General features: G+C 59.6%; 46 protein-coding genes (1 of these 46 running past the window's edge). 29 read left to right on the top strand and 17 right to left on the bottom strand.

Annotated elements, in window-relative coordinates; all coding sequences use genetic code 11:
- From aceK to AD666_RS20240, 7 genes are all read left to right on the top strand, one after another.
- Positions 1-1,413, top strand: partial view of a bifunctional isocitrate dehydrogenase kinase/phosphatase gene (aceK, locus tag AD666_RS20270; protein ID WP_053155780.1) — the 3' portion only. The gene continues 297 nt to the left of window position 1, outside the view; the window shows 1,413 of its 1,710 coding nt (coding positions 298-1,710); its start codon lies beyond the left edge, outside the window; its stop codon occupies positions 1,411-1,413.
- 110 nt (positions 1,414-1,523) lie between these two features.
- A complete protein-coding gene (hrpA, locus tag AD666_RS20265) occupies positions 1,524-5,435 on the top strand; it encodes an ATP-dependent RNA helicase HrpA (protein WP_053155778.1) in 3,912 nt (1,303 codons plus the stop codon).
- A gap of 326 nt (positions 5,436-5,761) precedes the next feature.
- Positions 5,762-6,883, top strand: a complete 1,122-nt coding sequence (locus AD666_RS20260) for a beta-ketoacyl-ACP synthase III (RefSeq protein ID WP_053155776.1) — start codon at positions 5,762-5,764, stop codon at positions 6,881-6,883.
- A 62-nt stretch (positions 6,884-6,945) separates the two neighbouring features.
- Positions 6,946-7,557 carry an RNA polymerase sigma factor gene (locus tag AD666_RS20255; RefSeq protein WP_053155774.1) on the top strand — a complete coding sequence of 204 codons (612 nt, stop codon included), beginning with the start codon at positions 6,946-6,948 and terminating at the stop codon, positions 7,555-7,557.
- Positions 7,551-7,787: an anti-sigma factor gene (locus AD666_RS20250; protein ID WP_053155772.1), complete on the top strand. Its 237-nt coding sequence runs from the start codon at positions 7,551-7,553 to the stop codon at positions 7,785-7,787. Before AD666_RS20255 ends, AD666_RS20250 begins: the two co-directional genes overlap by 7 nt.
- Positions 7,788-8,074: 287 nt before the next feature.
- The gene (locus AD666_RS20245; RefSeq protein WP_053155770.1) at positions 8,075-9,385 is read left to right on the top strand and encodes an OprO/OprP family phosphate-selective porin; all 1,311 of its coding nucleotides are present in this window, start codon (positions 8,075-8,077) and stop codon (positions 9,383-9,385) included.
- A 138-nt stretch (positions 9,386-9,523) separates the two neighbouring features.
- On the top strand, positions 9,524-10,648 hold the full coding sequence (locus AD666_RS20240; RefSeq protein WP_053155768.1) for a GNAT family N-acetyltransferase: 1,125 nt from the start codon (positions 9,524-9,526) through the stop codon (positions 10,646-10,648).
- A 69-nt stretch (positions 10,649-10,717) separates the two neighbouring features.
- Here AD666_RS20240 and AD666_RS20235 read toward each other — a convergent pair whose 3' ends face one another.
- The 4 genes from AD666_RS20235 to AD666_RS20220 form a co-directional block, all read right to left on the bottom strand.
- The gene (locus AD666_RS20235; protein ID WP_053155765.1) at positions 10,718-12,550 is read right to left on the bottom strand and encodes an ABC transporter ATP-binding protein; all 1,833 of its coding nucleotides are present in this window, start codon (positions 12,548-12,550) and stop codon (positions 10,718-10,720) included.
- Positions 12,551-12,630: 80 nt separating this feature from the next.
- Positions 12,631-13,194, bottom strand: a complete 564-nt coding sequence (locus AD666_RS20230) for a peptidylprolyl isomerase (RefSeq protein WP_053155763.1) — start codon at positions 13,192-13,194, stop codon at positions 12,631-12,633.
- Between the two features lie 3 nt (positions 13,195-13,197).
- Positions 13,198-14,001, bottom strand: a complete 804-nt coding sequence (locus AD666_RS20225) for an alpha/beta fold hydrolase (protein WP_053155760.1) — start codon at positions 13,999-14,001, stop codon at positions 13,198-13,200.
- Positions 14,002-14,015: 14 nt separating this feature from the next.
- On the bottom strand, positions 14,016-14,939 hold the full coding sequence (locus AD666_RS20220) for a LysR family transcriptional regulator (protein ID WP_053155756.1): 924 nt from the start codon (positions 14,937-14,939) through the stop codon (positions 14,016-14,018).
- 50 nt (positions 14,940-14,989) lie between these two features.
- On the opposite strand from AD666_RS20220, the gene AD666_RS20215 reads away from it, so the two are divergent.
- The 3 genes from AD666_RS20215 (at position 14,990) to AD666_RS20205 (ending at position 17,220) form a co-directional block, all read left to right on the top strand.
- Entirely contained in the window at positions 14,990-15,304 is a 315-nt protein-coding gene (locus AD666_RS20215; protein WP_053155754.1) for a hypothetical protein, read from the top strand.
- 150 nt (positions 15,305-15,454) lie between these two features.
- Positions 15,455-16,054, top strand: coding sequence for an FMN-dependent NADH-azoreductase (locus AD666_RS20210; protein ID WP_053155752.1), 600 nt, complete (start codon positions 15,455-15,457; stop codon positions 16,052-16,054).
- 302 nt (positions 16,055-16,356) lie between these two features.
- Entirely contained in the window at positions 16,357-17,220 is an 864-nt protein-coding gene (locus AD666_RS20205; protein ID WP_053155750.1) for a carboxylate/amino acid/amine transporter, read from the top strand.
- Here AD666_RS20205 and AD666_RS20200 read toward each other — a convergent pair.
- Complete coding sequence (locus tag AD666_RS20200) at positions 17,183-18,100, bottom strand: LysR family transcriptional regulator (protein ID WP_053155748.1); 918 nt, start codon at positions 18,098-18,100, stop codon at positions 17,183-17,185. The genes AD666_RS20205 and AD666_RS20200 overlap by 38 nt on opposite strands.
- Positions 18,101-18,258: 158 nt before the next feature.
- Here AD666_RS20200 and AD666_RS20195 point away from each other — a divergent pair, with 158 nt between their 5' ends.
- Positions 18,259-18,903, top strand: a complete 645-nt coding sequence (locus tag AD666_RS20195; RefSeq protein WP_053155745.1) for a hydrolase — start codon at positions 18,259-18,261, stop codon at positions 18,901-18,903.
- 125 nt (positions 18,904-19,028) lie between these two features.
- On the opposite strand, the gene AD666_RS20190 is transcribed toward AD666_RS20195, so the two are convergent.
- Positions 19,029-20,327 (bottom strand): mechanosensitive ion channel family protein, encoded by a 1,299-nt coding sequence (locus AD666_RS20190; RefSeq protein ID WP_053155743.1) that lies wholly within the window; start codon positions 20,325-20,327, stop codon positions 19,029-19,031.
- 192 nt (positions 20,328-20,519) lie between these two features.
- Between AD666_RS20190 and AD666_RS20185 the strand changes: the two genes are divergently transcribed.
- Positions 20,520-21,866 (top strand): DEAD/DEAH box helicase, encoded by a 1,347-nt coding sequence (locus AD666_RS20185; RefSeq protein ID WP_053155741.1) that lies wholly within the window; start codon positions 20,520-20,522, stop codon positions 21,864-21,866.
- A gap of 67 nt (positions 21,867-21,933) precedes the next feature.
- Here the strand turns inward: AD666_RS20185 and AD666_RS20180 are convergent, their stop codons facing one another.
- Positions 21,934-22,209: a hypothetical protein gene (locus tag AD666_RS20180; RefSeq protein ID WP_053155739.1), complete on the bottom strand. Its 276-nt coding sequence runs from the start codon at positions 22,207-22,209 to the stop codon at positions 21,934-21,936.
- Between the two features lie 288 nt (positions 22,210-22,497).
- On the opposite strand from AD666_RS20180, the gene AD666_RS20175 reads away from it, so the two are divergent.
- The 9 genes from AD666_RS20175 (at position 22,498) to AD666_RS20150 (ending at position 40,796) form a co-directional block, all read left to right on the top strand.
- Complete coding sequence (locus tag AD666_RS20175; protein ID WP_053155737.1) at positions 22,498-24,204, top strand: ShlB/FhaC/HecB family hemolysin secretion/activation protein; 1,707 nt, start codon at positions 22,498-22,500, stop codon at positions 24,202-24,204.
- A 25-nt stretch (positions 24,205-24,229) separates the two neighbouring features.
- Positions 24,230-37,000 carry a filamentous hemagglutinin N-terminal domain-containing protein gene (locus AD666_RS20170; protein WP_053155735.1) on the top strand — a complete coding sequence of 4,257 codons (12,771 nt, stop codon included), beginning with the start codon at positions 24,230-24,232 and terminating at the stop codon, positions 36,998-37,000.
- Positions 36,997-37,287, top strand: a complete 291-nt coding sequence (locus AD666_RS20165; protein WP_053155733.1) for a hypothetical protein — start codon at positions 36,997-36,999, stop codon at positions 37,285-37,287. The genes AD666_RS20170 and AD666_RS20165 overlap by 4 nt, the downstream gene beginning before the upstream one ends.
- Positions 37,288-37,356: 69 nt before the next feature.
- The gene (locus tag AD666_RS26490; protein ID WP_156315968.1) at positions 37,357-37,722 is read left to right on the top strand and encodes a hypothetical protein; all 366 of its coding nucleotides are present in this window, start codon (positions 37,357-37,359) and stop codon (positions 37,720-37,722) included.
- Entirely contained in the window at positions 37,722-38,111 is a 390-nt protein-coding gene (locus AD666_RS26485; RefSeq protein WP_156315967.1) for a hypothetical protein, read from the top strand. The genes AD666_RS26490 and AD666_RS26485 overlap by 1 nt, the downstream gene beginning before the upstream one ends.
- Before the next feature lie 198 nt (positions 38,112-38,309).
- Positions 38,310-39,011: a transposase gene (locus AD666_RS20160; protein ID WP_053155731.1), complete on the top strand. Its 702-nt coding sequence runs from the start codon at positions 38,310-38,312 to the stop codon at positions 39,009-39,011.
- Between the two features lie 339 nt (positions 39,012-39,350).
- On the top strand, positions 39,351-39,707 hold the full coding sequence (locus tag AD666_RS20155; protein WP_172679657.1) for a hypothetical protein: 357 nt from the start codon (positions 39,351-39,353) through the stop codon (positions 39,705-39,707).
- An 88-nt stretch (positions 39,708-39,795) separates the two neighbouring features.
- Positions 39,796-40,497, top strand: a complete 702-nt coding sequence (locus AD666_RS26205) for a transposase (protein ID WP_082339868.1) — start codon at positions 39,796-39,798, stop codon at positions 40,495-40,497.
- A gap of 41 nt (positions 40,498-40,538) precedes the next feature.
- Positions 40,539-40,796, top strand: a complete 258-nt coding sequence (locus AD666_RS20150; protein WP_053155727.1) for a BrnA antitoxin family protein — start codon at positions 40,539-40,541, stop codon at positions 40,794-40,796.
- A 43-nt stretch (positions 40,797-40,839) separates the two neighbouring features.
- On the opposite strand, the gene AD666_RS20145 is transcribed toward AD666_RS20150, so the two are convergent.
- On the bottom strand, positions 40,840-41,112 hold the full coding sequence (locus AD666_RS20145; protein WP_053155725.1) for a hypothetical protein: 273 nt from the start codon (positions 41,110-41,112) through the stop codon (positions 40,840-40,842).
- Between the two features lie 340 nt (positions 41,113-41,452).
- Positions 41,453-42,184, bottom strand: coding sequence for a thioredoxin family protein (locus AD666_RS20140; protein ID WP_053155723.1), 732 nt, complete (start codon positions 42,182-42,184; stop codon positions 41,453-41,455).
- 175 nt (positions 42,185-42,359) lie between these two features.
- Here AD666_RS20140 and AD666_RS20135 point away from each other — a divergent pair, with 175 nt between their 5' ends.
- Entirely contained in the window at positions 42,360-42,752 is a 393-nt protein-coding gene (locus tag AD666_RS20135) for a hypothetical protein (protein ID WP_053155721.1), read from the top strand.
- 175 nt (positions 42,753-42,927) lie between these two features.
- On the opposite strand, the gene AD666_RS20130 is transcribed toward AD666_RS20135, so the two are convergent.
- The 3 genes from AD666_RS20130 to AD666_RS20120 all read right to left on the bottom strand — a co-directional run bounded on the left by AD666_RS20130 (position 42,928) and on the right by AD666_RS20120 (position 44,968).
- Positions 42,928-43,794 (bottom strand): DUF6279 family lipoprotein, encoded by an 867-nt coding sequence (locus AD666_RS20130; RefSeq protein WP_053155719.1) that lies wholly within the window; start codon positions 43,792-43,794, stop codon positions 42,928-42,930.
- 82 nt (positions 43,795-43,876) lie between these two features.
- Positions 43,877-44,593 carry a TorF family putative porin gene (locus tag AD666_RS20125; protein ID WP_053155717.1) on the bottom strand — a complete coding sequence of 239 codons (717 nt, stop codon included), beginning with the start codon at positions 44,591-44,593 and terminating at the stop codon, positions 43,877-43,879.
- A gap of 186 nt (positions 44,594-44,779) precedes the next feature.
- Positions 44,780-44,968 (bottom strand): hypothetical protein, encoded by a 189-nt coding sequence (locus AD666_RS20120; RefSeq protein WP_172679659.1) that lies wholly within the window; start codon positions 44,966-44,968, stop codon positions 44,780-44,782.
- 339 nt (positions 44,969-45,307) lie between these two features.
- Between AD666_RS20120 and AD666_RS20115 the strand changes: the two genes are divergently transcribed.
- Positions 45,308-46,144 carry a S1 RNA-binding domain-containing protein gene (locus AD666_RS20115; RefSeq protein ID WP_053155714.1) on the top strand — a complete coding sequence of 279 codons (837 nt, stop codon included), beginning with the start codon at positions 45,308-45,310 and terminating at the stop codon, positions 46,142-46,144.
- A gap of 317 nt (positions 46,145-46,461) precedes the next feature.
- Positions 46,462-47,916, top strand: a complete 1,455-nt coding sequence (locus AD666_RS20110; protein ID WP_053155712.1) for an NCS1 family nucleobase:cation symporter-1 — start codon at positions 46,462-46,464, stop codon at positions 47,914-47,916.
- Here AD666_RS20110 and AD666_RS20105 read toward each other — a convergent pair whose 3' ends face one another.
- The gene (locus AD666_RS20105) at positions 47,917-49,089 is read right to left on the bottom strand and encodes an MFS transporter (protein WP_053155710.1); all 1,173 of its coding nucleotides are present in this window, start codon (positions 49,087-49,089) and stop codon (positions 47,917-47,919) included.
- A 103-nt stretch (positions 49,090-49,192) separates the two neighbouring features.
- Here AD666_RS20105 and AD666_RS20100 point away from each other — a divergent pair, with 103 nt between their 5' ends.
- Together AD666_RS20100 and AD666_RS26840 are read left to right on the top strand one after the other, a co-directional pair.
- Positions 49,193-50,086, top strand: a complete 894-nt coding sequence (locus AD666_RS20100) for a LysR family transcriptional regulator (protein ID WP_053155708.1) — start codon at positions 49,193-49,195, stop codon at positions 50,084-50,086.
- 139 nt (positions 50,087-50,225) lie between these two features.
- Positions 50,226-50,354, top strand: coding sequence for a PA1414 family protein (locus tag AD666_RS26840; RefSeq protein ID WP_256222727.1), 129 nt, complete (start codon positions 50,226-50,228; stop codon positions 50,352-50,354).
- Positions 50,355-50,496: 142 nt separating this feature from the next.
- Here the strand turns inward: AD666_RS26840 and AD666_RS20095 are convergent, their stop codons facing one another.
- Genes AD666_RS20095 through speB form a run of 4 tightly spaced genes read right to left on the bottom strand, consistent with a single transcriptional unit; the run spans position 50,497 to position 54,859 of the window.
- On the bottom strand, positions 50,497-51,885 hold the full coding sequence (locus AD666_RS20095; RefSeq protein ID WP_053155706.1) for a sodium:solute symporter: 1,389 nt from the start codon (positions 51,883-51,885) through the stop codon (positions 50,497-50,499).
- 25 nt (positions 51,886-51,910) lie between these two features.
- Positions 51,911-53,422 carry a cytosine permease gene (locus AD666_RS20090; protein ID WP_172679658.1) on the bottom strand — a complete coding sequence of 504 codons (1,512 nt, stop codon included), beginning with the start codon at positions 53,420-53,422 and terminating at the stop codon, positions 51,911-51,913.
- Positions 53,423-53,473: 51 nt separating this feature from the next.
- Positions 53,474-53,899, bottom strand: a complete 426-nt coding sequence (locus tag AD666_RS20085) for a nuclear transport factor 2 family protein (RefSeq protein ID WP_053155703.1) — start codon at positions 53,897-53,899, stop codon at positions 53,474-53,476.
- A 9-nt stretch (positions 53,900-53,908) separates the two neighbouring features.
- The gene (gene speB, locus AD666_RS20080) at positions 53,909-54,859 is read right to left on the bottom strand and encodes an agmatinase (protein WP_053155701.1); all 951 of its coding nucleotides are present in this window, start codon (positions 54,857-54,859) and stop codon (positions 53,909-53,911) included.
- Positions 54,860-55,039: 180 nt separating this feature from the next.
- Here speB and AD666_RS20075 point away from each other — a divergent pair, with 180 nt between their 5' ends.
- The 3 genes from AD666_RS20075 to AD666_RS20065 form a co-directional block, all read left to right on the top strand.
- Positions 55,040-55,933, top strand: coding sequence for a LysR family transcriptional regulator (locus AD666_RS20075; protein WP_053155699.1), 894 nt, complete (start codon positions 55,040-55,042; stop codon positions 55,931-55,933).
- A gap of 7 nt (positions 55,934-55,940) precedes the next feature.
- Complete coding sequence (locus tag AD666_RS20070; RefSeq protein WP_053155697.1) at positions 55,941-56,537, top strand: tRNA-uridine aminocarboxypropyltransferase; 597 nt, start codon at positions 55,941-55,943, stop codon at positions 56,535-56,537.
- A gap of 238 nt (positions 56,538-56,775) precedes the next feature.
- The coding region (locus tag AD666_RS20065; RefSeq protein WP_053155695.1) for an IS110 family transposase at positions 56,776-57,671 on the top strand (896 nt) is incomplete at its 3' end.

Genomic DNA, 57,671 nt, shown 5'->3' with positions numbered 1-57,671 from the left:
CTGTCCGAAACCTGGTACAACTCGATCTTCTGCGGCCTGTTCAGCCACGACCTGATCAGCGACGGCACGATGTTCATCCACACCACCCGGCCCAGCCTGCGCCGAGCCCGTGCTGCCCAGACCCGCACCTACAAGCCTCAGGGCCAACTCGACCGGATGCTGGCGCAGATCTTTGCCGATTACCGTTTCAGCGAGGACTATGCCGACCTGCCGGGTGATTTGCAGCGTCTCGAAGCCCAGCTACGAGAGAACCTGCCGGACTGGGTCTGCAAGGACCCCGAGCTGACGGTGGAGCTGTTTTCTTCGGTGCTCTATCGCAACAAAGGCGCCTATCTGGTGGGCCGGATCTACACCCGGGATGACCAATGGCCCCTGGTCGTTCCGCTGCTGCATCGCGAGGGCCGGGGCATCCAGATCGACGCGCTGATCACGGACGAGGCCCAGGTGTCGATCATCTTTTCGTTCACGCGTTCCTACTTCATGGTGGATGTGCCGGTGCCCGCGGAATTCGTCGGCTTTCTCAAGCGCATCCTGCCGGGCAAGCACATTGCCGAGCTGTACACCTCCATTGGTTTCTACAAGCATGGCAAGTCCGAATTCTATCGGGCCTTGATCAATCACCTGGCCAATACCGACGACCAATTCATCATGGCCCCCGGTGTGCGCGGCATGGTCATGAGTGTGTTCACGCTGCCGGGTTTCAATACCGTTTTCAAAATCATCAAGGACCGTTTTTCCCCCTCGAAAAACGTCGACCGGGCCACGGTGATCGAGAAGTATCGACTGGTGAAAAGCGTCGACCGGGTCGGGCGCATGGCCGATACCCAGGAGTTCGCCGATTTTCGCTTTCCGTTGAGCAAGTTCGAGCCGGCGTGCCTGGAGGAGTTGCTGGAGGTCGCGCCGTCGACGGTGTCGGTGGAGGGCGACACGGTGTTGATCCGCCACTGCTGGACCGAGCGGCGCATGACACCACTGAACCTCTACCTGGAGAACGCCAGCGAAGCCCAGGTGCGTGAGGCACTGGAAGACTATGGTCTGGCCATCAAGCAACTGGCGGCGGCCAATATCTTTCCCGGAGACATGCTGCTCAAGAACTTCGGCGTGACCCGTCACGGCCGCGTGGTGTTCTACGACTACGATGAAATCTGCTTCCTGACCGAAGCCAACTTCCGCCATATTCCCCAGCCGCGCACACCGGAAGATGAAATGGCCTCCGAGCCTTGGTACTCCATCGGACCGCTGGACGTCTTCCCCGAGGAGTTCCCGCCGTTCCTGTTCGCCGACGCCGGACAACGCAAGTTGTTCGACCAGATGCACGGCGAGCTGTACAACGCCGACTACTGGAAAGGCCTGCAGGAGGCGATCCGGGCCGGGAAGGTAATCGATGTGTTTCCGTACCGGCGCAAGGGATAGAAGCCGCTTCAAGGTTCAAGCGGCAAGTTTCGAGTTTCCGGCCAACGCAGCTTGCAACTTGCAGCTTGCCGCTTGAAACTTGCCGCTGCTCCTTTTCCCTTGCGTACCTGATGACTGACCAAGCCCCCGCTATCGACAAGTTGCTGAAAAACCTCGACCACGCCATGCTCGCCGACCGTCACCGGTTGCGGCGCCAGTTGCTCGAGCTGCGCAAGAAACCCGATGAGGCGAAACTCGCCCAATGGGTGACGCGCATGCAAGCGTCCTGTGATCAGGTGCTGGCGCGCAAGGCCAGCCTGCCGGTGATCCGCTACGACGACAACTTGCCGATCGCCGCCAAGCGCGACGAGATCAAGCAGGCGTTGCTCAAGCATCAGGTACTGATCATCGCCGGTGAAACCGGCTCAGGCAAAACCACCCAATTGCCGAAGATCTGCCTGGAAATCGGTCGCGGCCAGCATGGCTTGATCGGCCATACCCAGCCACGCCGTATCGCCGCCCGCAGCGTGGCCAGCCGCGTGGCCGAGGAGCTGGGCACGCCACTGGGCGCGTTGGTGGGCTATCAGGTGCGGTTCGAGGACCAGAGCGACGCCAACACGTTGGTCAAGCTGATGACCGACGGGATCCTGCTGGCCGAAACTCAGAATGACCGTTACCTGGAACGCTACGACACCATCATCGTCGACGAAGCCCACGAGCGCAGTCTGAACATCGACTTCCTGCTGGGTTACCTGAAAACCCTGCTGCCGCGCCGTCCGGACCTGAAGGTCATCATCACCTCGGCGACCATCGACCTGGAGCGCTTCTCCAAACACTTCGATGACGCGCCGATCGTCGAGGTTTCCGGTCGCACCTTCCCGGTGGAAACCTGGTATCGCCCGCTGACCCTGGAGCAGGACGAAGAGGGCAACCGGGTCGAGGATGACCTGACCGTCGACCAGGCGATCCTCGCCGCCCTCGATGAAATCGCCGCCCATGAGCGCAGCGAGCGCCGCAGCCCTGGCGATGTGCTGGTGTTCCTGCCGGGCGAACGGGAGATTCGCGACGCGGCGGAGATGCTGCGCAAGGCCCAACTCAAGCACACCGAAATCCTGCCGCTCTATGCGCGTTTGACGCCAGCCGAGCAGCAGCGGATTTTCCAATCCCATCCGGGGCGGCGTGTAGTGCTGGCAACCAACGTCGCCGAAACCTCGCTGACCGTACCGGGTATCCGCTATGTGATCGACAGCGGTACCGCGCGCATCAGCCGCTACAGCTATCGCGCCAAGGTCCAGCGCCTGCCCATCGAGGCCATTTCCCAGGCCAGCGCCAACCAGCGCAAGGGTCGTTGCGGGCGGGTCGAGCCGGGGATTTGCATACGTTTGTACAGCGAGGAAGATTTCCTCGGCAGGCCGGAATTCACCGATCCCGAGATTCTGCGTACCAACCTGGCGGCGGTGATCCTGCAGATGCTGCACCTGCGCCTGGGCGAGATCACCGACTTCCCGTTCATCGAACCGCCGGACGGCAAGGCCATCAGCGACGGTTTCAACCTGCTGCAAGAATTGTCCGCAGTGGACCGCAACGGCCAGCTGACCCCGCTGGGCCGCCAGTTGGCGCGCTTGCCGGTGGATCCGCGCATGGGTCGCATGCTGCTGGAAGCGGCGAAGCTCGGCAGTCTTCAGGAAGTGCTGATCGTCGCCAGCGCCATGTCGATCCAGGATCCGCGCGAACGCCCACCCGAGCGCCAGCAGGCCGCGGACCAGGCCCATGCCCAATGGAAAGACACGGATTCGGATTTCGCCGGGCTGGTCAATCTGTGGCGCGGTTTCGAAGAGCAGCGCCAGGCGCTGACTGCCAGCCCGCTGCGCAACTGGTGTCGCAAGAACTTCCTCAATTACCTGCGCCTGCGGGAATGGCGCGATTCCCATCGTCAACTGAGCCTGATCTGCCGCGACATGCAGTTGAGCCTCAACAAAGAGCCGGCGGACTACCCGAAGCTGCACAAAGCGGTGCTGTCGGGCCTGCTCAGCCAGATTGGCCAGAAGACCGAAGACGGCGATTATCTGGGTGCCCGTCAGCGACGCTTCTGGGTCCATCCGTCATCGGGCCTGGGCAAGAAACGTCCGCAATGGCTGATGACCGCCGAGCTGGTGGAAACCACCAAGCTGTATGCGCGCATGGTCGCCAAGATCGAGCCGGACTGGATCGAACCGCTGGCCGGACACCTGATCAAGAAAAACCACTTCGAACCCCATTGGGAGAAGAAGCGCGGGCAGGTGGTGGCGTATGAACAGATCACTTTGTTCGGGCTGATCGTGGTCGGACGCCGGCCGGTGCATTACGGCCCGGTGGACCCGGTGGTGTCGCGGGAGCTGTTTATCCGCGAGGCGTTGGTGCGCGGCGAGATCCAGTCCCGGGCCAAATGCCTGGGAGCCAACACCAGGCTTCTGGAACAACTCGACGAACTGGAAGCCAAGGCGCGCCGCCGCGACATCCTGGCGGACGAAGAAACCCTGTTCGCCTTTTACGACGCACGGTTGCCGGCCGAGATTCACCAGACGGCGACCTTCGACAGCTGGTATCGCATCAACAGCCAGAAAGACCCACAGCTGCTGATCATGCGCGAGGAGGACGTGCTAGCGCGTGACGCCAGCGAAGTCACCGCCGCGCATTTTCCCGACACCTTGCGCGTCGGCGACCTGACCTTGCCGCTGAGCTATCACTTCGAACCCAACCACCCCCGCGACGGTGTGACCCTGCGAGTGCCGGCGCCGCTGTTGCCGATGCTGCCGCCGGAACGCCTGGAATGGCTGGTACCCGGAATGATCGAGGCCAAGTGCATCGCCCTGGTGCGCAACCTGCCCAAGGCCCTGCGCAAGAATTTCGTGCCGGTGCCGGATTTCGTCAAGGCCGCGCTGCAACGCATCACTTTTGCCGAAGGCTCGTTGCCCCAATCCCTGGGCCGCGAATTGCTGCGCATGACCGGGGCGCGGGTGAGTGACGAAGCCTGGGCTGAGGCGGCGCAGCAGGTGGAAAGTCACCTGCGCATGAACCTGGAGATCGTCGACGGCCAGGGCAAGTTTCTCGGCGAAGGCAGCGATCTGGCCGAATTGACGGCGCGGTTTGCCGAAGCCAGCCAGGCCGCATTGGCCGTGCCGCAGACGGCCAAGAGCCAGGCGCCCGTGGAGGCGAAGGTCTTCGCGCCGGTGGCGGAAAAAACCCAGCAAAAAATTGCCGGGCTGTCGATGACGGTGTATCCGGCCCTGGTGGAAGAGGGGGGCGTGGTCAAGGAGGGCCGTTTCCCGACGCCCGCCGAAGCCGAATTCCAGCATCGCCGCGCCTTGCAGCGCTTGCTGATGCAGCAATTGGCCGAGTCGGCCAAGTTCCTGCGGGGCAAGTTGCCGGGATTGACCGAGCTGGGCCTGCTCTACCGCGAGCTGGGGCGTATCGACAGTTTGGTGGAAGACATCCTGCTGGTGAGCCTCGACAGTTGCGTGCTGGAAGGCGAGGCGAGTCTGCCCCGTGACGGCGCCGCGCTGGCTTCCCTGGCCGAGCGCAAGCGTGGCGGCTGGACGGAGCACGCCGAGCGCCTGGCGAAGCTGACCCTGGACATCCTCAAGCTCTGGCACGGCCTGCAAAAACGCTTCAAAGGCAAGATCGACCTGGCCCAGGCCGTGGCCCTGAACGACATCAAGCAGCAGCTCAGCCATTTGGTGTACCCGGGTTTCGTGCGCGAAACCCCGCATCAATGGCTCAAGGAACTGCCACGTTATCTCAAGGCCATCGAACAGCGCTTCGAGAAACTGGGCAGTCAAGTACAGAAGGATCGGGTCTGGAGCGGCGAGTTGTCGACGCTCTGGACCCAATACCAGGCCCGCGCGGGCAAACATGCCCAGGAAGGCAAGCGTGATCCGCAACTGGAACTGTACCGCTGGTGGCTGGAGGAGTACCGGGTGTCGTTGTTCGCCCAACAGTTGGGGACCAAGGTGCCGATTTCGGACAAGCGCCTGAGTAAGCAGTGGGGGCAGGTCGAACCCTGAAGCTGACACAAACCGCTGTAGGAGCGGGCTTGCTCGCGAATGCGGTGTATCAATCGACATAGAATTTGGATGGACCACCGCTTTCGCGAGCAAGCCCGCTCCCACAAGTGTTTTGTGTTGTCAGTAAGGGAGAATGGGCCAAACGCCAGCGTTTATGGCAAACTTCGCGCCTATAAGTGCCGGTCCCGTGGTTTTGAGCTTCAATGCCTACGGGCGGATCGGAATAAAGCGAGGCCAGGTCTGCTTCCCCGGGATGGGAAAAGACCCTTTGCGTGTTGGCACGATTGTGCCAATGCTTTCTGCCTGAACAGATCAGAGACACGACCATGCATAACGTCGTCATCAGTGGCACCGGCCTATACACCCCGGCCAACAGCATTTCCAATGAAGAGCTGGTGCAATCTTTCAACACCTATGTCGCGCAATTCAATGCGGACAACGCCGAGGCCATCGAGCGCGGCGAAGTGGAGGCCTTGACCGAATCCAGCGCGGCGTTCATCGAAAAGGCCTCTGGCATCAAGAGCCGCTTCGTCATGGATAAGGACGGCATCCTCGACCCGCAACGCATGACCCCACGCCTGCCGGAACGCTCCAACGAGCAGTGGTCGGTACTCTGCGAAATGGCTGTCGGCGCCGCTAAACAATCCCTTGAGCGTGCCGGGCGCACCGCCGCCGACATCGACGGCGTGATCGTCGCCTGTTCCAACTTGCAGCGCGCTTACCCGGCCATCGCCATCGAAGTCCAGGAAGCCTTGGGCATCGACGGTTTCGGCTTCGACATGAACGTGGCCTGTTCCTCGGCGACCTTCGGCATCCAGGCCGCGGCCAACAGCGTACAACTGGGCCAGGCGCGGGCGATCCTGATGGTTAACCCCGAAGTGTGCACCGGCCACCTGAACTTCCGCGACCGTGACAGCCACTTCATTTTCGGCGACGCAGCCACCGCCGTGATCATCGAACGGGCGGACCTGGCGACTTCGCCGTATCAGTTCGACGTGGTCAGCACCAAACTGCTCACCAAGTTCTCCAACAATATCCGTAACAACTTTGGTTTTCTCAACCGGGCGGCCGAGGAAGGGATCGGCACGCGGGACAAGCTGTTCGTCCAGGAAGGTCGCAAGGTCTTCCGCGACGTCTGCCCGATGGTGGCCGAGCTGATCGGGGTTCATCTGGAGGAAAACCAGCTGGACGTCGGTGAAGTGAAGCGCTTCTGGCTGCACCAGGCCAACCTGAGCATGAACCACCTGATTGTGCGCAAGCTGCTGGGCCGCGAAGCCACCGAAGAAGAAGCCCCGGTGATCCTCGACACCTACGCCAACACCAGCTCGGCCGGTTCGGTGATTGCATTCCACAAGTACCAAGACGACCTGCCCAGCGGCACGGTCGCGGTACTCAGCTCGTTCGGCGCCGGTTATTCGATTGGCAGTGTGATTCTGCGCAAGCGTTGATCTTGTGGGAGCAAGGCCTTGCTCCCACAAGCCCCGCTCCCACAGATCGGACAGGATGTTGAATGACGGCCGGTGATGACACCCAACTGCTCCAACGCCTCCTGGCCGGCGAGCAGCAGGCCTACAAAGAGCTGGTCAGCACCTACCAGGGAGCGATGCGCGCCGTGGCGTTCGCTATTGTGGGCAGCCGCCATGCCGATGAAGTCGTGCAGGACGCCTGGCTGTCGGTAGTGCGCAATCTCGACGGGTTCCAGGGCCGTTCCAGCCTCAAGACCTGGCTGCTGACCATCACGGCCAACGCGGCCAAGGGACGCTATAAACAAAATCGTCGCGAAGTATTGCTCGACGATCTTCCGGCGCCCCACGGCACCCTCGGCGATGATCGCTTTGCCGCCGATGGACACTGGCTGCTGGCGCCGTTCGCCTGGCACCAGGACACGCCGGAAGCGCTGCTCACGGAGAGCGAATTGCGCGATTGCCTTGAACACACCTTGCTCAGCCTCTCGGAGCTGCAAGGCAGCGTGCTGACCCTGCGCGAGCGCCAGGGGCTGGAGTTGGAAGAAATCTGTAACCTTCTCGATATCTCGCTCTCCAACGTACGCGTGCTGTTGCATCGCGCCCGATTGAAAGTCTTCGCGACTGTTGAACATTTCGAGGAAACCGGCGAATGCTGACCTGCAAGGAACAAGTAGCGCGCTCCAGCGATTACCTCGACGAACAACTGACCTTCCGTGAACGCCTGATGGTGCGCCATCACCTGATGTTCTGCCCCAATTGCCGGCGATTCATCCGCCAGATGCGCCTGATGCAGGCAACCCTCAGGAAGCTTCCCGAAGCACCGGTGCCGAATCTGGACCACCTCGCGGAAAAACTTGCCGCCGAGCGACGCAGAGCCCACCGCTAAACCCCGAGACGCCCCCAACCTTGTGGGAGCGGGCTTGCTCGCGAATGCGGTGGTCCATCCAACTTCTATGTCGATTGATACACCGCTTTCGCGAGCAAGCCCGCTCCCACAGGGGTCATCGGTGTTTCCAGTTATTTCTTTTCGAAGTAAAAAGTTCCGCTGTCATGAAATCTTTATGTGATGGCAACCTGCCTGACACAACCGGTCGCCAAGATCCCCTCCCAACACCAGCGGGCCCGTTTCCGCGTGTTTTCTAACGCATAGACTACCAACAGGGGAATTCTTCGATGATCCGTAAGCACTTCGCAGGTTTTGCCGCCAGCGCGCTGGCAATGGCAGTAACCGCCCAGGCTTTCGCCGGCACCGTCACCACCGACGGCGCCGATATCGTGGTCAAAACCAAGGGCGGCCTTGAAGTCGCCACCACTGACAAAGAGTTCAGCTTCAAGCTTGGCGGTCGTTTGCAGGCTGACTACAGCCAGTTCGATGGGATCTACACCGACAACGGCAACTCGGCCGACGCCGCTTACATCCGTCGCGCCTTCCTGGAACTGTCCGGTGTGCTGTACACGGATTGGGCCTACACCATCAACTACGACATGTCCCACAACAGCGGCGACTCCGACAACGGCTACTTCGACGAAGCGTCCCTGGCCTACAACGGCTTCAAGCCGGTCTCGATCAAAGTCGGTCGCTTCGACCCCGATTTCGGCCTGGAAAAAGCCACCAGCTCCAAGTGGGTGACTGCGCCTGAGCGTAACGCCGCCTACGACCTGATCGACTGGACCAACAGCCACCAGAACGGCCTGGGCCTGCAAGCGTCCAGCACCTTCGCCGATTCGTTCTACGCCTCGGCCGGTGTGTTCAGCAAGGACACCGACGACACCGACGGCGACAGCGTCAAGCAAGTCAACGGCCGTTTTGTGTTCGCGCCGATGCATGACGCCGGCAATGTGCTGCACTTCGGTGTGAACGTGGCTTCCCGTGATGTTTCCGACACCGTATTCGACGCACGCTATCGTTCCCGCCTGGGCATGCGTGGTGTTGAAACCCTCGGCGGCAACGATGCCGGTCCGAACGGCAACCGTCCTGTACTGGGCGGCGCCAACAACTCGCCAGCAGGTTCCTACGACCGCGATACCGCGTTCGGCCTGGAAGCCGCCTTTGCCATGGGCCCGGCCTCGATCCAGGGTGAATACATCACTCGCAAGACCAAGGCTGACGCCGACGGTTTCGAAGACATCAAGGGCCACGGTTTCTACGTGCAGGGCGCCTACACCCTCACTGGCGAGTCCCGTGGCTACAAGGTCGGCAAATTCGATTCGATCAAGCCTCAGAACAAGTCCATCGGTGCCTGGGAACTGTTCTATCGCTTTGACAGCCTGACCGTCGAGGACGACAACATCACCACGGCCTCGGCCACCCGTGAAGTGGGCGATGCCGAAGCCAAGGTGCACAACCTGGGCGTGAACTGGTACGCCAACGAGGCTGTGAAAATCACCGGCGCTTACATCAAGGCCAAGACCGACAAAGTCACCAACGCCAACGGTGACGACGATGGTGACGGCTTCGTGGTCCGTGCCCAGTATGTGTTCTGAGTCGCGCTGACCTGATACAGAGCGCTTTCTTCATCCGTTAAAGCTCCTTTCAACCCCGCTCCGGCGGGGTTTTTTATGGTGCGCGGGCCGAGATCGGCGATACTCGCCCCATCCGCAGTCTGGAGATCGGGGAACCGCATGCCGCTACACGTCCTGGACAACCTGTCCGCCATCGCGCCGCATGAGTGGGACGCGTTGGTGCCCATCAATCAACCGTTCCTGCGTCACGCTTTCCTCGGCGCATTGGAGGACAGTGCCAGCCTCGGGCCGCAATCCGGCTGGCAACCCGAGCATTTGCTGCACATCGAAGAGGGTCGTTTGATGGCGGCCTTGCCCAGTTATCGCAAGTGGCATTCATACGGCGAATACGTGTTCGATCACGGCTGGGCCGACGCCTGCGCCCGTGCCGGGATCGACTATTACCCCAAGCTGTTGACGGCGGTGCCATTCAGCCCGGTCAGCGGGCCCCGGCTGCTGACGGCGCGGCTGGAGGATGGTCTGGAGCTGCTTGGCTGCCTGCCGGGCTATCTGGAGATCGAGGGGCTTTCCAGTGCCCACATCAACTTCACCGACACCTTTACCGACACGGCGCTGGCCGGGCAGGAAGGTTGGCTGCAGCGGATCGGCTGCCAATATCACTGGCAGAACCGGGGTTACCGGGACTTCCAGGATTTTCTCGACGCCCTCAGTTCCCGAAAGCGCAAGCAGATGCGCAAGGAGCGCGAGCAGGTGGCGGGGCAGGGGATCGAATTCGAATGGCTTGCGGGGCATGAGCTGGACGAGGCACTGTGGGATTTCGTCTACGCCTGTTACGCCAATACCTACGCGGTGCGCCGTCAGGCGCCGTACCTGACCCGCGCGTTTTTCAGCCTGTTGGCCGAACGCATGCCCGAGGCGATTCGCGTCGTCCTGGCCAAACAAGGCGCCCGTCCCGTGGCGATGGCGTTCAGCCTGGTGGGCGGCGACAGTTTCTATGGGCGTTACTGGGGTTGCCTGGCGGAGTTCGACCGCTTGCACTTCGAGACCTGTTTCTACCAGGGTATGGATTACGCGATTGCCCAGGGCTTGCAGCGCTTCGATGCGGGTGCTCAAGGCGAGCACAAATTGATACGCGGGTTCGAGCCGGTGATTACCCGGTCGTGGCATTACCTGCGCCATCCGGGGCTGAAAGCGGCGGTGGAGGATTTTCTCGTCCGTGAACAGGAAGGGGTGTTGGCCTATGCCGAAGAGGCCAGGATGGCACTGCCGTATCGGCAGTGCTGATATCGGCTGGCCGCCACGGTGAGTCAGCAGTCAGCGCCTTATTCATGGGGTCAAGCCGCACCTCTCAATTCAGTCGATCCCCACGAACCCACCCGTCTGATGCTGCCATAACCGCGCATACAGCCCGCCATGAGCCAGCAGTTCGGCATGGCTGCCCGTTTCGGCGATGCGACCGTTCTCCAGCACTACGAGACGGTCCATCCGGGCGATGGTCGAGAGGCGGTGGGCGATGGCGATCACGGTCTTGCCCTGCATCAGCGTTTCCAGGCTCTCCTGGATCGCGGCCTCCACTTCCGAGTCCAACGCCGAGGTCGCTTCGTCCATGATCAGGATCGGTGCATCCTTGAGCAGGACTCGGGCAATGGCGATGCGCTGGCGCTGGCCACCGGACAGTTTCACGCCGCGCTCGCCCACATGGGCATCAAAGCCGGTACGGCCCTGGGCGTCGGAAAGCAACGGAATGAATTCATCGGCACGGGCCTTGTGTACCGCTTCCCAGAGTTGCGCGTCGGTGGCGTTGGGTTTGCCGTAAAGCAGGTTGTCGCGAATCGAGCGGTGCAGCAGCGAGGTGTCCTGGGTGATCATGCCGATCCGCTCGCGCAGGCTTTCCTGGCTCACTTCGGCGATGTCCTGGCCGTCGATGAGGATGCGGCCACCTTGCACGTCATAGAGACGCAGCAGCAGGTTGACCAGGGTGGATTTGCCCGCGCCGGACGGGCCGATCAGGCCGATCTTCTCGCCGGCCCTGATGGTCAGATTCAGGTCGCTGATCACGCCGCTTTTCTTGCCGTAGTGGAAGTCCACATGCTCGAAACGCACCTCGCCACGGGCGACCGCCAGTGGCTTGGCGTGTTCGCGGTCGGTGACACTGACCGGCTGGGCGATGGTCTCCAGGCCGTCCTGGACCATGCCGATATTTTCGAAGATGCCGTTGACCACCCACATGATCCAGCCGGACATGTTGACGATGCGGATCACCAGCCCGGTGGCCAGGGCAATGGCGCCGACGCTGATCAGCGACTGGGTCCACAGCCACAACGCCAGGCCGGTGGTGCCGACGATCAACAGTCCGTTCATGCTGGTGATGACCACGTCCATGCTGGTCACCACACGGCCGGCCAACTGGGCTTTTTCGGTCTGTTCCTGGATCGCTTCGCGTGCGTACTGTTGTTCGAAGTTCGTGTGGGCGAACAGCTTCAGGGTGGTGATGTTGGTGTAGCCGTCGACGATCCGGCCCATGAGCTTGGAGCGGGCGTCGGACGACACCACGGAACGTTCCTTGACCCGCGGCACGAAGTAATAGAGCGCGCCGATGTAGGCGGCGATCCACAGCAGCAGCGGGATCATCAGGCGCCAGTCGGCTTCGGCGAACAGTACCAGCGAACTGATGGCGTAGATCAGCACGTGCCACAGCGCGTCCACGGCCTGTACCGCTGAGTCGCGCAGGGAGTTGCCGGTCTGCATGATGCGCTGGGCGATACGTCCGGCGAAATCGTTCTGAAAAAAATTCAGGCTCTGCTTGAGCACGTAGCTGTGATTCTGCCAGCGGATCAGGCTGGTCATGCCGGGGCTCAGGGTCTGGTGCACCAGCAGGTCATGCAGCGCCACGAAGATTGGCCGCAGGATCAGCGCCACCACCGCCATCCACGCCAGTTCCAGGCCGTGGATCTTGAAGAAATCGACGTTGGGCGTGCCTTGGGCCAGGTCGATGATGCGGCTCAGGTAGCTGAACAGCGCCACTTCGATCAATGCGCCGACCAATCCCACCACCAGCAGGACGGCGAAGCTTGGCCAGACTTGTTTCAGGTAATACGTGTAGAAGGGCAGGACGCGGTTCGGTGGGGCCGAGCTGGGGGCGTCGCGGAAGATGTCGATCAGTTTTTCGAAACGGCGGTAAACCATGAATTAACAGCCCGGGCAGGGCTCTCCTTTGTGCTGTGAGCGGCGCATGATCAGCCGCCGCTCAGGCTTGCCCTGTGTGTTCAGTCGATGCGTTTGGCCGACTTGATGATCACAGGGTCGATCGGCACGTTTTGCATGCCTTGTTTGGTGGTGGACTGGGAGTTGACGATGATGTCCACGACATCCATGCCCTTGACCACTTTGCCGAAGACCGCATAGCCGGCGTCACGGCCCGGATCGAGGAAGGCGTTGTCGGCCACGTTGATGAAGAACTGGCTGGTGGCCGAGTTCGGGTTGGACGTGCGAGCCATCGCCAGGGTACCGCGAACGTTATGCAAGCCGTTGCTGGCTTCGTTCTGAATCGGGGCCTTGGTGTCCTTCTGTTGCATTTGCGGGGTAAAGCCACCGCCCTGGGCCATGAAGCCCGGAATCACTCGATGGAAGATCGTGCCGTTGTAGAAGCCGCTGTCCACGTACTCAAGAAAGTTTTTCGTACTGGCAGGCGCCTTGACCGGGTCCAGTTCGATTTCGATCTGGCCGTTGGTAGTCTCCAGCAGTACGTGCGGCGCCTTGGCCGGCTGCGCCGCCATCAGATTGGCGGCAAACAGAACGGTGCCGGCGGCGAGGGCGATTTTTTTCAGCATGGGTCAATGATCCTGATGGGTAGAGTCGACTGCGATCAGAAAGTCGAGCAGGGTTTGGTTGAAGCGTTCGGGTTGATCCAGCGGGGTAGCGTGCCGTGAATCGGTGATCACTACCAGCCGTGCATCGGGCAGCAGCTTTACATAGGCTTCTTTCACCGCCACCGGGGTGTAGTCGTGATCGGCACAGATGACCAGGGTTGGACAGGCAATTTGCGAGAGTCGTTCCTGCACCCCCCAACCCACGACGGCATCGAAGCTGGCGAGATAAGCATGTTTGTCGTTCGTTGCCCAGCGCCGGGCCATTTCCAGTCGTAACTCGGTCTGTTCGGGTTTGGGAAAAAGCTTGGCGCCCAGGGCCTTGCCGATGGTTTCCAGGCTGAGGAGGCGCATCAGGCTCCAGCGCTTGAACCATTGCCAGCAATCGTCGAGCGTACGGATCTTTACCTGGGGCGTGCTGTTGACAATGCACAGGCTCTTGACGAGACCGGGTTCGTCCACCGCCAGTTGGAAGGCGATCATGCCGCCCATGGACCAGCCCACCAGATGCACCGGACCCAGGCCAAGGTGTTCGATCAGGGCGATCAGGTCGGCGCTGAAGCCTTCAATGCTGTAGTGCCCGCGGGGTTTGTCGGAGCGGCCGTGACCGCGCACGTCCACGACGATCAGGCGGTAGTGGGCGGATAACACCGGGATCTGCTTTTCCCAGTCCCGCGTACTGGAGCCCAGCCCATGGACCAGCAACAAAGGTGCGCCATGGCCGTACTCCTCGTAGTGCAGGTTGCAATCTTCATGAGCGAAATAGGCCATGGGCGAAGTCCTTGTCAGGCTTGTTCAGGGGCGGCGAACGGCGCATCGAGCGGCGCGGTGTCGAAGGTACGCAACAGTTCGATGAGAATCTGGGTAGCCGGGCCGAGGGGTTTTTCCTTGTTCGAAAAAAGATAGAAGGTGGAGTTGCGGCTGCCTCCCTGTTCCAAGGGTAGACGCTTGAGCAAACCCTCCTTGAGTTCCCGCTCGATCATGTGCCGGGGCAGCCAGGCGAAGCCCAGGCCACTGCCGACGAAGGTCGCGGCGGTGGCCAGGCTGCCGACGGTCCAGCGCTGTTCGGCACCCAGCCAGCCGACGTCCCGGGGCTGCTGGCGACCGGAGTCGCGGATGACCACCTGCAGTTGGCTTTCCAAGTCCTGGAAGCTTAGCTCGCGATTGAGCCGATGCAGGGCATGTTCGGGATGGGCCACCGCGACGAACTCCACGTCGCTCAATTCCGCCCCCAGGTAGCCGGGGATGCTGAAGCCGCTGATGGCCAGGTCCGCTACGCCTTCGAGCAACACTTCCTCAACCCCCGACAGCACTTCTTCTCGCAGACGCACCCGACAACCGCGGCTCTGCGGCATGAACGCCGTCAGGGCGCGCACGAGGCGCGCGGAGGGATAGGCAGCGTCGACCACCAGCCGCACTTCGGCCTCCCAACCTTGCTCCATATGATGGGCGAGGTCCTCCAGTTGGCTGGCCTGTTTCACCAATTGCCGGGAACGACGCAACAACACGCCGCCGGCCTCGGTCAGCACGGCCTTGCGTCCATCGATGCGCAGCAGCGGCACGCCGAGCTGGTCCTGCATGCGAGCCACGGTGTAGCTCACCGACGACTGGGAGCGATGCAACACTTCGGCGGCCTGGGCGAAACCGCCGTGGTCCACCACGGCTTGCAACGTTCGCCATTGATCAAGGGTCACGCGGGGCGCTTTCATATTGAGCTCCTCTTGTCCTAAGCTGGCGGTCCCTGGGTGGAGACTGCCGAATGAAGAAAATCTGTTGTGCGTTGCTGGCCCTGTTGCCGCTGACTGCCCTTGCCTATCCCATCGATGTGGAAAAACACCTCGAAGGGGTGAGCATCGACTACACCCCCTACGACACCGATGCCGATATCGGTTCCATTCAGGTCAACAACTACGGCAATACCGACGCGGCCTGCACCGTGCTGTTCCGCAATGGGCCCGAGGCGCCTCGTACCCGCAAGATCGAAGTCGCCGCGGGTAAATTCAAGAACGTTACCGCCAAGTTCAACCGCGACATCATCAAGCTGCGTATTGTGCTGACGTGTAAGCCGAAATGATCGGATGCAAGGCGGCGACACAACGCTTGCCTTGCTTATAAACGAATTTATCGATTGTTTGCAGCAGTTATTTGCGCTTTTTCATCGATAAGGTCACGTTTAACCTTCACTCCATCGACTGACAACATTCTCCGATGGAGGCTACATCCCATGTCCCGCGTTCTGATCATCGAAAGCAGTGCTCGCCAGCAAGACTCGGTTTCCCGCCAACTGACCCAGACGTTCATCAACCAGTGGAAAGCCGCCCATCCGGCCGATGAAATCAGCGTCCGCGACTTGGCCGTCAACCCGGTGCCTCATCTGGACGCCAACCTGCTGGGTGGCTGGATGAAGCCTGTCGAGCAGCGCAACGACATCGAGAATGCGTCGCTGGAGCGCTCCAACCGGTTGACCGATGAGCTGCTGGCCGCCGATGTCCTGGTCATGGCCGCGCCGATGTACAACTTCGCCATCCCCAGCACCCTGAAAGCGTGGCTCGACCACGTGCTGCGTGCCGGCGTGACCTTCAAGTACACCCCAACCGGCCCGCAAGGCTTGCTGACCGGCAAACGCGCCTTCGTCCTGACTGCCCGCGGCGGGATTCACGCCGGTGCCAGCTCTGACCACCAGGAACCCTACCTGCGTCAGGTCATGGCGTTCATCGGTATCCACGACGTGACCTTCATCCATGCCGAAGGCATGAACCTGGGGGGCGACTTCCAGGAGAAAGGTTTGAATCAGGCTAACGCCAAACTGTCCCAGGTCGCTTGATCCGTTAATCCTCGGGTAATCGTCAGGTGGCCTACTGACCTGGCGCTTCCCTTCAAACCGTTTTGCGCATCGAACCTCCCTTTGCACTTATTGCTCCTGAGTGCCGTAGCCCGATCGAACGCTTTAGCGAGATCGGGCTTTTTTTTGCCTGCGATTCCACTTACACATACCGCCCCCTGTGGGAGCGGGCTTGCTCGCGAAAGCGGAGTATCAGCTGATTGACTGACCCACCGCCTTCGCGAGCAGGCTCGCCCCCACAGGTCAAAACCGCTATCTTCGCCGCCATTCGAAACGAGGGGCGTATGGGCTATCTACTTTTTGTGACCTTGATCCAGGCATTTTCCTTCAGCTTGATCGGTGAATACCTGGCCGGGCATGTCGACAGTTACTTTGCGGTGCTGGTGCGGGTGGTGCTGGCGGGGCTGGTGTTCATCCCGTTGACGCGCTGGCGTCAGGTGGAACCGTCGTTCATGCGCGGCATGCTCCTGATCGGCGCGTTGCAATTCGGCGTGACCTACGTGTGCTTGTACCTGAGCTTCCGGGTGCTGACCGTGCCCGAGGTGCTGCTCTTCACCATTCTCACACCGCTGCATGTTACTTTGATCGAAGACGCGCTGAACCGCCGTTTCAATCCCTGGGCGCTGGTCGCCGCGCTGGTGGCCGTGGCCGGTGCGGCAGTGATTCGCTACGACCGGGTCAATCCGGATTTCTTCATGGGCTTCCTGTTGCTGCAACTGGCCAATTTCACCTACGCGGCCGGGCAGGTGCTGTACAAGCACTTGGTGGCGCGCCACCCCAGCGACCTGCCGCACTACCGACGGTTCGGCTATTTCTACCTTGGCGCGTTGGCGGTGGCATTGCCGGCCTTTTTGCTGTTCGGCAAGACCAACTTCTGGCCCGAGGCCCCGCTGCAATGGGGCGTGCTGGTGTTCCTCGGCCTGGTCTCCACCGCGCTGGGGCTGTACTGGTGGAACAAAGGTGCATGCCTGGTCACCGGCGGGACGCTGGCGGTGATGAACAACCTGCATGTGCCGGTGGGGCTGTTGCTCAATCTGCTGATCTGGAATCAGCACGAGGAACTGGGGCGGCTGTTTCTCGGCGGCGCTGTCATCCTGGCGGCGGTGTGGATCAGTCGGTTGGGCCTGCACAGACCGCGGACGGCTTAGTCGCCAGTTGTTCAACCAGAAACTCAATGAACGCCCTGGTCTTCTGCGGCAGGCGCCGGGCTGACGAATACACCGCGTTAATGCTGATCGCCGGTGCCTGCCATTCGCACAGCACCGGCACCAGGCGCCCGGCGGCCAGGGCGTCTTCGACGATGAAGTCCGGCAGCAGCGCAATGCCCATGCCGGCCTCGGCGGCCTGGGCCAGCAGGTCGCCGTTGTTGACGTGCAGGGGACCTGTGACCGTCACCCGTTGCGTCTCCTTGCCATTGCACAGTTGCAGGCTCACACCACTTTGCAGGTAGCCGTAGTTGAGGCACTGATGGGCGCGCAGCTCCTGGGGTGTCTGCGGGACGCCTGCGCGCTCGAGATAGGCGGGGGCGGCGACCATGATCCGCGGGGCCGGGGCGAGCTGGCGAGCGATCATGGTCGAGTCGGGCATGCTGGCGATGCGGATGGTCACGTCGAAGCCGCCGCGTACCGGATCGACCTGCTGGTCGCTGAGCACCACTTGCAGTTCGATGTTCGGATGCCGCTCGTGGAACAGAGGAATCAGCTTGCCCAACCGGCGCAGGCCGAACGACATGGGTGCGTTCACCCGCAACACGCCGCGCAGTTCACCGATCCCGTCCCGTGCCCGTTGTTCGGCTTCATCCAGTGCCGCCAGGACTTCCCTTGCCGCTTCGAAATACTCCGCACCCGCTTCGGTGAGGTGCAGGCTGCGGGTGGTGCGTTGCAGCAGTTGCACACCGATCGCTTCTTCCAGCGCCTGGATCTGCTTGCTGACTTTCGACCTTGGCACGTCCATGGCCCGGGCGGCTGCGGCGAAGCCATTCTCGCCGACCGTGACGACGAACGCGCGCATGCATTCGATGCGATCCATGATTGTCCCTTTTTTAGAATCAATGATTCTCGATTTTAGGTAATTGTCCCTTTAAATGCGAGCCCCTAAAGTAGCACCCATGCCGACGACATCACCGACGAAGGCAAGCGCTACTTACCCAAACCATTGAAATTTCGACATTAAAAAAGGAACACACCATGTCTAACCGCGAACTGCTGAACCCAACCAACTCCGCCCTGATCCTGATCGACCACCAGCCACAAATGGCCTTCGGCGTGCAATCGATCGACCGCCAGACGCTGAAGAACAACACCGTGGGTTTGGCTAAAGCCGCAAAGATCTTCAACGTGCCGACCATCTACACCTCGGTGGAAACCGAAAGCTTCAGTGGCTACATCTGGCCTGAACTGCTGGCGGTGCACCCGGACCAGAAACCCATCGAGCGCACCTCGATGAATTCCTGGGAAGACAAGGCTCTGGTAGACGCGGTGAAAGCCACCGGTCGCAAGAAACTGATCATCGCCGCGCTGTGGACCGAGGTCTGCCTGACTTTCCCGGCGCTGGAAGCCCTGGCTGAAGGCTACGAGGTGTACATCGTCACCGACGCCTCTGGCGGCACCACCAAAGAAGCCCACGACATGTCGGTACAGCGCATGATTCAAGCCGGTGCGGTGCCGGTGACCTGGCAGCAGGTGCTGCTGGAATACCAACGTGACTGGGCGCACAAAGAGACTTACGAGGCGGTGATGCAACTGGTACTGGAACACAGCGGCGCCTACGGCATGGGCGTGGACTACGCCTACACCATGGTCCACAAGGCCCCGCAGCGTCAGGCCAAATAATTAGCCAGTAGCCACAACCCCCTGTGGGAGCGAGCCTGCTCGCGATAGCAATCGGTCAGACGACATCGGTGTCGACTGGGGTTGCCAATCGCGAGCAGGCTCGCTCCCACAAGGGTGTGTGGGTTTCAGATGACTTTTTTCTGTGGTTCGGGAATATGACTCGCCCCCAACACTGCCGGCAACACCCCCGAACGCAAATCCATGCCGCTCGGCTGCTGATACAGGTGCAACCCGAACTCGGGCATCACCGCCAGCAGGTAATCGAAGATATCCCCCTGGATGCGCTCGTAGTCGGCCCACACGGTGGTACGGGTGAAACAGTAGATTTCCAGCGGGATACCGTGGGCCGTGGTCTGTAGTTGCCGGACCATGCAGGTCATGTTCGGCTGGATCTCGGGATGGCTCTTGAGGTACGCCAGGGCATAGGCCCGGAACGTACCCAGGTTGGTCATCCGCCGACGGTTGGCCGACATCGCCGCGACATTGCCCTGGGCTTCGTTCCAGGCCTTGAGTTCGGCCTGTTTGCGGCCGATGTAGTCGGTCAGCAGGCGCACTTGGGTCAGGCGCTGCTCTTCCTCATCGAGTAGAAAACGCACGCCGCTCGCGTCGATGAACAGGCTACGCTTGATCCGTCGCCCACCGGACTGCTGCATGCCGCGCCAGTTCTTGAACGATTCGGACATCAGGCGCCAGGTAGGAATCGAGACGATGGTCTTGTCGAAGTTCTGCACCTTGACCGTGTGCAACGTGATGTCCACCACATCACCGTCGGCGCCGACCTGGGGCATCTCGATCCAATCGCCGACCCGCAGCATGTCGTTGCTGGTCAGTTGCACGCTGGCAACGAACGACAGGAGCGTGTCCTTGTATACCAATAGAATCACCGCCGACATCGCACCCAGGCCCGAGAGCAGCAACAGCGGCGAGCGATCGATCAGGGTGGCGACGATGATGATCGCGCCGAATACATACAGCACCATCTTCGTCAGCTGTACATAACCCTTGATCGAACGGGTACGCGCGTGCTCGGTGCGGGCATAAACATCCAGCAGGGCGCTGAGCAAGGCGCTGATGGCCAGCAGCATGAACAGAATGGTGAACGCCGTGGCGACATTGCCGAGAAACACCAGGCTGGTCTTGTTGAGGCCGGGCACCAGGTGCAGACCGAACTGGATGATCAACGAGGGCGTGGTCTGTGCCAGGCGATGGAAGACTTTGTTCTGGCGCAGGTCGTTGACCCACTGCAGGGCCGGTTGGCGACCGAGCAGCTTGGCGCCATGCAGGATCAAGTAGCGCGCCAGGCGTCCGAGGACCAGCGCAATGACCAGCAACAGCGCCAGAGCGAGGCCCGAATGCAGGAGTGGATGCTGGTCGAGGGCACCCCAGAGGTCTTGAAGGTTGAGCCAGAGCTGTTTGATATCCATGGGCGAAACGGTTCTTCTGTGGGCGTGACGAAGCGAATTAGAGCATTTAACCCCGGTGAAGTGACCGTTGATGGCGGACTCGTTGATAAAAACACGCAGATTTGTCGCCGTTTGCACAAAGAAACTCGGCCTTCGCGCTTGAAACCGTTACCCTATGCAGCTGTTTTTTTGCATTTCTTCGAGGTAGCACCCGTGTTTTCCGAATTCGCCCTGCACGAACGCCTGCTCAAAGCCGTGGCCGAGCTTAAATTTGTCGAGCCAACGCCCGTGCAGGCAGCGGCCATTCCGCTCGCGCTCCAAGGGCGTGACCTGCGGGTGACGGCGCAAACCGGCAGCGGCAAGACCGCCGCGTTCGTGCTGCCGATCCTCAACCGCCTGATCGGCCCGGCCAAGATCCGCGTCAGCATCAAGACCCTGATCCTGCTGCCAACCCGTGAACTGGCCCAGCAGACGTTGAAGGAAGTGGAACGCTTTTCCCAGTTCACCTTCATCAAGTCCGGTCTGATCACCGGCGGCGAAGACTTCAAGGTCCAGGCCGCCATGCTGCGCAAGGTGCCGGACATTCTGATCGGCACGCCGGGGCGGATGATCGAGCACCTGAACGCCGGCAACCTCGACCTCAAGGAAGTCGAAGTGCTGGTGCTGGACGAAGCCGACCGCATGCTGGACATGGGCTTTGCCGAAGACGTGCAGCGTCTGGTGGATGAGTGCAGCCAGCGTCAGCAGACCATGCTGTTCTCCGCCACGACCGGCGGCTCGGGCCTGCGGGAGATGGTCGCCAAGGTGCTGAACAACCCTGAGCACTTGCAGCTCAACGCGGTCAGCCAGTTGAACTCCACCACCCGCCAGCAAATCATCACCGCCGATCACAACCAGCATAAAGAACAGATCGTGAACTGGTTGCTGGCCAACGAAACCTACGAAAAGGCCATCGTCTTCACCAACACCCGGGCCATGGCCGACCGTATCTATGGCCGCCTGGTGGCCCAGGAATACAAGGCGTTCGTGCTGCACGGCGAGAAGGACCAGAAGGATCGCAAGCTGGCCATCGACCGTCTCAAGCAGGGCGGCGTGAAGATCCTCGTCGCCACCGACGTCGCTGCCCGCGGCCTGGACGTGGAAGGCCTGGACATGGTCATCAACTTCGACATGCCCCGCAGCGGCGATGAATACGTACACCGCATTGGCCGTACCGGCCGTGCCGGCAATGATGGCCTGGCGATCTCGCTGATCTGTCATGGCGACTGGAACCTGATGTCGAGCATCGAGCGCTACCTCAAGCAGAGCTTCGAGCGCCGTACCATCAAGGAAGTCAAAGGCACCTACAGCGGACCTAAAAAGGTCAAGGCTTCGGGCAAGGCCGTTGGCGCGAAGAAGAAAAAAGTCGATGCCAAGGGCGACAAGAAGAAAACCACCGCCAAGGCCCCGACCAAGCGCAAGACCGCCAACCGCCCTAAGACCGAGGCCCCGGCCCTGGTCAGCAAGGACGGCATGGCCCCGCTCAAGCGCCGCAAGCCACAGGCGCCGGCGGCTGAATGACACGGCGATAAGCTTCATAAAAAAACCGGACCCTGAGTCCGGTTTTTTTATGGGGGGGATGGAGCGCTCAGCCAGCCTTCCTTTCCGCCGCTTCCAGCTCTTGCAGGCGCTTATCGATCAACTGGCATTTGTCCGGCAGATCCTTGCTGGATGTTCCCAGATCCATGGCCTGCAATTCGTCGTTCATTTCCTTGGCCTTGGCCGGATCCTGCTCGGTGAGCTTGGCGACCTTGTCGGCCAATTGTTCGCGTTTGATGGTCGCTTCCTCGGGCGTGCAAGTAGCCCAGGCGGGCAGGGCGCAGGTCAGGGCGGCCGCTAGAGTGAACTTCATGAGGGTTTTCATGGTGTGGGCCTCGTATTCCTTATTTGGGCAGTAATGGGTTGAGGCTTGGGTTGGGTTGAAAGTTCATTAGTCCGAGGGGGGAGGTGCGGCTGGCGAGATGTCTGTCGACTTCAGAGGCAACTTCCGGCCTTCAAGCGGGACGTTTCGTACCTGAAAGACCGAGGGGGCTGATTCCCGATGAACGGTCGGGGTTATACCTTGGGCGTCCCACTATTTAATTGACGCCAAGATGATGGCTATCTAATATCGCGCCGCTATTTTGATATCATTTCGCTCGAGGGATCGAACATGTCCTCACCCGCCCTTTGGGCGAGGTTGTGCCTGGCTTTGCTGTGCCTTTCTCCGCTGACATTCGCTCATGCTGCCCCTACGCCTGGTGACACCGACCTGATCCGCGAGCGCCAGAATCGCCTGCTCGAAGAACAGCGCCGCCGCTTGGAAGAACTCAAGGACCTGCCCGGTCAGGAAGTGAAGCCGACTCAACCGACGGCGCCGGCCGATACCCGTTGCTTTCCCATCAAGACCATCGAACTCAAGGGCGCCGACAGTCTTTCCGCCCGTGAGCGCGAGCAATTGCTCAGGCCCTACATCGGCCAGTGCCTGGGCGTGCCGCAGCTCAACGAACTGCTCAAGGTCATCACCGACCACTACATCGAAAAGGGCCTGGTCACCAGCCGCGCCTACCTGCCGCAACAGGACCTGTCGGGGGGGCATCTGCAAGTGCTGGTGGTCGAGGGACGACTGGAAGGCTTGAAGGGCGCCGAAAACAGCCAGTTGTCGGACCGTGAATTGGCGATGGCCTTTCCCGGCAAGACCGGTGACCTGGTCAACCTGCGAGAAATCGAGCAGATGGTCGACCAGCTCAATCGCCTGCCATCGAACCAGGCCAAGATGGAACTGACTCCCGGCCAGAACGTCGGCGGCAGCGAAGTGCGTGTCACCAACGAGCCGAAAAAGCCCTGGCGCGCCGGGCTGTCGCGCAGCAACGATGGCCAGCGCAGTACCAGCGAGCAGCAGTGGGGCAGCAGTTTCGAGTGGGACAGTCCGCTGGGTCTGGCTGATCAGTTGATGTTGCGTGGCGGTCACGACGCGATGACCGACCACCAGCACACCTCCCGAAACGCCATGCTCTATTACAACCTGCCCTTTGGCTGGTGGAACCTGAGCTACACCTACAGCCAGAGCGAATATCGTTCGCAGATCGCTGCCAACGGTTTCAATTTCAAACAGACCGGTGATAGCCAGAACCATCAGGTGCGCCTGGAGCGGGTGATTCATCGCGACGCTTTCAGCAAGACCTCTCTCAATACGGGCCTGGCCTACCTGCGCACCAACAACTTCATCGAAGACAGCAAGCTCAGCGAGAGCAGCAATCGCCTCAGCGAAGCACAGTTCGGCATCAACCATGGCCGGCGGGTCGGCAGCGCCTTCGTCAATCTGGACCTGGGCATGCAGCAGGGCATCGGCGCCTTCGACGCCCAGGGCGATCATGAACCGCGTCCTGGGGTGCCGGATGCGCGCTATCGCAAATACACCGCGACCCTGAGTTACCTGCAACCGTTCCAGCTCTGGGGCGAGTCCTTCAGCTTCAGCAGCCTGATGACCGGCCAGCGCAGCGAAGACGCGCTGTTCAGCCCGCAGCGCATGAGCCTGGGCGGGCAGTCTTCGATTCGCGGCTACAAGGACCAGTCGCTGGCCGGCGACAGCGGCGGCTACTGGCGCAACGACCTGCGCTGGAGCCGCCCGGTCACCCTGGAGTGGCTGCGCCCGGTGTTCGCCGAGTACGGCACCAGCCTGGGTTACGACCAGGGTGTGATCACCGGGACCCGCTACAACGGCGACGAGCACGGGCGCATGTCCAGCAACTCGCTGGAACTGTTCGCCCGCGGCGAGCACCTGAGCGCCAGCGTGACCTTTGCCCATTCCTTGGAACGCCCGGATGCCCTGACCGAGCGCGAAGCGCCGATCTACTTCCGAATGGATTTTTTCCTTTAATTTTTCGCTGCAACGAGACTTGACCATGGACGACCGCCAACACGCCTTCCTGGCCCGCCAGCCTTCCGCCGCCCTGCAAAACCGTGACCGGTTTTGGGGCATGCCCAAGCGCGGCCTGGCGTTCCTGTTGGCCAACGTCATGTTCTGGCAACCCATGTGGGCCCAGGCCGACGGCATCGTCGTCAGTGCGCCGGGCACCAGCCTTGGCCAGGCGGGCAATGGCGTGCCCATCGTCAACATCGCCAAGCCCAACGGTAACGGCCTGTCCCACAACCAGTTCACGGATTACAACGTCGGCAGCAACGGTGTAATCCTCAACAACGCCACCTCCCGCACCCAGTCCACGCAACTGGGCGGAATCATCCTCGGCAACCCGAACCTCAACGGCACCGCCGCCAGGATCATCCTCAACGAAGTCAACGGCGGCAATCCCAGTCAACTGCGTGGCTACACCGAAGTGGCAGGGCAGTCGGCCCACGTCATCGTCGCCAACCCCTACGGCATCACCTGCAACGGCTGTGGCTTCATCAACACGCCCAAGGCGACCCTGACCACCGGCAAACCGGTGATCGAAAATGGCCAGGTCAGCCGCTACCAGGTTGATCAGGGCAGCGTCGCCATCGAAGGCGCGGGCCTCAACGCCAACAACATCGACAGCTTCGAGATCATCACCCGCAGCGCGAAGATCAACGCCGAGATCCAGGCGAAAAACCTGACCATCGTCGCCGGTCGCAACGACGTCGATGCCGCCACCCTCAAAGCCACTGCACGGGCCGATGACGGCAGCGCCAAGCCGCAACTGGCGATCGACTCCTCGGCCCTGGGCGGCATGTACGCCGGGGCGATCAAGCTGGTGGGGACCGAGGCCGGTGTCGGTGTGAAACTGGACGGCAAGATGATCGCCAGCGGTGGGGATATTCAGCTCGATGCCAATGGGCATTTGAGTATGGCGCAGACCTCGGCCAGCGGTGCGGTCAATGTCAAGGCGGCGAGCCTTGATGCCAAAGGTCCGGTCTACGCCGGCACCACGTTGAACGCCCGGACTCAGGGCAGCCTGAGCAACCAGCAGAGTCTTGCGGCGCGGGACAATATTACGCTGAGCGCGGGTGGGCAGTTGAGCAACAACGGCATCATCGAGGCTGGGCTCAATGCGGATAACACCCGTAATTCGGCGGGTGATGTGAGCCTGACGGCGCAGAGCCTGGGTAACAATGGCAAGAGCGTTGTGGCCAGTCGTAATCTGACGGTTAACGTTGCGCAGACATTGAGCAACCAGAGCGGAACCCTGAGCGGTGGACAAGCCACCACGGTCAACGCCGCGACCCTGGACAACCAAAACAAGGGGCGGGTGCTCAGCAGCAATACACTGAACGTTACCGCCAACACCCTGCTCAACACCAAGGGCACCGTCAGCAGCAACGGCAACCTGACGGCCAATGTCGGGCAGTTGAATAACAACAGTGGCGAATTCACCGGCCTGAGCGGCGTCACGCTGCGCGTTGCTTCTCTGGACAACGTTGCGGGCCTGGTTGCGGCGGGGCAGGGCTTGGATATCAACGCCAGCGGCCAGTTGAACAACCGCAGTGGCCGGCTCACCTCAAGCAAGAATGTCCAGCTCAGCGCCGGGTCGATGGATAACACGGCGGGCCGTTTGCTCAGTGACGGCGCGCTCACCGCCAGCATCTCGGCGCAACTGTTGAATCAGGCAGGATTACTGTCGTCGGCGGGACTGCTGACGCTCAACGCGGCGAGCCTGGACAACCGTCAGAGCGGCGTTGTCACCACAACCCAGGCCGCCGGCCTCAATGTTGGCAAGTTGGATAACCGCGGTGGTGAGCTGTCGAGCCAGGGCGTCCTGACGTTGACCGGCACCGAGCTGGACAACAGCACCAGCGGCAAACTGATTGCCTACGGCGACCTGCGCCTGACCCTGGAACGTCTGATCAACCAGAGCCAGGGGCTGATCTCCAGCCGAGCCGCACTGGCTGTCAAGGCCGGCCAACTGGACAACCGCCAGGGCTCGCTTTATGCCCGACAAGGGATGAATCTGGACCTGCGCGGGCAACTGCTCAATGCCCAGGGCAGCCTCAAAAGCGACACCACCGCCAGTGTCAAAGCCGCCGGGATCACTAACGATGCAGGCCAACTGACCAGCGTCGGCGCGTTGAGCATCGACAGCGCCGCGACCCTGAGCAACCTGGGCGGCAGCCTGATCAGCGGCGACACGCTGCTCTTGAAGGCTGGTCAGGTGAACAACGCTTCTGGCCGCATCGCCAGTGCCAAGGCTCTGAATGCCAACGTCACCGGGCTTGACCAACAGAACGGCCAACTGGTCAGCAACACCAGTCTTTCCCTCGACCTCAACCATGGGCTGTTGAACAACCAGGGCGGGCTGCTCAGTACCCCCGGCGCGCTGCTGCTGAACAACCTCGCCGCTGTGAATAACCGCGATGGCGAGATTTCCAGCGACAAGGCCTTCAACCTGAGGGCCGTCAGCCTGGACAACAGCGGCGGCACCTTGGGTAGCGGCGCCGACCTGAGCGTGAACATTGACGGGACGCTGACCAACCTGGAGGGCGAAATCTCCAGCGCCGGCCTGACCCGGCTCAACGCGATGACCCTGAATAACCGCAACGGTCAGGTACTGGGCGACGGCGCCTTGATCATCAGCCTTGGCGGTGTGCTGGACAACCGCGAGGGCGTGCTCGGTTCGGGCAAGGTTGTGGACATCCAGGCCGCGAGCCTGAACAACAGCAACGGCGGGCAGGTAATCAGCGACGGCAGTCTGAGTGCACGCATCAGCGGCCTGCTGGACAACCAGAGCCAGGGCGAAGTGATTGCCAAGGGCGCACTGGACCTGCAAACCGGCAGCCTCGACAACCGTGGCGGCAACGTCCGCGCCGACAAGGCGCTGCAACTGACCATCGCGCAACTGGACAACCGTAACAACGGGATCATCACCGGCAAGGCCGGCGTCAACGTCGAAAGCACACGGCTGGACAACAGTGGTGGCCTGCTGAGCAGCGTCGGCCCGCTGACCTTGAAGGCCGACGAAGTGCGGAACGACCTCGGCCGCATCTCCAGCCAGACCGACCTCACCGCAGTGATCGATACCCTGCAGCAGCAGCAGGGCGGTGCGCTGGTGGCCCAAGGCAACCTGAATCTTTACGGCAGCCTTTTGGATAACCGCAACGGTGGCTTGGTCGGCAGCACAAAAGCGCTGGATGTGCAGGTCGGTCAGATTGACAACCGGGCCGGCGAATTGTCCGCAGGACTGGGCGTCAAGGTCGGTGCTCAACGACTGGACAACAGCGACGGCGGCAAACTGATTGCCGGCAACGCTCTTGAAATGAAGGTCGCGCAACTGATCAACCAGACCAAGGGGCTGATCCACGCTCAAGGCAGCCTGACACTCAACGCCAGTACGCTGGATAACAGCGGTGGCGCACTCAGCAGCCTCAACGGTCTGGTGATCACACTCGACGATGCACTGTTGAATAACAAAGGCCTGATCAGCAGCGAAGGTGAACTGACCGTCAACGCCGGCAGCCTCGATAACACCGCCGGTAGCCTCGGCAGCGCTGGCGCTTTGTCGATTGTCAGCCTGGGCGGGTTGATCAACCAGGGCGGCTCCATCAGCACCGATGCCGGCCTGACCCTCAAGAGCGCGAGCCTGGACAATAGTCAGAAAGGCCTGATCTCGGGCAGCGCCGCCACTGAAGTCCGCACTGGCGCTTTCAATAACAGCCAGGGCGGGCGCCTGACCTCGGGCAACACCCTCGACCTCACTGCCACCCAAGTGAATAACGCCGCCGGTCGTATCGCCAGCAGTCAGGCGTTGAGCGCATCGGTCACCGGTCTGGATCAACAGCAAGGGGAACTGTTCAGCAACACCAGCTTGAGCCTGAACATGAACCAGGGCCAGTTGAACAACCAGGGCGGCCTGATCAACGCATCGGGCTTAATGCTGCTGAGCAACCTCAAGGACGTCAACAACCAGGGTGGTGAAATTTCCAGCCAGCTGGCGTTCACCCTGGCGGCGCGAAATCTCGATAACAGTGGCGGCAAACTGCTCAGCAACCAAGGCCTGATGTTGCGAACCGTGCAAGCGATGAACAACGCCAAAGGGATTATCTCGGCCGCGTCCGTGGACAGCTACAGCGCCAGCCTGGACAACAGCGACGGCCTGATCAGCAGTCGCGGTCAGCTCGATGTGAAGGTCGATGAGTTGCTCGACAACCAGCACGGTTCGCTGATCGCCGACGGCGCGCTGACAGTGAACGCTGATCGCCTGGACAACCGCGCCGCCAGCATCGCCGGCAAAGCTGGGCTCGACGTCACCGTCACCGCGCTGGACAACCGCCAAGGCACGTTGGTCAGCACCACGGACCTGACGTTGAAAGCGTCGAGCCTCGACAACCGCCAGGCCGGTTTGATCGGCGCAACGAAAGCGCTGGATCTCAACGTTGACGATCTCGACAACCGTGGCGGTGAGCTGAGCGGCAACACCGGCGTCACGCTGGTGAGCAAAAACCTCGACAACAGCGACAGCGGCCAGGTATTCGCCGGGCAGGCGCTGAAGCTCACCGTGGACAAACTGATCAACCGCAACAAGGGCCTGCTCAGCGCCAAGACGCAATTGAGCCTCGAGGGCGCTTCGCTGGACAACAGCGGCGGCTATCTGGTCAGCCAACAGAACCAGCGCATCGACCTCAGTGGCGACCTGATCAACACCCAAGGTCAAATCAGTAGCGAAGGCACCCTGGACGTCAGCGCCGCTAACTTGAGTAACATTGGCGGCAGCCTGTCCAGCGCGGCCAACCTCTCGGTTAAAAGCCTGGGCCGCCTCGACAACCAGGGCGGCGAACTGGTGACCGACGGCGCGTTGCTGCTCACCAGCACGGCGCTGGACAACCGTCAGCAGGGCAGCATCAGCGGTAAAGGCGCGGTGAACGTCACCACTGGTACGTTCAACAACAGCCAGAACGGACGCTTCAACAGCGGCAGCACCCTGAATATCAATGCGACCCAGGTCACCAACCAGGACGGCGGCCGCATCGGCAGCCAAGGCGCGCTGACGGCCTCGGTGTCCGGCCTGGATCAACAGGGCGGCCAGCTGTTCAGCAACAACTCGCTGAGCCTGAACCTGAACAACGGCCAGCTCAACAACCAGAACGGCCTTATCAACGCTCCCGGCACGCTGCTGCTGAAAAACCTGCTCGGCGTGAACAATCAGGGCGGTGAAATCTCCAGCGCCCAAGCCTTCACCCTGGCGGCACAAAACCTCAACAACGATGGCGGCCGGCTGCTCAGCACCCAGGGCCTGACCCTGCGCATTGCCCAAGCGCTGAACAACGTCAAGGGCCTGATCGGCGCGGCCAGCGTCGATGCCCATGCGCAAAGCCTGAACAACAACGGCGGCACCCTCACCAGTCGTGGCAACCTCGACCTGACGGTTGACCAACAACTCGACAACCAGGCCGAAGGCCTGATCAGCGCCGCACAACGGCTGACCCTCAACAGCGGCAACCTGAACAATCAGGGCGGCAGCGTGCTGGCGGGCGGTGCGTTGATTCTCAACGCCATGGCCCTGAACAACAGCGCCAACGGCCTGATCAATGCTCAATCCAGCCTGACTCTCGAAGCCGATTCGCTGGACTCCAGCGACGGCGGCGAAGTGTCGGCCAAGGGTGACCTGAACCTGACCCTGGCCGCTCTCAGCCAAAACGGCGGGCGTCTGCTGGGCGAACAAGCCGTGACGTTGAACCTCGGCGGGCATGACCTGAACAATCGCAACGGCCTGATCACTGCCAAAGGTTTGCTGACCGTCAACGGCCTGCGCAATCTGGATAACCAGGGTGGCGAAATCTCCAGCAGCCAAGGGTTCAACCTCAGCGGCCAGACGATTGATAACACCGGCGGCAAGCTGATCAGCAGCCAGAACCTCGGCGTGACCGGTACCACTCTGGTCAACCAGAACGGCCTGATCTCCGGCTGGCAGGGACTGGACGTTAAGGGCGCCAGCCTCGACAACCGCAACAACGGCACACTCTCCAGCCGTGACGGAAACCTCGGCGTCACCCTCAGCGGCGCACTGCTCAACAGCGGCGCCGGCGCGCTGGTCACCCAGAAAACACTCACCGTCAACGCGGCCAGCCTGGACAACCGTGGCGGCATCCTCTCCAGCGGCAGCGACCAGACCCTGACCGTCACCGGCGGCTCGCTGAACAACGCCCAAGGCGGCCTGATCGACAGCGGCGCCACCCTGGTCATGAACGCCATGACCCTGGGCAACGCCAGCGGCACCATCAATGCGCAACAAGCCCTGAACTTCACCGGCACCAGCCTGGACAACAGCGGCGGCAACCTGATCGGCAACGCCGCCGTCACCCTGGACCTGCTTGGCGCCCTGACCAACACCAACGGCAAACTTGCCAGCATCGGCCCATTGCGGGTCGAGCGCACCACGCAGATCGACAACCAGGGTGGTCAGATCGCCAGCCAAGGTCTGTTGACCTTGCTCACGGGGGGGCTGGACAACCGCAATCGCGGCACCGTCGCGGCCAATGGTCAACTCGTCGTGGACACCAACGGCGCGGTACAGAACGACGCCGATGGTCTGATTTACAGCCAGAACAGCGGCGTGCAGATCGATGCGGCCAGCCTCACCAATGGCAAAGGCACCGTGCAAAGCCAAGGCGCGCTGCAGCTGACCGTCAATCTAGACATCGACAACCAGAGCGGCCGCCTCCAAGCCAAGGCCGGAGACGTGACTGTCATCGGGCGCAACCTGGAGAACCGAGGCGGTGTACTCGCCAGCCTACAAGGGATGCTCACCACCCAACTGACCGGCGTGCTGAGAAACGGCTACGACCTGAACAACAACCGCCAAGGCGGCATCACCCAGGCCCAGCGCCTGAACCTGATCGCCCTCGGCGGCCTCGACAACTACGGCGGACGCATCTCCGCGCAGAGCGGCGACGCTACCGTCACCACCCACGACTTCGACAACCGCAACGGCGGCCTCTATGCCAAAGGCAAGATCAACGTCACGGCCAACGACTTCGACAACAGCGGCGACAACGACGGCCAGATCGCCGGCAGCCAGATCGACCTCAACCTCACCGGCGCGTTGAACAATCGCCTCGGCATCATCGAAAGCGACAGCACCCTGGCGATCAAGGCTACGAGCCTGGATAACCAGACCGGGCAATTGCGGGCGTTGGGTAGCGGTGGCACGACCAACTTCCAGATTGGCGGCCTGTTCGACAACCGCAACGGCACGCTGGAAACCGCCAACAACGGCCTGATCCTTAACGCCACCAATTTCCAGAACCTGGGCGGCAGGCTGCTGCATGTCGGCAGCGGCGACTTTGACATCTCCACTGCCAACCTCACCAACGCCGGCGGCAGCCTCGTCACTCGTGGCGGCTTGACGCTGACGGCTGACAGCTGGACCAACAGCAGCGTGATCCAGGCCGGACGCCTGACTATCAACGTGAATAACCTGACTCAGACCGGGACGGGGCAGTTGCTGGCTTCTACCAGTTTGGTGGGGAGTGGGGGGAGTTGGAGTAACGATGGGCTGATTGCCAGTGATGGGTCGATCAGTCTGGTATTGGGGGGGAGTTATGGGGGCAATGGGCGCTACAGCAGCCTGGGCAACCTGACCCTGACGGCCGCCTCGTTGAATCTGGGCAGCGCGGGCAGCGTTGCCAGCGGGGCAGACGCCACGCTCAAGATCAATGGGCAACTCGACAACTACGGCCGCATGACTGCCGCCTCCGCCCTGACCGTCAATGCCGGCTCAATCAACAACTACGGGACGCTGGGCAGCGGCGGCAACCTGCGCCTGGGTGCGTCCAGCCTGCTCAACCAGAACGGTTTGATCTTCAGCGGCGCGGACATGGCGTTGCGCGTCAACGACTTCACCAACCGTTTTGCCGACGTCTATGGCACGGGCAACATCAGCATCAGTCGCGATGACAGCAACGCCTGGAGCGCTTCGATTGCCAATATCTCGGCATCGATTGAAAGCGGCGGCGACTTGACCCTGGCGGCGGATCATATCGAGAACCGTAAGGATGTGTTTGAGGCTACGGGTGGGTTGGTGTCGGGTTACATCGGGATCCAGTGTTACGCCTGTGCAGAGTTCGTTCCGTACATTGGTTACAAAGAAGACGGTTACATGGTCTGGGTGGAAAACTATACATCTCAGATCGTTCAGGATTCTGCGTCAGCCAGTATGACGGCCGGAAAAAATTTCCTAGCTAATGGGGGCGATTTTCTCAATCGAGCCTCGACGGTTAGCGCTCGCGGCAACTTGACCCTTAGCCTGCAAACCTTCACCAACAGCGGAGCGTCTGCAGGTGATTACAGCGTACGACGTTCATTCAACTTACCCCACAAAGCCGATGAGAATATGGCCTTTTGGGAGGCGGTGCTGAACTACAACGCCGCTAATGATCCCCTTTACTATAATCAATACCAGCGTCCCAGCTTGCATGCTTGGAACGCTACCAATGTCGAGTCCATGTTCACGGTACTTTCGAAGCCTGGAGGTCGAGGGGACAATCCCTACACGTCCTTTGGCATAGTTCATGTTGATGGCGGCCCTGACAATCTTGACCCGGCACACTACAACGACGGGGTGCGTACCGACGCACCGGCTTCTGTCAGAAACGCCGCCTTCTTCGAAAACACCATCACCTACAACAGCCCCTCTAACTTCGCCAGTGCCGTCGTACAGGCCGGCGGAGCGGTGCACATCAATGCAACTCAGAACTTCACCAACAGTGTCGTCCGTGAAGGCGTCACTCTACATGGCGGCGCATCCAAAGTTGGCTCGACTCAACTCAGCGGCCAGGTGACTCCGGCAGTCATACAGATCAATGGACAACTCCCACCCAACCTCGCGCAACAACAGCTCAACCCGCTGACCCTGCCGGGTTTCAGCTTGCCTACCGGGCAGAATGGCCTGTTTCGCCTGAGCGGCCAGGGTGGCTCGGCCCAACAGGCGACCCAGGCCGACAACGCGCCACAAAGCTGGAGCATGTCCAACAATTCCATCAGCACCGCTCAGCGCCAGCAGGACCTGCCGGACGCCCAGGCTCGCAGCGTGCAGGTCGGTGAGGCCGCGCAACTGGTCACGGCTGACCGGCAATTCACTCAAGTCACTCGCCAAACCACCGACAGCAACGTGAACAGCCGCGTGCCCGATGCAAGCGCGCCTGTTGAAAACGGCGGCCATTCCCTGCCAATGCCGAGCCGCAACAGCAATTTGGGCGATGTGGCCCAGGTGGGAGCAATCACCGGCACCAGCCTTATCCCAACGGCACGGGTCGTCCCCATGGTGGGCAACGTAGTTGCCACACCTGCGTCCATTCAAACGGTCGCGCGGGTCCAAGGTGTGCCGGATACCTCGTTCAAAACTAACCCACAGAAATACCTGATCGAAACCAACCCCGCGCTCACTGAGCTCAAGTCGTTCATGAGCTCGGACTACCTGCTGGGCGAACTCAAGTACGACCCCGACCAGAGCACCAAACGCCTGGGCGATGGACTCTACGAACAACGCTTGATCCAGCAAGCGGTAGTCGCCCGCACCGGCCAGCGCTTCATCGACGGCCAGACCAGCGACGAGGGGATGTTCAAGTACCTGATGGACAACGCCATCGCCAGCAAACAGCAACTTGGTTTGTCGGTGGGCGTGACGCTGACTTCGGAGCAAGTCGCGGCGCTGACCCATGACATCGTCTGGCTGGAAGAGCATGAGGTAAACGGCGAGAAGGTGCTGGTGCCGGTGCTGTACATGGCCCAGGTGAACAATCGTCTGGCGCCGAACGGGGCGTTGATTCAGGGGGCGGATGTCAAGCTGATTGCCGGTCAGGATCTGACGAATGCCGGTACGTTGCGTGCGACCACTGATCTTAGTGCGACAGCTGGTAAGGACCTTGTTAACAGCGGGCTGGTTGAAGCGGGTAATCGATTGGATCTGTTGGCGGGCAATGACCTTGTTAATAAGGCAGGGGGTATTGTCGCTGGGCGGGATGTGAATCTAATCGCAGCCGCAGGTGACGTGATTATTGAGCGTTCCCTGACTGCCAGTGGCGATAACACCCACTTGCACCGTGAGTTTGTCGATAGCGCCGCACGTGTCGAGGCCGCGAATGATTTAACTATCAACGCCGGGCGTGATTTCACCAGCAAGGGGGGAGTGCTGGAGAGTGGACGAGACACCATCATTAATGCTGGTCGTGATGTCGCTATTGCCACGGCCGAGCAATATAACAGCGCGAATCTCGGTGGAAAACAGAGCTCCAGCATCACCCAATACGGTTCTACGCTGGATGTGGGTCAGGATCTGACCATTCGTGCTGGTCGAGATGTTGCCGAAATCGGTAGCCAGATCGAGGCCCGGCGCGATATTGGAATCACCGCTGCCGAAAATCTGCTTCTGAGCTCCGCTGCGGACGAAAGCCACTCCTATTCCAAATCCAAGAAACTCACGACACAGGAAGACCACGTCAAGCAAATCGGCAGTACCGTGACGGCGGGAGGGGACGTTTCGCTCAAGGCCGGTAAGGACATGTCGGTGGTATCGACTCGCGTCACCGCAGGTGACGAAGCCTATCTGGTGGCAGGTGGCAATCTTCAACTGCTAGCGGCACAAGACAGCGACTATTCGCTGTATGACAAAAAGAAAAAGGGCAGTTGGGGCACCAAACAGACCAAGCGTGACGAGGTCACCAAAATCACCCATGTTGGAAGCGAGATCACCACAGGTGGTGATCTGATGCTGATCAGCGGCACAGATCAAAGGTATCAGGTTGCCAAACTAAATAGCGGCGGTGATTTGACTCTGCAAAGTGGCGGTTCGATTACCTTTGAAGGAGTGAAGGATCTCCACCAGGAAAGCCACGAGAAAACCAACAACAACGCTTTTTGGGTCTCGTCAAAAGGCAAAGGGCACACCGACGAAACCTTCCGTCAGACACAGATGAAAGCGGCCGGTGATGTAGTGATCAACGCGGTTGGTGGGCTGACAATTGATGTAAAACAAATCAACCAACAAACCGTCAGTCAGTCCATCGATGCAATGGTAAAGGCCGATCCCCAACTCGCTTGGCTCAAACAGGCAGAGGCAAGAGGGGACGTGGACTGGCGACAAGTGAAAGAAATTCACGAGTCGTTTAAATACAGCAATTCCGGGCTGGGACCGGCCTCGCAGATCATCATTGCTATCCTCATGGCCGCAGTTGTCGGGCCGGCCGTAGCAGGTATGGCTGGCGGAGGTGTCGGGGGAGGAATTGCTGGCGCCGTTGCGTCAAATGTATCGACGAACGCAACAGTCAGCGCCATTAACAATGGCGGTGACCTTGGCGCAGTAATTAAAGACGTGACTTCTTCAGATGCACTGAAGAATTATGCCATCTCAGCGATTACAGCGGGTCTTACAGCAGCTTATTTCAACGATTGGACCGGTACTAAGACCAATACGGTAACGGGCAAGGTCATTTCCGAGTCGTTGGGGAGTTGGAGTGGTATCGGTCAATTCGCCGCCAATCAAGTGCTACAGAACGGGACGTCCTTGCTTGTGAGCAAGGCCTTGGGACAAGGCGGCAGCACAAGCGATGCATTGAAAGGTGCGTTGTTCAATACGTTGGCGGCGGCCAGCTTCAACGCTGTCGGTGATTACACTAAAGGTGTTCTTGGGGACGGCTCTCTGCCGAAAATTGCTGTTCACGCGATGGTGGGAGGCTTGTTAGCGGAAGTAACGGGCGGGGATTTCAGAACCGGTGCATTGGCTGCCGGGGCGAACGAAGCGCTCGTTACGTACCTGAACACGCTGGTGAAAGGTAATGAAGACCTTTTGAGCATGAGCTCGCAAATTGTTGGTGTTTTGGCTGCTGCGGCGCAGGAGGATACGGACGCCAGCAAGATGGACAAGGGCGGGTGGATTGCAAAAAATGCCACTCAATACAATTTTACGGGGCATCAAGAACTGGATGATCTGGAAGCAGCCGCCCGTTCTTGTGAAGCGAAAGGAAACTGTGAGGAAGTAAAGCAGCGGTTCAGAGATCAAAGCGTTGCGGACGATGATGCGCTTGCAGCGTTATGCGATGGCAATGCATATCTTTGTGTTCAGCTGTTCGGTGACATCCTGCATGATCGGAAAAGCTTGCAGGAGCGTCTAGCCCATATGGCTTTGGACGACACTCTTCCTGTAATGTTTCGGGAAGATCTGCATCGTTATCAGCTGCAAAATACCAATGCTATTGGCATTTTGACTCAGGCGCAAACGCAGCTATCGTTGGAGGGCGAGGGGGTTTCACCTGAGGCTGCTAGTTGGGGGAGCTATCTGCTCGCTGTGGTCGGCGGGTTTTTAATAGGGAAAGGAGGTGCAAAAGGAGTGTCAGGTTCGACTCTGACAAGAGACGAATTGATCTCGGGCTTGCCTGTAGGCACTAAGATCACACCAGAAAATGTGGTTGATATCCGTAGACTGCCAGACGGTCGAACCGTCTGGCTGGAAAATGGTACTGATGCCGCCGGGTTGCAACACATCTACAAGCGACACGAGGTCGACTTTATCAATAAAGGGATCTCCCGGGATGACATTCCAAATGTTGTGATGAATGCTCTTGAGCGTGGAGAAGTTGTCGGGACCAATGGTTCGGCTAACGTTTATCGCATCACTTACAATGGTGTTGAACAAAATATTGCTGTTGGGGTTGGCTCAAACGGCTTCGTGGTTCGAGCTAATCCGGTCAGCTCTTGGAAGCCATTGCCATGATCAGGTTAAGACTAACAAATGAGTATTTGGCTGGGCCGATATTCTGCCCAGATCCGGATAGAATGGGGCACATTGATATTGAAGATCTGCCGATTTCTCAAGAGTTGAGGGCCAAAATCAGTAAGTGGGACGGTGAGTATCAGGCGACGTTCAACAGTGACTACCCGCCAGATTCTGGTTTTACCACGCCTGAGGCAGAGCTTCGGCACATAGCCGAAGGGATGCAACTGGCCAAATCGATACAACAAGAACTAGAGAGTGATTATACGGTGGAGTACTGCCCATAGCCGATAATTAGTCGGTGTAAAAGGTACTGGTAGGAAAAAAGGGGACAGATTTATTTTTCAAGGCGTGCGTTGAAAATAAATCTATCCCCTTTTTTCCTTGGAGAAGTTTCTTTTGACGCTGCCAACGGGGTCGGTACCATATATTCTCCAAAAGTGACGATAAATGCCGGTGAGGTCGTGTTTGACGACTTTGCTATTGGCACATCGAAAGGTTTTATTGGGTATGGTCCAGATGGGGCGGCAGAGTTAGTTGGACCTCTAAAAAAGCTTATAGAATACATGCAGGCTCAAGGAGGCAAGACCGTAACTTTAAGAGGTTATTATGCGTCTGAGGAAGGTGCCGCATTAGGCGCAGGGAAAGTAGGTGACAGATTTTCTTTTAGTTTTCCTGCTACCAACGACGGTCTTAGAAGTTTTTTGAGGGGGCTGAAATAATGTCTTATCTGAAATCCGTGAGTAAGCATCTTGAAAGTCTAAGTGTGTCTGGTTATGGTGAGTACTTAACATTTATAAGTGATCCAGTTTTAGGGCGGGGAGTATATGAGGTTGGTTTGGATGGTTGTATCTTAAGGTTTTTTAGAAGAGGCTTGACGATAGATTTTAAGGACGAAGCTGTTAATGTGCTTTATTCTGATATTCTAAGTATTACTAGTCATATCACTGCTGCGGTATTTTCAAAGGCTTCAGAGAGTCAGGATGTAAGTATTTCAGTTCCGTTGGAAATACATCTCTCTGGACGGGTTGTGGTTGTAGAAGTGCAGTTGCTAGCCTATTCCAGAGTGCTGATTGTTCTAAATGATTTGTGGAGTGATTCGAAAGTTTAAAAAGGCTCGAAAAAAGGAACGAGAAAAAAGCAAAAAAGGAGACAGTTTTGAATGGCACTTACTTAACGTGTTTGGCATGCCCATGCTTCCTGATATCTGCCCTGGCTGACCGACGTGATTTGGTCTGGAAAAAAGGGGACAGATTTATTTTTCAACCCTCTGCTACGCTGAAAGCTTCCAAGGATGGAGGAACCCAATATGCCCAGGATGGGACGTATTGTTTTACCGAATTACCCACATCACGTAGTACAACGCGGCCATAACCGGCAGGTGGTGTTTGCAGCGGCAGAGGACTATCAGCGCTATCTCTCTGATCTGCGCGAGCTAAAGGATGCGTTCGGGGTAAAGGTCTACGCCTATTGCCTGATGACGAATCATGTCCATTTGCTGCTAGCTCCAGGGGAGTCGACTGTTGGGCTGGGGCAGTTAATGAAAGCATTGGCTGCTCGTGCGACGCGCTATCGAAATCGATTGGAAGGGCGTTCAGGCACCTTGTGGGAAAGCCGTTACAAATCCAGCGTGGTACAGTCGGATTCATATTTGCTCGCTTGTAGTCGTTACATTGAATTGAATCCTGTACGGGCTCGCATGGTCGCCGATGTTGGAGACTATGCATGGTCGAGCTATCGAAGCCGGGTAGATAATGAGTCTGGTGGGGGCTGGTTAGATGCTGATCCATGCTTCATGGCCTTGGGTGATACCTCGATGGAGCGGCGGCTTCGGTATGAAGAGTTTGTGCGCCAGGCCATTCCGACTGATCAGCTTCGATTAATCCGCGATGCTTTGCAGCGAGGTCAACTAACGGGTACAAGCCGTTTCGTAGATGAGGTCGAGCGGATTGCGGGTGTGCGGGTAGAGCAGCGAGGGCAGGGGCGGCCCAGGGCTGGGTCTGGAAAATAAATCTGTCCCCTTTTCTATGCATTACGAGGCCAGTCGTGCAGGTGTTGAACAGGCCAAACGGACAGTTAAAGAGACATTGGAGAACGTTACAGCCATTAGTGACTTGATTCCCAAAACTGCTGTTCGAGGTGGCTATGATCTTATTCATGTATACAGTTCAAAGACGAATAGTACTGTGAGTTTGCGGGTGTTGTCTGGTGGAAAATATGAGTTTGATACTCTGATTCCAGAAAAGTCATCTAAATTTTAATCATGAGATATGGCTTAATGATTATTGGTGATAGGATCTGCGAGTTTAGATTTCGATCTTTTTTTATATCGAGATCTTTGGTTTGTGAAATGCTGGTTCTTTTTTTTAGGTTCTCAGAGGCGGGATGGGTTTCATTGGACATCGGGGAGGGGGTGTTAAGGATTTTATCCGTTGGCTCTGAGCCGAAGCTGTTGGGGTTAGATGAAATATCCGATGATTTTGCTTACCCGATTCGGTATTCGGATGAGCTGAATAAGTATTTTGATAAGCAGCTCCTTGCTGTATATAAGTACGTTGTAGTGAATGTTGAAGATGGGTGTGTTGGTGCGTATTTTGATTTTGGGGGCTGTGGGTTTAGCGTTTTTGAGTCCGAGGATGGTTTGTCTATCGTTGATGGTGTAGTTCGAGTTTCGGATGACGTGGTTTTATGTGGTTTAAAAATTTAAAGAATGAAAAGGTGTAGCGAAAAAGGGGACAGATTTATTTTTCAACCCTCTGCTACGCTGAAAGCTTCCAAGGATGGAGGAACCCAATATGCCCAGGATGGGACGTATTGTTTTACCGAATTACCCACATCACGTAGTACAACGCGGCCATAACCGGCAGGTGGTGTTTGCAGCGGCAGAGGATTATCAGCGCTATCTCTCTGATCTGCGCGAGCTAAAGGATGCGTTCGGGGTAAAGGTCTACGCCTATTGCCTGATGACGAATCATGTCCATTTGCTGCTAGCTCCAGGGGAGTCGACTGTTGGGCTGGGGCAGTTAATGAAAGCGCTGGCTGCTCGTGCGACGCGCTATCGAAATCGATTGGAAGGGCGTTCAGGCACGTTGTGGGAAAGTCGTTACAAATCCAGTGTAGTGCAGTCGGACTCATATTTGCTTGCTTGTAGTCGTTACATTGAATTGAATCCTGTGCGCGCTCGCATGGTCGCCAACGTCGCAGACTATGCATGGTCGAGCTATCGAAGCCGGGTAGATAATGAGTCTGGTGGGGGCTGGTTAGATGCTGATCCATGCTTTATGGCCTTGGGTGATACCTCGATGGAGCGGCGGCTTCGGTATGAAGAGTTTGTGCGCCAGGCCATTCCGACTGATCAGCTTCGATTAATCCGCGATGCTTTGCAGCGAGGTCAACTAACGGGTACAAGCCGTTTCGTAGATGAGGTCGAGCGGATTGCGGGTGTGCGGGTAGAGCAGCGAGGGCAGGGGCGGCCGAGGGCTGGGTCTGGAAAATGAATCTGTCCCCTTTTTGCTTTTTGGACAGGAGGCCAAATATTATGTCGAAAGCATCGAAAACTGACTGGGGACGCCTGGCCAATATGGACGACCAGGACATCGATACCAGCGATGTTCCTGAACTGGATAAGGATTTTTTTTGCCGAGCCGAGTTGCATGTGCCGGTAAAGAAGGCCGTGACTATTCGCCTCGACGCCGATGTGCTTGAGTGGTTCAAGGGGCAGGGCACAGTCTATCAGACACGTATTAATCAGCTCCTGCGCCAGTACATGCAGGCTCAGCAGAGCCACCGGCACTGAACAACTGGCGTTGAAATGGGCGACCGGCGGCCGCCCGTCTCATTTATTCCCCAGCCTGCGCCCGCAACCGCCTCCCAATCACATCCATCACATCACACCCATCACGCAGCGCTATCGTCAGCATTTTGCAGAAGTCGGTCAGCACCACCGTCTCCGAGTCGATATCCGAACGAAAGGCAATGTTTTCCAGTACCTGGGTCACGGTGCGGATGCGGTAGTCGGCGGTTTCGAAGAGGACGTCGAGGGGGGCTTCGGTGTCGATGAGCAGGGTAGCGGGGGTGCAGTCGATGCCGGTGATGGGCATGTATCTAGCCATGGTTGTAGCCTCGTTAGATAAGTGAGAGCTACCAACTGAATGGTCGCCAAACGAAAAAGGTGGCAGTTGTACGCAGGTTGGCGAACCGGAACGAGGTACCGGCAGACCCGAAGGCCTCCCGCATACAACTGCCATGAGTGGGGCAGTATCGCGGATGCGGGAGCGCCTGCAAACAAGCAGATCGCTTTTGCATCTCGTTGTCAGGTCGCCAAACCTGGCCGCCATTCGGGCGACTTGAGGACTATAGGGCGACCCGTTCCAGGCCTACAAGCCACCGCTTTCCGAGCTTTATGTAGGACCTTTAGCAAGCTCTGGTCAGGAAAAAGCGGCGCCTTGAATTTCAGCTGTGGCAGCAGCTATGAGGCTTGGCCTCGTCATACTTATCGTGATGCCGCACCCAATCCATGATCTCGTCTTCGTTGCGGCCCTTGGGCGTTAGATCGAGGTAGTGGTAGGTGCCGACCAGCATGTCCAGGCCGCGGGCATAGGTGGAGTAGGTGTGGAAGATGTCGCCGGCTTCATTGCGATAGAAGACGCTCAGGCCTGGGAGTTCGCCCTCGGTGGTGTCGGTTGTTTCGTAGTTGTAGGTGGCTTTCCCTCCGGCGGTGTCTTCGGCTTTGAAGCTGACACCGAAGTCGTAGTTGAAGTCGCAGCCGTTTGAAGAGACCCAGTCGAAGGCCCAGCCCATGCGGCGTTTGAACGGTTGGAATTCGGCGAACGGGGCGCGGGAAACGGCGACCATCGCGACGTCGTGATGGGCCAGGTGCTGGTTGGCGCCGTCGATGTGGTCGGACAGGAAGGAGCAGCCCTGGCAGCCTTCTTCCCAGCCAGGGCCGAACATGAAGTGATAGACGATCAGTTGGCTGCGGCCGCCGAACAGGTCGGCCAGGCTCAGTTCGCCGTCAGGGCCCTGGAAGCGGTAGGGTTTGTCGATTTTTACCCAGGGCAGGGCGCGGCGTTCGGCGCTGAGTTTGTCACGTTCGCGAGTGAAGGCTTTTTCGCGGGCCAGGTGTTCGCGGCGGGCGGCGAGCCATTCTTCGCGCGAGACGACGGGATGATTTTCTACGTTCATGGTGATTTCTCCTGTAGGCAAAGGCACTTCAGCAAGTGGTCGTTTGACCCTGGTCGGATTCGACAGACCGTTGGTCGGCGTGTGAAATGACCCGCCCGGAAGCTCGGCTGAACGGTGACGTAGCGTCTCGGTCACACCTTGAGTAGGCATCTCACTCTTTGGAGGATGGATCAGGATGACGACTTATAACTGGGACTTGATCGAAAAGTTGTTGCACGAAGTGCAGAACGGCGCCGGCCACAGCTTCACCCCTCGGCCTTATGCGGAGCAATACGCTGCAGAGAAAGCGGCGGCGGGCGAAGAAATCGAGAACCTCGATCATCTGAAAGCGGTCGCCGCCGAGTATGAAAAGTTACTGCTGGAGCGTGGCTTCATCGAGCCACGGCCGGAGGAAGAGGGCGGTAACGGCGAGAATTTCGTGCTGACGATGCGCGGCTCGCGGTTGTTGAGCCTGATCGACAGTAGCATTCCCGGCAATGATCATCCGCGTCAGGTGCTGGATGAGCAGGAGGATGCGCTGGATGAGTTTACGTTTGATGATCTGGCTTCGAAGGCGCAGATTGCCTGACGGGCAAAACACTGTCCTATTCCTGTGGGAGCGAGCCTGCTCGCGATGGCGGCGTGTCAGGTTGCATACATGTTGACTGACATACCGCTATCGCGAGCAGGCTCGCTCCCACAAGGGATCTGCACTGCACAAGGGAACTCAACAAGGGACCTCCTACATGGGTCTGGGGGTGTTCTTATGAGCGTGCCGCCTTCAAACACTTCAAATCACTGAAATCCTTTTTCACCCCGTCGATTTTCTTCAACAACCGTTCCCGCTGGGGCGGGGTGCTGTCGGCCATCAGGTCGATCAGCAGGCTGCGGGCCTGGGCTTCGGTTTTGTTGTAGGCCTCGCGGTAGGCGGGCGTCCACAGGCTTTCTCGGTCGACCAGCAGTTGTTCGATGCGTCGTGGAAAGTCGGGGCTGTGGCGTTGGGCCACGGCGGCGCTGAACTGGTTCTGCCAGTGGGCGCGGTTGGCGATCCATTGCTGATTCTGGTCGCCCAGGGCGGTGGACCAGGCCACCACGCGTTGGCGTTGAGCGATGTTGAGGGGACCGAGCCAGTCGTTCAGGCGTTTTTCCATGCGTTCGCTACGTTCCTGGATCTGCTGTTGCAGCGTGGGCTTGAGGTATTGTTCCTGGCGTTTGCGCTGGTCCTTGACGAATGCGGCGTCCATGTCCGCGACTTGATCGTCGCTCAGCCCTTGTAACAATTCGATGGCCGACGGGGTGATCGCCCGTGCGGTTTCGGCGATGGCGGCCTTGGCTTCGCGGGTGCGTTGCTGGAGGGCTTCGTCGGTGACCTGATCGGTTTGCACCATGGTCTTCAAACGGTCCAGCCAGTCGAGGTAACCCGGCAGTTGGGTGGTGCAGTGCCAGCTGAGGTGTTCCTTGAGGCGCTCGTTGAACCAGTCTTTCTGCTCGCCGTTGATTTCCAGGTAGTCGTTGAGGGTCCAGGGAATGATCAGGTCGAGATTGCGGTAAGCCAGGCCAATGCGGCTGCATGCGGTAAGCGTCAGCAGCAGGGCGATGAACATGGCGGTGCGGGTGAGCCAGCGCGACATGAGCGAGTCCTTGCGAAGCCATCAGGTGTTTTGTTTGAGCTTCGCAGACGCGTGGCAGTTCAGCCGATTAAAAGCGTAACGGTTAGTAAAATGGATGAGCCATCTTGAGGGTCAGCAGGCCGTCGCATTCGCTATTGTGGCCTGAATAGGCCGAGCAATTACTGCCGCTGAGGCTGGAGTCGCTGTAGATCAGGTCCAGGTCGATGCCCCGCCATGGACGGGAAATTTTCAGCGACCAATCACTGAAACTGCCGACATAGCCGTTCTCGACGGAGACAGGCGTGTTGAGCTGGTGAGTGGTGTATTTGGCGCTGACACCGATGCCGAATGGCACGTTGCCGCCGAGGTCGGCGAACAGCGTGCTGTTCTGTTTGTCCGGATCGTTACTCAGGGCCGCGCCGAAACGGCTGCCTAGCACGGTCAGGCCGCCGTAGAGCTCCTGGCTGTCGAGGGTGTCGACGGTGGGGTAGCTGTAGTGGATCAGGCCGACTTCGTAGCCCAGGGTCTGGTCGAAAGGCTGTTTGAAGCCCAGGTAGGAATCGACTTCGAGGTCGGTGGATGGGCTAAGCCCGGCGCTGGGTGACCACTGACCGAAATACCAGCCACTGTCATGGCTCAGGTCCAGGCCACCATGGAACGAACCGGTGCTCGACGGCGTGACGAGGCCCTGGGCCATGCTACGGCTGGGCGTGGTGCCGAGCTTGAGGTCGAAGTCGCCGAGTTCGCGCTGGAACACCTGCCCATGGGCAAGCGCGCAGGCCAGCAGGCTGACGGTCAGCGGGACAATAGAAATACGCATGCTTCACTCCATCAATAGCGAGGAGCAACCCGGCTGGAACACTTGAAATAGAGAGGTGCAAGCATACCGGCGAATGCCAGGCATCGAGGGCCGTTCGTCGATTTTTACGAAGGGAATGTCGCGGGAAGGGCTTCCAGTCCAAGCGCTTCGAAGCTCAAAGCGCTTTGGGACCAGATGGTGCGGGGATTACTTCTTGCCCAGGCTGATCTGCTTGGACGGGCCGAATGTCTGGCCGCTGACGCCCTTGGCAATTTGCTGGATTTCACCGCCGTTCTTGAGGAACGCAGCGATCTGATCGTTGATCGATTCGCTGGTTTCAACGGCTGGAGCTGGCTTTGCTTTGCTGTTGGATGCTTTTACGCGCATGGCGGCCATTAACCTGTGTAGATAATTAATTGGGCCAGGCATCGTACAGGAAATAACCGGCCCTTGCTTGGCCGATATTTCTGGAAACGTCCTGGCAATTGCCAGGACGGATAGGGAATTTCTCGCCAATTATTCCCCTAAGCCGCTGTTTTAAATAACAACCATGCGAAAAATATATTCGCGATGCAGCGCTGTGCAACCGCCGCCCAGCCCGAGGGCCGTCTGACGAACGGCCGGCTGAAGGCGAAAAGCCAGGAAAATCAATGGCTGCACAGGCGGCTGGCTGGCGACCACGAATCGCCGTGTAAAAACAGGTAGAATGCCGCCCACGCAATGAGGGTATTGGAAATGGCTTTAGTCGGGCGCTACAACAGTTTGCAAGTGGTTAAACACACTAACTTCGGTTTATATCTGGACGGTGGCGCTGATGGCGAGATTTTGTTGCCCAACCGTTATATTCCCAAGGATATTCCCAGCGAAGATGAAGATTGGCTGAACGTATTTATTTACTTGGACAGCGACGACAAACTGATCGCGACCACGGAAAAACCCAAAGTCCAGGTCGGTGAATTTGCCAGCCTGAAAGTGGTTGAGGTCAACAGCATCGGTGTGTTCCTCGACTGGGGATTGCCCAAGGATCTGTTGCTGCCGTTTTCGGAAGAAAAACGCCAGATGAAGGCCGGGGACTATTGCGTGGTGCATGTCTATCTCGACAAGCACACCCGCCGCATTACCGCCACGGCGCGCCTGGATCGTTATCTGGACAAGACGCCAGCCAACTACACGCCGGGCCAGGAAGTTGACCTGTTGGTGGCCGAAGCCACCGACATGGGGTTCAAGGCCATCATCAATAACAAGCACTGGGGACTTATCCACAAGAACGAAATCTTCAAGTTCATGCGCGTCGGCATGCGCGAGAAGGGCTTCATCAAGGAAGTTCGCCCGGACGGCAAGATCAGCCTGAGCCTGCAGCCGGTAGGCCAGGAAGCCGCCACCAGCCTGAACGCCAAGATCCTCGCCAAGCTGCGCGAGAGCAACGGTACGCTGGCGGTCAGCGACAAGAGCGATCCGGCTCTGATCAGCAGCCTGTTTGGCGTGAGCAAGGGCAACTTCAAGAAGGCCATTGGTGCGCTGTACAAGAATGGGCAGATTGCCATTCATGCCGATCGGATCGAGTTGATCTGATCCTCTGCCCGACCACACTACTGAAGGTTGAGGTGATCTTGTGGCGAGGGGATGACTCCCCTTGCCACAGGTGCGGTACTCGACCACCCTCTGTATACAAATCCATGCACCTTTAGCATGCATCCGCGCCCTGTTCGTGGGCGCCTGGCTGCGCCGGCCTGGCTTCCAGCCTCGCTACACCCCCCGATTTGTCTCACATCCAACCCCTGTGGCACGCATTCTGCGTAGAGCTTCGTATACAAACCATGCCGGCTCCCGTGCGCAGTAGGGTGAACAGTTGATTCGGGGGCCCGGCTTCATAAAAAAGGAGCCCCGCAATGTCCGAGCAATTGCCCGACGGCTACAGTCCCCGCCTCTATAACGAGGACTTGGGCCCGCTGCCGCAGAAATGGAATTGGTACAACATCTTCGCGTTCTGGATGAGCGATGTGCACAGCGTGGGCGGTTATGTATTCGCCGCCAGTCTGTTTGCGTTGGGGCTGGCGAGTTGGCAAGTGCTGATAGCCTTGCTGGGCGGGATTTGCATTGTGCAACTGATCGCCAACCTGGTCGCCAGGCCGAGTCAGCAGGCGGCGGTGCCGTATCCTGTGATCTGTCGGCTGGCGTTCGGGGTGTTCGGGGCGAATATTCCGGCAGTTATCCGCGGCCTGATCGCTGTGGCGTGGTACGGAATTCAGACTTATCTGGCGTCCAGCGCGCTAATCATCGTGGTACTGCGGTTTTTCCCTTCTATGGAAGCCTACGCCGCGCCGCACTTTGCCGGTTTGTCCTACTTGGGTTGGTTCGGCTTTCTCACTCTCTGGTTCGTCCAGGCGCTGGTGTTCTGGGCGGGCATGGAGTCGATCCGGCGTTTCATCGATTGGGCCGGACCGGTGGTGTATGCGGTGATGTTTCTGTTGGCCGGCTGGATCGTGTGGAAGGCCGGCTGGAGCAACATCAGCTTCACCCTGGCGGAAAAGTCTCTGTCCGGCTGGCAGGCGTTCGGCCAAGTGATCGTCGCAATGGCCCTGGTGGTGTCGTACTTTTCCGGTCCCACCCTGAATTTCGGTGATTTCAGTCGCTACTGCCGGAGCATGTCTGACGTGCGCCGGGGCAATTTCTGGGGGCTGCCGGTGAATTTCCTGGCGTTCTCCCTGGTCACGGTGGTGATCGTATCCGGGACGCTGCCGGTATTCGGCGAAATGCTCCATGATCCGATTGCCACGGTGGCGCGCATCGACAACAGCGTGGCTGTACTTCTAGGGGCGTTTGCTTTCGTAACTGCGACGGTCGGCATCAACATCGTCGCGAACTTTGTGTCGCCGGCGTTTGACTTTGCCAACGTCGCGCCCAGCAAAGTCAGCTGGCGCGCCGGTGGCATGATCGCGGCAATTGCGTCGATTTTCATCACACCCTGGAACCTGTTCAACAACCCCGAAGTGATCCACTACACCCTGGACGTGCTGGCCGCGTTCATCGGCCCGTTGTTCGGGATCCTGCTGGTGGATTACTACCTGATCAAGAAGCAGCAGATCGACGTGGATGCGCTGTTCAATGATGGGCCGAGCGGTCGCTATTACTACAGCGGCGGCATCAATTGGACGGCGGTCAAGGCGCTGATTCCGGCAACGCTGATGGGCGTAGCGATTACCTTCACCCCGCTGCTGCAACCGATGGCCAACTTCGCCTGGTTCACCGGTTGCTTCCTCGGCGGGGTGTTGTATTTCGCCTTGGCCCGGCGCGAGCCGGCCATGTTGCCGAAACCGTCGTTCAGCCAGGTCGGCCAAGCCTGATCAGCGCACGGCAGTTTGAGCGCAAGGGTTCGCTGTGCGTTCGCCGCTGGGGTGCAATAGCAGCCCACCGGCCAACAGCAGACCACTGCCGGCAATGATCAACGCCGGTTGCAACCCTCCGCTGAAATGGCTGCTCAATGCCGCCAGCAGCGGGCCACTGAGCTGGCCCACGGCAAAGCAGGCAGTCAACAGGCCGGCGTTGCGCTGGGTGGCATGAGGCGCCAGTTCTCGCGAGCGCTGCATCACCAGTTGCATGCAGGCCAGGAACGGTGTGCCACACAGGATGACGCCGAGCGCCAACCCTGCGCCGCTGCCCGACAGACAGGCGAACACCCCGACGGCCTGCAGCCACAGCGTGCCGATCAGCCAACGACCCGTGGTGCTTGGGTCCGGCCGGCGCAGGCTGACCACCAGCACCCCGAGGGCGGCGGCCAAGCCGAAGCAGGGCCAGAACAGATCGGCTTGCCATTGCCCGTGGAACTGCGCCGACGCCATCTGCGACAGGAACGTGGCCGGAATGATGTAGCCCACGCCGTACAAGGCGTAGACCACGCCGAGGCGGGCGATGCCACGGTTCGATGAGGTGGCGGCCGGCGCTGCAACGGTTGCGGTCGCGGCGGTGTGTGGCAGGATCGGCAGGATCACCAGCAACATCGCCAATGCCACCCCGGCGTACACCAGCCACAGGGTCGCAGAGCTCTGGCCCAGTAGATTGGAGCCCAGGGCGAGCAAGCCTGTCAGGAAAATCCCCAGCCCCGGTCCGGCAAACACCACAGCGCCAAGCCGTGGTCGCCCGGCCGTCGCTGCCAAAGGCTGGCTCAACGCGGTGATCATCACCAGTACCCAGGCACTCGCCACACCGGTGCCGAAGCGCAGCGCCAGGTGCGGCCAGAAACCCCAGGCCCAGAACGACGCCAGGGTCAGCAGCACACACAGCCACAGGCCGCCGAGCAGACGCCGCCGCACTTGATCCGGCCGGCGGGCGAACATGGCATCCAGCGCGCCGAGGAAGTAGCCCAGGTAGTTGGCGGCGGCAATCAGACCGGCGGCCGTCAAGTCGATCTGACCTTCGCCGATCAAATGAGGTAACTGAGGCGTAAGTGCGAAGCGGCCGATGCCCATGGCCATCATCAGCGCGATGAAACTGCCGAGCAGGCGGATAAGAGGTGACATGGTCGTTCTCCAGCAATGAGGCGAATGACCGTCAGGCTAGAATTCATTGACTTTCATTAAAATTGAATAATAGTGAGTAACTTGTTCTTTTTTGGAGAAGGTCGTGGAGTTCAGCCAATTGCGGATTTTCCAGGCGGTGGCCGAAGAAGGCTCCATCACCCGAGCCGCTGAACGCTTGCACCGGGTGCCGTCGAACCTCTCGACCCGGCTCAAGCAGCTTGAAGAGCAGTTGGGTGTGGATCTGTTCCTACGCGAGCGTCAGCGTTTGCAGTTGTCACCGGCGGGAAAGGTCCTGCTGGACTATGCGACCAAGCTCTTTGCCTTGCACGATGAAGCCCACGCTGCCGTGCAAGGGGGGCAGCCCGCCGGGGATTTTGTTCTGGGCACGATGTACAGCACGGCGGCAATCCATCTGCCGGACCTGCTGGCCGGTTATCACCGCCGCTATCCGGCGGTGAACTTGCAAGTGCAATCGGGGCCCAGTGGCGAGTTGCTCGAAGGCTTGCTCACCGGGCGGCTTGATGCGGCGCTGGTGGATGGACCGCTGGAGCTGGCAGGGTTGGACGGGGTGCCGTTGTGCGATGAACGGTTGGTGCTGATCACCGAGGCCGATCATGGGCCGGTGCGCAGTGCGCTGGATGTCCAGAGGCGTTCGGTGTTCACCTTTCGTCGAGGCTGTTCGTACCGCATGCGCCTGGAGGCCTGGTTTGCCCACGACCACGCGACCATGGGCCGGGCGATCGAGATTGAGTCTTACCAGGGAATGCTGGCGTGTGTGATCGCCGGGTCCGGAGTGGCGCTGATGTCCGAGTCGATGCTGGCCAGCCTGCCGGGCCGTGAGCGGGTGGCGGTGCACCCGTTGGCCGAGCCGTTTGCCAGCGCCACGACCTGGTTGATGTGGCGCAAAGGGATGGTCGGCGCCAACCTGAACGCCTGGATCGAATTGCAACAACAAGCCTGGCCGCGAGCCTCGCGGTTGACGGCTCAATTGGCTTGAACTCCGGAGAACGGATTTGGATCAATTTAGTAACAGATCATTGCAAACTGAAGCGAGCATTGCGTAGCACATCGGACTATTATCAACGCGAAGGGGCCACAGATATCTGCCGCTCGCACGACCCTGAGGGGGCACCACGATGAAAGAGAAAATCCAGAACTGGCTTCATGACCTGGGTGTCGCGCTTGGCTTGATCGAACCGCCGATGCAACCGATCCCGATTCGCACCGATGACGAGCAACGCCGTCGCCAGCCGCGTCGCCGCTGAATACCTGTCAGGTCGTTTTTTTTGTGGGAGCGAGCCTGCTCGCGAATGCGTTGTATCAGCAGCATAAGTCGTGGCTGATACGCCGCCATCGCGAGCAGGCTCGCTCCCTCAGTCTTAACCGGCAACCCTTGCGGCGCGTTGTTCAAACCGCCTTGGCCACTACGTTCGAACGTGGCGATAACACGCTCACCACCACAAAACTCACCAGCGCCACGCCCAGGCTGTAGTAGATCGGCGTGTTGGCGTCCAGCCCGTCCTTGAACATGAAGAACAGCGCCGTCACGAAGCCCAGGGACATGCTGGTGATCGCCCCGGCGGTGGTGGCACGTTTCCAGTAGATGGCACCGATCAGCGGGATAAGCATGCCGCCCACCAGCAGGTTGTAGGCCAGGGTCAGGGCGCTGATCACATCACTGACCACCAGGGCGATGCCCAGTACCACCACACCCAGCAGCAGCGTCGCGATGCGGTTTTCGTGGACGTCGGCGTTGTTGCCCTCGCGGCCACGGCGCAAGCGTGGCAGCAGGTCCTGGACCACCGTCGTGGACGCCGCCAGCAGCCCCGCCGAGGCGGTGGACATCAACGCTGCCAGTGCCGCAGCGACCACCAACCCACGAATGCCATTGGGCAGGCTGGTCTGTACGACGCTGGCGAAGGCGTTGTTGGCGTTGGCGAGGTCCGGTAGCAACACCTTGGCGGCCATGCCGATCAATGCTCCGGCCAAGCCGTACAGCACGCAGTACAGGCCGGCGGCGGTGCCCGCCATTTTCGCCACGCCTTCGCTGCGGGCGGTGAAGACCCGTTGCCAGATGTCCTGGCCGATGAAGATGCCGAAGAAGTAGATCAGGAAGTAGGTGACGATGGTGTCCCAGCCGATGGCTGTGAAATCGAAGTAGCTGGCCGGCAGTTTCGCCACCATCGCGTCCCAGCCGCCCGCGTCGACGATGGACATCGGCATCAGCAGGAACACCAGACCGATGGTCATGATCAGGAACTGCACGATGTCGGTCAGGGTCAGCGACCACATGCCACCGATGGTCGAATACAACACCACCACGCCGCCGCCCACCAGGATCGAAACCCAGAAGGGCAGGCCGAACAGCACTTGCATCACGGTGCCGATGGCGATGGTCGAGGTGGCGCCGATCATCAGTGCATACACCAGCATGATCACTGCACTGGCGTGGCGCGCGGCCGGGTTGTAGCGGCGCTCCAGGACCTGGGTAACGGTGTAGATCTTGAGTTTGAGCAACGGCTTGGCCAGGAACAGGCTGAGGCCGACGATGCCCAGGCCGATGGCCCCGCAGAGCCAGAAGCCGGAGATGCCATGAACGTAACCCAGGCGCACGGTACCGATGGTGGACGCGCCGCCCAGGACCGTGGCGGCCATGGTGCCCAGATAGAACCCCGGACCGAGGTTGCGACCGGCGACCAGATAGTCGTCACGGGTCCGGGCGCGGCGCATGCCATACCAGCCGAGGGCAATCATGCCGGCGGCGTAGATGAGAACGACGATTAAATCCAAAGCCATGGTGGCGTGTCTCCGATTGTATTTTTTATTGGAAGGTCGGGATGCTTGGCTCAGCGGTGTGCCCCGAACCCTTGCTACGCAAATCCCTCGGCCCGTAAACCTCCGCCGGTTCCGGGAACACCCCCAACAACACCAGGTACACCACGCAAGCCAGCCCGAGGGTCACCGGCAGGCTGATGTCAATGCCACCGGCCAGTTCGCCCAGGGGCCCGACGAACTGCCCCGGCAGGTTGACGAAGCACAAGCCCACCAGTGCGCTGGGAATCCAGGCCCCCAGACCGCGCCAGTTCCAGCCGTGGTTGAACCAGTAGCGCCCGCCGGTTTCGCCCCGGGTGAATACTTGCAGGTCATCCGGGCAGTAGAAGCCGCGGCGTACCAACAGGCCGATGATCATGATCACCATCCACGGGGTGGTGCAGGTGATGATCAGCACGGCGAAGGTCGACACGCTCTGCACCAGGTTCGCGGCGAAGCGTCCGATGAAGATGAAGGCAATCGACAGCACGCCGATCAGCAGCGTCGCCTTGACCCGCGACAGCACCCGTGGAAGCACGCTGGACATGTCCAACCCGGTGCCATACAGCGACGTGGTGCCAGTGGACATGCCGCCGATTACCGCGATCAGGCACACCGGCAGGAAGAACCAGCTCGGCGAAACCGCCAGCAGGCCACCCACGTAGTTGTTGGAAGCGATGTAGTCCGGTGCCTTGATCGCCACGATGGTGGCGGTGGCGAGGCCGAACAGGAACGGGATCAGCGTGGCCAGTTGTGCGGCAACCACCGCTGCCATGATGCGGCGCTTGGAGGTGTTGCGCGGGATGTAGCGCGACCAGTCGCCCAGGAATGCACCGAAGGAAATCGGGTTGCTCATGGCCACCAGCGCCGCGCCGATGAACGCCGCCCAGAAACCCGGCTGGCCGAGGCCGACGGTGCCGGCGAACTGGCTGTCGAAGGTCGGTGCGAAGGCCACGATGCCCAGCAGGAACAACAGGCTGGCAGCCCACACGGCGATGCGGTTGACCCACAGCATGAAGCGAAAGCCGTAGATGCACACCGTCAGCACCAGCAGGGCGAACAGACCGTAGGCCAGGCCCAGGCTCAGGTCGGTTTCCGGTACGCCCGCCAGGCGCTTGGCGCCGCCGATCAACGCATCCCCCGAGCTCCATACCGACAGCGAGAAAAACGCAATGGCCGTCAGCAACGACAGGAACGAGCCGACGATCCGCCCGTGGACGCCGAAGTGCGCCCCGGAAGACACCGCGTTGTTGGTGCCATTGAGCGGCCCGAACAGGCCCATCGGTGCGAGGATGATCGCGCCCAGCAACACCCCCAGCACGATGGCCCAGACCCCGGCCTGGAACGAAAGTCCGAACAACACCGGAAAGCTGCCGAGCACGGCGGTGGCGAACGTATTGGCGCCGCCGAAGATCAGTCGAAACAGATCCCCCGGGCCGGCGGTGCGTTCATGGTCCGGGATCTGCTCGACCCCGTAGGTTTCGATTTGCGTAAGGCTTTTATCGTTATTGTTATGCATGATCTGCTCCGATCATCGAGGCGCGCTCATCGGATGTGAGCGCTGCCTGTTTGGCTAAGGGGGTGGCAGCCCTTCCGGCATGGCGGATAAATGTTCGTGACAGGCCAGCCATCGGCCCTGTTGTTCTTGTACGTGTCCTTCCTGTCTGCGGAACAGGATGGTTTCGCGTTCCTGGCTAGAGTGTCGCTCCCCTTGCATGCGCAGCTCGGTAGCCACGTCATGGATAAACACCGCCACGTCTCCTTGCAGGCTGACGAAGGCGTTGCTTGAGGTGCATGAGAGCACCTCGAAGCCATCCTCGGACCGCCAGCGATCCCACAACGCCTGGTAGGCGTCGCGTGACAGCAGGGGCTGTTCGAGGGTGTGAAACACGAAGCTTGCGTCGGCCGTGAACGCGCCGAAGTAAGCATCGCGGTCATTTCGGGCGAAGGCCGACACCAATTGTGCGGCGGCCTGGAGCACTTGATCCTGATCGTTCATCACGGCGCCTCAGCGATGAGCCACGCCGGGCAGTACGCAAAGCATCTCGTACAACAAATTGGCGCCCAGCAACGAGGTGTTGCCAGTGGTGTCATACGGCGGCGAGACTTCCACCAAGTCGCAACCGACCAGGTCGAGGCCCTGGCAACCGCGCACGATTTCGATGGCCTGGATGGTGGTCAGGCCGCCGATTTCCGGGGTGCCGGTGCCGGGCGCCCAAGCCGGGTCGATGCCGTCGATGTCGAAGCTCAGGTACACCGGACCGCCGCCGACTTTCTCGCGGACTTCGGCCATCAGCGGCGCCAGGGATTGGTGCCAGCACTCTTCGGCCTGGACCACGCGAAAGCCCTGACGGCGGCTCCAGTTGAAGTCATCGGCGGTGTAGCCCTGGGCCCGTAGGCCGATCTGTACCACCCGGTCGCAGTCCAGCAGGCCTTCTTCCACGGCGCGGCGGAAAGTGGTGCCGTGGGCGATTTTCTCGCCGAACATGTGATCGTTCACGTCGGCGTGGGCGTCGATATGGACCAGGCCGACCTTGCCGTGCTTCTTGTGGATGGCCCGCAGGATCGGCAGGGTGATGGTGTGATCGCCCCCCAGGGTCAGGGGGATGACGTTGTGTTCGAGGATCTTGTGGTACGACTCTTCGATGATCCGTACCGCTTCCAGCAGGTTGAAGGTATTGATCGCCACGTCGCCGATATCGGCCACCGACAGCGAGTCGAACGGCGCGGCACCGGTGGCCATGTTGTAGGGGCGGATCATCACGGATTCGGCGCGGATCTCCCGAGGCCCGAAGCGAGTGCCGGCGCGCAGGGAGGTGCCGATGTCCAGCGGCACGCCGACGAATGCAGCGTCCAGGCCGGCAGCGGTGGGCACATGGGGCAGGCGCATCATGGTGGCGATGCCGCCGAAGCGCGGCATTTCGTTGCCGCCCAGTGGTTGGTGAAGAATCTTGTCCACGGCTAAGGCCTCATCGTTTGTTTTAGTTATCAGGGGCCGATTCTGCGAAAAGCCGTTGCCGTGAAAAATCGCTGGGGGCAAATACTTAGTTCAGATTTTTCTAAACTAAGGCGCAGCGCGGCGATAGACTCCAATCCCTCGCCACAAATGTGGAATGACACGCCTGTCTGGAGAAACCCAATGGCCAACGCTCTACCCGACCTCAAGCTGCTACGGATTTTCGCCAGCGTGGTCCGGCACCAGGGGTTTGCCAACGCCCAGCACGAGCTGAACCTCTCCACATCGGCCATCAGCACCTACATGAGCCAGCTTGAATCGAGCCTGGGCCTGGTGCTGTGTCATCGCGGGCGGGGTGGGTTCAGCCTCACCAGCAAGGGTGAGTTGTTCCATCAGGAAACCCTGCGTCTTTTGGGCGAGCTCGAAGGGTTCGAGCAGTATGCCGCGGCGCTGAAAGGTGAGTTGCGCGGTACGCTGAACCTGGGCGTGATCGATTCCACGGTCAGTGACAAGGCATTGCCGTTTGCCGAAGCCATCGGTGCTTACAGTCAGGAACACCCGGCGGTGCACCTGCATCTGTCGGTGATGAGCCCCTATGAGCTGCAGCTCGGTGTACAGGACAACCGCCTGGATCTGGCCATCGGTGCGTTCTCTACGCGCATGAGCGGGTTGGTGTACATGCCGCTGTACCGCGAGCAGCACTGGTTGTATTGCAGTAATCGTCATCCGCTGTTCACTGAGCGGCGCATCCCCGAGCAAGTCATCACCCAGCAACGCATGGTCGGGCGCGGTTATTGGAGCCAGGCGGAACTGGCCCGCCACGGTTTCAAGCACAGTGCGGCGACGGTGGAGAGCATGGAGGCGCAATTGATCCTGGTGCTGTCGGGCGCTTATGTCGGTTACCTGCCCGAGCACTATGCCCAGGCGTGGGTCGATAAGGGCGACCTGCGCGTGCTGTTGCCGGCGACGTTCGGTTATCAGGCGCCGTTTTCGATGATCATGCGCCGAGGCCGCAGCCGCGAACCTTTGATCCAGACTTTCCGCGACCTGCTCAAGGCGCAGCTCAACCAGGCCTGAGGTCCCCATGTCCAGAATTCATTGCCCACGCTGCCAGCGACCGCAGAGCCATTGCCTTTGCCCCTTGATCCCGAGTCTCGACAGCCGCACCCGGGTCTTGCTGTTGCAGCATCCCAGCGAAGTGAATCATGCCCTGAACACCGCCCGGCTGGCGGCCTTGGGCCTGAACAACGCCGAGTTGATCGTGGGCGAGGTGTTCGAAGACTTGCCACGATTGCTCAACCCACCGGGCTATCAGGCCCGACTGTTATTTCCCGGCGATGAGGCGCAGCCGTTGCAGGTTTATGGCTCGTCGGATGAGCCGATGCTGCTGGTCGTCCCGGATGGTACCTGGCGCAAGGCGCGCAAGCTGCTGCACCTCAATCCGCTGCTGGCGGCGTTGCCGAGGGTAACCCTGGCCGACGGTGGTATGTCCCGCTACCGTCTGCGCAAGGCACCGGGGCCGGGGGCATTGTCGACGGTGGAGGCGATTGTCCAGGCGTTGCAGGTGCTTGAAGCACCGGACAGTTTCGAGCCGTTGCTCAGGCCGTTCGAGGCGTTGATCGAGGGGCAGATCGTGGCGATGGGGGAGGAGACGTTTCAGCGTAATCATGCGGGAAAATGAGGTTGTTCTTGTGGGCTTCTTCGCGAGCAAGCCCGCTTGTATGTTTAGACTTGAAGGGGTGGGCGGGACTAAAAGCTCGATTCCGACTCTAGCCAGTACGGACCGTGGGAGACTTCTCGTCCCGCCCCTTCTACCCAAAGCGCCAATAAGGAATTCATCGACAAGATCGACGATAGATGCAAGCCAGCGCAAAGGTAGACCCCGACAAGCACCTAAACCCTAGCCCCGAGGATTTGTTATGACAATCCTTACCTCGCAAACGGTTGTTGGCATTGATGTCGCTAAGGCCGAAATCGCTGTATATCGCTCTGATCTGCAAACGATAGATACCGTTAAGAATGATCGAACAACCCTAAAACGCTGGCTTAAAACGTTGCCCGCCCAAAGCGCCATTGCCATTGAAGCTACCAACATTTATCACCTGGACACCGTCGACTTGGCTCATGCGATGGGGCATCAGGTTTATGTCGTGGATGCTTATCGGGTAAGTAACTATCGTCGCGGCATTGGGCAGCGAGCCAAGAACGATCCTTGTGATGCTCGTTTGTTAGCGCGGTATTTGACCAATGAACAGCACGAGCTGCGGCTCTGGTGTCCCCCTCCAAAGGCCTACACAACGCTAAAGAGCTTGCTTCATAGACGTGCGACGCTGGTCAGAAATCATACCGCTCTGATGTTGAGCTGGATCGACGAGCCTCTGCTGAAGGAAGCGCTGGCCACTCAGCAAACAGCCTTTGAGCAAGCGATCAAGGCTATTCAGAAACTGCTACGAAAGGTCAGCAAAGACTCAGGAATTGCAGAAAACATCGTCCGTTGTAAAGCCATCGAAGGCGTAGGCGAGCTGGTCGCAACCGGACTGGCCACCAGTTACATGCGGGGCAATTTTGCGAACAGCAATGCATTTATTGCGTTTTTGGGAATGGACCTGAGGGTGGATGACTCTGGCAAAAAGAATGGCCCCCGGTATCTAACCAAGAAAGGCGATCCAGAGATAAGGCGCTTAGCTCACATCGCTGCGATGACGGCCTCTCGCTCGCCTAGATGGAAACCCTTCTACGAGTCATACCTGGCAAGAGGCTTTTCAAAAACTCAGGCATTGGTGGTGCTTGCCCGTAAGCTCTGCCGAGTTGCATT

Origin of the sequence: Pseudomonas sp. Pf153, from assembly GCF_001269775.1 — a bacterium.
Lineage (GTDB): Bacteria > Pseudomonadota > Gammaproteobacteria > Pseudomonadales > Pseudomonadaceae > Aquipseudomonas > Aquipseudomonas uvaldensis.
Note: the sequence above shows the minus strand (reverse complement) of the source record. Positions and strands in the feature narration are given on the sequence as shown.

Excerpts from the sequence above, each read along its gene's own strand:
- hrpA (WP_053155778.1), top strand. The coding sequence starts at position 1,524 with ATGACTGACCAAGCCCCCGCTATCGACAAGTTGCTGAAAAACCTCGAC.
- AD666_RS20085 (WP_053155703.1), bottom strand. The coding sequence starts at position 53,899 with ATGAACGATCAGGATCAAGTGCTCCAGGCCGCCGCACAATTGGTGTCG.
- AD666_RS20215 (WP_053155754.1), top strand. The coding sequence starts at position 14,990 with ATGAAGAAAATCTGTTGTGCGTTGCTGGCCCTGTTGCCGCTGACTGCC.
- AD666_RS20120 (WP_172679659.1), bottom strand. The coding sequence starts at position 44,968 with ATGGCCGCCATGCGCGTAAAAGCATCCAACAGCAAAGCAAAGCCAGCT.
- AD666_RS20115 (WP_053155714.1), top strand. The coding sequence starts at position 45,308 with ATGGCTTTAGTCGGGCGCTACAACAGTTTGCAAGTGGTTAAACACACT.
- AD666_RS20175 (WP_053155737.1), top strand. The coding sequence starts at position 22,498 with ATGTCCTCACCCGCCCTTTGGGCGAGGTTGTGCCTGGCTTTGCTGTGC.
- AD666_RS20195 (WP_053155745.1), top strand. The coding sequence starts at position 18,259 with ATGTCTAACCGCGAACTGCTGAACCCAACCAACTCCGCCCTGATCCTG.
- AD666_RS20240 (WP_053155768.1), top strand. The coding sequence starts at position 9,524 with ATGCCGCTACACGTCCTGGACAACCTGTCCGCCATCGCGCCGCATGAG.
- AD666_RS20095 (WP_053155706.1), bottom strand. The coding sequence starts at position 51,885 with ATGGCTTTGGATTTAATCGTCGTTCTCATCTACGCCGCCGGCATGATT.
- AD666_RS20225 (WP_053155760.1), bottom strand. The coding sequence starts at position 14,001 with ATGGCCTATTTCGCTCATGAAGATTGCAACCTGCACTACGAGGAGTAC.
- AD666_RS20155 (WP_172679657.1), top strand. The coding sequence starts at position 39,351 with ATGCTGGTTCTTTTTTTTAGGTTCTCAGAGGCGGGATGGGTTTCATTG.
- AD666_RS20210 (WP_053155752.1), top strand. The coding sequence starts at position 15,455 with ATGTCCCGCGTTCTGATCATCGAAAGCAGTGCTCGCCAGCAAGACTCG.
- AD666_RS20255 (WP_053155774.1), top strand. The coding sequence starts at position 6,946 with ATGACGGCCGGTGATGACACCCAACTGCTCCAACGCCTCCTGGCCGGC.
- AD666_RS20140 (WP_053155723.1), bottom strand. The coding sequence starts at position 42,184 with ATGAACGTAGAAAATCATCCCGTCGTCTCGCGCGAAGAATGGCTCGCC.
- AD666_RS20245 (WP_053155770.1), top strand. The coding sequence starts at position 8,075 with ATGATCCGTAAGCACTTCGCAGGTTTTGCCGCCAGCGCGCTGGCAATG.
- AD666_RS20135 (WP_053155721.1), top strand. The coding sequence starts at position 42,360 with ATGACGACTTATAACTGGGACTTGATCGAAAAGTTGTTGCACGAAGTG.
- AD666_RS20110 (WP_053155712.1), top strand. The coding sequence starts at position 46,462 with ATGTCCGAGCAATTGCCCGACGGCTACAGTCCCCGCCTCTATAACGAG.
- AD666_RS20070 (WP_053155697.1), top strand. The coding sequence starts at position 55,941 with ATGTCCAGAATTCATTGCCCACGCTGCCAGCGACCGCAGAGCCATTGC.
- AD666_RS20250 (WP_053155772.1), top strand. The coding sequence starts at position 7,551 with ATGCTGACCTGCAAGGAACAAGTAGCGCGCTCCAGCGATTACCTCGAC.
- AD666_RS20145 (WP_053155725.1), bottom strand. The coding sequence starts at position 41,112 with ATGGCTAGATACATGCCCATCACCGGCATCGACTGCACCCCCGCTACC.
- AD666_RS26840 (WP_256222727.1), top strand. The coding sequence starts at position 50,226 with ATGAAAGAGAAAATCCAGAACTGGCTTCATGACCTGGGTGTCGCGCTT.
- AD666_RS20160 (WP_053155731.1), top strand. The coding sequence starts at position 38,310 with ATGCCCAGGATGGGACGTATTGTTTTACCGAATTACCCACATCACGTA.
- AD666_RS26205 (WP_082339868.1), top strand. The coding sequence starts at position 39,796 with ATGCCCAGGATGGGACGTATTGTTTTACCGAATTACCCACATCACGTA.
- AD666_RS20235 (WP_053155765.1), bottom strand. The coding sequence starts at position 12,550 with ATGGTTTACCGCCGTTTCGAAAAACTGATCGACATCTTCCGCGACGCC.
- AD666_RS20170 (WP_053155735.1), top strand. The coding sequence starts at position 24,230 with ATGGACGACCGCCAACACGCCTTCCTGGCCCGCCAGCCTTCCGCCGCC.
- AD666_RS20130 (WP_053155719.1), bottom strand. The coding sequence starts at position 43,794 with ATGTCGCGCTGGCTCACCCGCACCGCCATGTTCATCGCCCTGCTGCTG.
- AD666_RS20075 (WP_053155699.1), top strand. The coding sequence starts at position 55,040 with ATGGCCAACGCTCTACCCGACCTCAAGCTGCTACGGATTTTCGCCAGC.
- AD666_RS20260 (WP_053155776.1), top strand. The coding sequence starts at position 5,762 with ATGCATAACGTCGTCATCAGTGGCACCGGCCTATACACCCCGGCCAAC.
- AD666_RS20105 (WP_053155710.1), bottom strand. The coding sequence starts at position 49,089 with ATGTCACCTCTTATCCGCCTGCTCGGCAGTTTCATCGCGCTGATGATG.
- AD666_RS26485 (WP_156315967.1), top strand. The coding sequence starts at position 37,722 with ATGTCTTATCTGAAATCCGTGAGTAAGCATCTTGAAAGTCTAAGTGTG.
- AD666_RS20165 (WP_053155733.1), top strand. The coding sequence starts at position 36,997 with ATGATCAGGTTAAGACTAACAAATGAGTATTTGGCTGGGCCGATATTC.
- AD666_RS20150 (WP_053155727.1), top strand. The coding sequence starts at position 40,539 with ATGTCGAAAGCATCGAAAACTGACTGGGGACGCCTGGCCAATATGGAC.
- AD666_RS20205 (WP_053155750.1), top strand. The coding sequence starts at position 16,357 with ATGGGCTATCTACTTTTTGTGACCTTGATCCAGGCATTTTCCTTCAGC.
- AD666_RS20180 (WP_053155739.1), bottom strand. The coding sequence starts at position 22,209 with ATGAAAACCCTCATGAAGTTCACTCTAGCGGCCGCCCTGACCTGCGCC.
- AD666_RS20200 (WP_053155748.1), bottom strand. The coding sequence starts at position 18,100 with ATGGATCGCATCGAATGCATGCGCGCGTTCGTCGTCACGGTCGGCGAG.
- AD666_RS20125 (WP_053155717.1), bottom strand. The coding sequence starts at position 44,593 with ATGCGTATTTCTATTGTCCCGCTGACCGTCAGCCTGCTGGCCTGCGCG.
- AD666_RS20220 (WP_053155756.1), bottom strand. The coding sequence starts at position 14,939 with ATGAAAGCGCCCCGCGTGACCCTTGATCAATGGCGAACGTTGCAAGCC.
- AD666_RS20230 (WP_053155763.1), bottom strand. The coding sequence starts at position 13,194 with ATGCTGAAAAAAATCGCCCTCGCCGCCGGCACCGTTCTGTTTGCCGCC.
- AD666_RS20190 (WP_053155743.1), bottom strand. The coding sequence starts at position 20,327 with ATGGATATCAAACAGCTCTGGCTCAACCTTCAAGACCTCTGGGGTGCC.